This is a genomic window from Thalassorhabdus alkalitolerans (genome assembly GCF_042656525.1).
Classification (GTDB): Bacteria; Bacillota; Bacilli; order Bacillales; family Marinococcaceae; genus Thalassorhabdus; species Thalassorhabdus alkalitolerans.
Genome location: NZ_JBHSOZ010000003.1, coordinates 1,267,602 through 1,325,272, shown reverse-complemented (window position 1 = coordinate 1,325,272; position 57,671 = coordinate 1,267,602). Strand labels below are relative to the sequence as shown.

Here is a 57,671-nt window from a genome sequence, read left to right as displayed (position 1 = left end):
ATAGAAAATGATGACTTCACTCCACTAATTGAAAAGGCTCTATCTTTAGAAGACGCAGATATGGAGAGCGAGGCAACATTAACGACAGGATATCACCATGAAACAGTCATCGGGTTAGGACCTGAAATTATTGACGCAGTCAAAGAAGGGAAAATCAAAAGATTTTTCGTCATCGCAGGCTGCGACGCTCCGGGTCCTGGCGGCGACTATTATAGAGAGCTGGCCACATCCCTTCCAAACAATACGGTAATTATGACAACCTCTTGCGGGAAATTCCGTTTTAATGACGTTGAATATGGAACCATTGAAGGAACTGATATCCCCAGATTTATTGATTTAGGTCAATGTAATAACTCGGTATCCACGGTAAAAATCGCTCTTGCTCTAGCAGAGGCATTTGAATGCGAAGTAAACGAGCTGCCTGTAAGTATCGTTCTTTCCTGGTTTGAGCAAAAGGCAGTGGCTATACTGCTTGGATTGTTTAGTTTAGGCATTAAAGATATTCGTATAGGGCCGAAGCCTCCAGAATTTATAACGCCAGGAGTGTTAAGCTTTTTACAGGAATCTTTTGGATTAAAGCTGATAGGTAATGCGGCAGAAGACATGAATGACATGCTTACATTAAATTAAAAGTACAGTTCTTTTTGGAGGCCTTTAAACAGGCCTCTTTTTTATGAGCAAAAATCAAGAGTTTATAAAAAAGAACTGGAGGGTAGAAGGGGAACAAGTCATTTACAAACATACTGTATGTATAACAAAGGGAAGGTGGTTTCATGCGCCGGACAAAGGAGGAAGCTGCGCAGACCCGAGAAGCGATTATTGATGCAGCAGAAGAGTTGTTTATTGAAAGAGGGTATGAGTCAACCTCCCTGACTGACATTGCAAACTCAGCTGGAATAACAAGAGGAGCGGTACATTGGCATTTTCAAAACAAGGAGGGATTGTTAAAAGCGATAAGAGAAAGAATCGAGCTTCCTTTAGAACAGCTTACGGAACTTTTATCAAGCAATGACCTTGTCGATCCTTTGGAGGCGCTGGCAGATACGATAGGATCTATTCTCCATAAATATCAGTCCGACATTCGGCTGAGACAGCTTACAAGACTGCTTTTACAGTATGAGCTTAATAGAGAGAATAGTGAGTCGGATGAAAAATCTATGGAACACCACGCGCGTGAGGTAGTAACAGAAGTTCTTGTACGTGCCCAGCGTAAAAGTCCATTTCCAGTACATTGGACGCCAGAATCAGGTGCATTAGCTTTTGTAGGGCTGGTCAGCGGACTTCTTTCTGAATGGGTGAGAGGTAACACTGATTATGAGTTGGTACCTCAGGTAGAAAATGTCGTATGTTCGGTTTTGACAACGTGGGGAGCGGAGCTTTCCGGCCTTCCTGAAACTTCAAAAAAAAGTGTTAACGAATAAATAAAAAATACAAGAATAGGAGGAATATACATGCAAACGGAAGCAAATACAAAGGAACTCATTTACTTATATGCTTTTGTCCCGACAAATGAAACAAAGGAAAACTCTCTTTCTTCAATGACAGGGATCGATCCTGATTATGACATAGAATTTATAGAATTCAATGAGGTTACCGCAGTAACTTGTCTCGTAAAAGAGGAAGATTTCTCCGAGGAAGTATTGCAGCGAAAAGTGGATGATATGAAATGGCTCCAAAAGCATGCTTTTCATCATCATGAGAAGATGAATGCTTTAAACGAAATCTACACGGTTATTCCATTGAAATTTGGCACAATTTACGAAGATAAAGAAAGCTTAAAAGAGATAGTAGAGACTCATAAAGAGAATATTACGTCCGTATTTAAGGAGCTTGGCAAAAAAGAAGAATGGAATATCAAGATTTACACCGACAAATCATCCTTTACAAAAGAAGTTGAGGAAAACAGTCCGACGGTCAAAGAGAAAATAGAGGAAATAAAAGATTTACCAAAAGGTAAACAATTTTTTGAAAAGAAGAAGCTGAAAGAATTTATAGAAAAGCAGGCTGAAAAAGAGATTGATGAATACTGTGAGAGCATTCATGAGCAGCTTACCGCTTACAGCAGCGATGAAGAAGTAAAGAAAAACTGGGAGAGAAAGCTTACTGGAAGGAAAGACGATATGTGCTGGAACGGCGCCTACTTATTTCCGAAAGAGGAGGTGGAGAGGGCGTTACAAATCATTGAAACAGAGCGAGAAAAGGCAGATAAAAATGAAACAGGTTTCTCCTATGAAGTCACTGGGCCTTGGCCTGCATACCACTTTTCCAATTTCACAGAGAGAGGCGAGTAAACATGGCAGGGGAATCTTTGCAGACAAAAGATGTTTCTCTCTTGGATGTCCTTGATGCTGTGCTTGAAAAAGGAGTGGTATTAAAGGGGGATCTCACTATTTCAATTGCAGGTGTTGATTTAGTCTATCTGGATTTAAGAGTGCTGCTGGCTTCCCTAGAAACTCTTGTGCAGGCAAGGGACAAGGAACTGAAGGAGTTCAGAGAGGAAACAATAGATTTTTCATAAATACAAAGGAGGTGTTTCGTAGTGGCAGATCAGGAATTGGTTAATGAACATAAGCCCACGGGAAAAATTGCTTTGGATCCTGAAAAAGCTGAAGAAGGTCTTTCTCAGCTTGTGATGACGGTTATTGAGCTGCTTCGCCAGCTCGTTGAGCGTCAAGCCATGAGGCGTGTGGAAAGTGGAAGCCTGACGGAAGAGGAAATTGAAAAAGTGGGAGAAGCATTGATGAATCTAGAGGAAAAAATGGAAGAATTAAAAGAAATTTTTAATTTGGATGATGACGACTTAAATATAGACTTAGGTCCCCTCGGAAATTTGATGTAGCTGTTAGTAATCATACCAGCAAGAAAGGAAGCGTGATCGTATGAGCGAGATTCAGCAAGCAGGAAATCACCCGACAGGCTCATCAACCTATTGTAGATTAACAAAACGGTGCCAACTATCGAAAAGCGATAATTGGCACCGTTTTAACTTTTCAGAGACTGTTTTGTCCCAGCCTCTTTCTTTTTTAGCAAAATGTGATTTTACGAGAGTCCACACTTCAATTATATAATCACGCAGAATCTGAATACTTAACTTTCGGCCCTTTGTTTTTATTTCTTTTCTTGGCCTGTACTTCTTTGTTAGCAGATAAATAAAAGGAATATCCCATCAGCATGATTACTATGGAGAAAGGAAAAGCTGCAATAATAAGAACGTTTTGCAGGCCGTCTGTTCCTCCAAAGTATACAATGATGGCTGCCATGGCTGATAAGCATAATCCCCAAACAATTTTCACCGATCTTGAAGGGTTTAATGAGCCGGAGGTAGATAGCATACCCAGCACAAAGGTTGCAGAATCAGCTGAAGTAATGAAAAAGATGGCAATGACTACGATCGTTAGAAACGACAGAAGGGTCCCCAGCGGATAATGCTCTAGAACAGCAAAGGTGGTCGTTTCCATTGAATAATCGGAAATTGCTGTAATGCCTGATTGCTGGATGTCCAATGCTGACACGCCGAATACAGCAAAAAAGATAAAGCAGACAAACGCAGGCACAAATAGAACACCAAGCATAAACTCTTTTATCGTACGTCCTTTTGAGATTCTTGCAATAAAAATTCCAACAAACGGAGACCAGGAGATCCACCAGGCCCAATAGAAAATCTTCCAGTTATCAATCCATGTGCGATTTTCCTCGTTTAAAGGCTCCATTTCAAAACTCATATCAAAAAAGTTGGCAATGTATCCCCCAAGTGAATGAGTGAACATGTTCATGATATACACTGTAGGACCCACAATTAATAGTAGAACCATTAGTAAAAAGCCCAGAATCATATTGATGTTACTTAAATACTTAATTCCTTTGCTTAAGCCAGACCATGCTGAAATAATAAATAATACAGTTGCTACCACTAGGATTAGCAATTGAAAGCCATAGTTACTCGGTGTATTAATGAGATAGGCTAACCCTTCATTGATTTGCGCAGACCCAAAGCCAAGAGTTGCAGCTACCCCTACCACTGTTGCAATGATGGCCAGAGTGTCAATCAATCTCCCCAGGGTCCCCTCCATACGTTCTTTACCAAAAATAGGAACAAGTGTCGCGCTGATTAAACCAGGATAACCTTTGTGAAACTTAAAATATGCTAACACTAAAGCTACAAGGGCATAGACGGCCCAAGCATGAACTCCCCAGTGAAAAAAAGAATACTGAAGGGATTCTTTAATAGCTTGAGATGTCCCCTCCTCACCGCTGGGGCTGCTTATGAAAGCATGAGAGATGGGTTCAGCCGTTGTCCAAAAAATCAATCCTATTCCCATTCCGGCACTAAACAACATAGCAAACCATGTGGGAAGGCTGAATTCAGGCTTGTCACTGTCCTTGCCTAGCTTTATTTTATTAAATCTTGAAAATATTAAGTAAATGCAAAAGGCCAGTATGACCATAATCAGCAGGATATAATACCATCCAAACCAGTCAGAGATAAAAGCAGTTGTCGTCAGTGTCACACTTTCCAAATGCTCAGGAGCTGCAGCTCCCCAGAGTACAAACAAGCCGCAAATGGCAAGTCCGTACCAAAAAACTAATGTTGCATGTTTCATATACTCACCTCGAAGATAGTTTTATAGTTTTGAAAATCAGAAGAGATGATAGAGGGTTTTTCAGCAACAGTTTCATATGTTACACATCTTTTAAATTGATTGCAAACCGGAATTTATTAAATATTCGACAATAAAAACACATAAAACGACATTAACACTGTTCTGAAGTACATTTGAAATTAATTCTAAGACTTTTCTACTGCCTTACATCCATTCAATACAAAAAAGGCCAAAGGAATGAGCTGAATTCTCCTTCTCTTTTCCATCTCCTTTGACCTTGATGATTGTATCTCCCAACTAAAAGAAAGCCGTCCTCACAAAGCCAGAAAGCCGCCACGAGCTTTATTCAGGAATGCTGATTATTCAAAAATTAAAAAACTGTCACTGGCCTTCACTGGCTTTCACTGAATGTCACTGAGCATTCTAAACTGCACTCACCCGCTCTCAGTGTGTTTGGAGATTCTTTCTAAGCACTGGTACTATTTTACTTGCTCGCGAAAACTGTGAAGGAGGAATTTCATTGTCTAAAAATAAAATTGCAATTGTAGATACTGATATCCATGAACGTATTCAATATAAAGATATACTCGATTATTTAGATGAGCCGTATAAACATTACATTGCCAACTGTCATTGGATCCAGGAAAAGCATATGCCCTATACACAGCCGGCCACGGCCGGAGTGGACAGAGCTGATGCGATTCTTCCTGACGGCAGACCGGCCGGAACCGACCTGCCTTTTATGCAGAAGCAGCTTTTAGATGATATTGGCCATGAGTTCGGTATTTTAACCGGTGCGTTAGATCCATCTCCATCATCTATGCATGGCTGGTACGAGATGGCTGCAGCTCTAGCTTCTGCTTACAATGATTGGCAAATTGAAAACTGGCTCGAAAAGGATGACCGTTTATATGGATCTGTCCATATTGCGGCCCAGGAACCTCATAATGCTGTAAAAGAGATTGAGAGAGTCGGCTCTCATCCAAAAATGGTTCAGGTACTCCTTCCAATTGATGACATTATGTGGGGAGATCCGTATTATCATCCGATATTTGAAGCGGCTGAAAAACATGACCTAATGATCGGTATGCATCATAATGAACCGCCGGTTTATTACGGCAAATGGCCAAGATACTTCATTGAGTGGCATACGTTAATCCCTACTGCTCACATGAAACAAATCACCAACATGATCTTTAACGGTGTATTTGATAAGTTTCCAAACCTTGGTCTTATCATGATCGAAGGAGGATTCACCTGGGTTCCGCACCTTATGTGGAAAATGGACCAGCAATACCGTGACCTGCGGCATGAAGTGCCATGGCTGAAAAGAAAACCTAGTCAAATTATGAAAGAACAAATTCGAGTGACCACTCAGCCTGCAGAAGAGTTGAATAAGAAGGAGTTTATGTCACTTATAGAGCAGATGGGAACGGATGAAATTCTGTGCTTCTCCACTGATTATCCTCACTGGGACTTTGACTCTCCTGACCGTGCGCTTCCAAATATGGACCCGGAACTTAAGAAAAAAATATTTGCAGACAACGCAAAGGCATTTTATCCAAAGCTGCCTAAGACGAGGGAGGGATAATTATGAAAGAGCAAATCGTTTGTAAAACGTCTGACGTACAGCCTGGAGAAATCAAAGAGTCGTACTTTGGAAAACAAAATATCGTGGTGTGCCGGACACCAGACGGAGAGTTCTATGCCTTTATGAATCAATGCATTCATCAAGGAGCTCGTCTTGAGAAAGGTTTAATATGCGGAGCAACGACAAGTAATAGTAAGCCGGGAAGCTATGACTACTGTCACAAAGGAGAAATTCTCCGCTGCCCTTGGCATGGAAGAGAATTTGATATTAAAAATGAAGGCAGAATGCTGGCAGCCCCTGAAAAAAAGCTGGCACATTTTCAAGTACGCGTGGAAGATGAAAACGTCATTGTCTATAAATAACACACAGTAAGGTGATAAAAATGACCCAAGAAAATAACGTAGTGGATGCCATTATTATTGGCGGCGGACCAGTAGGTTTATTTACAGCTTTCTACGGAGGCATGCGTGAAATGTCCGTGAAAGTCATTGACAGCCTGCCTCAGTTAGGCGGCCAGCTGATGGCTCTTTATCCTGAAAAATATATTTATGATGTGGCTGGTTTTCCAAAAGTGTTAGCCAAAGACCTGATTAACCAGCTAGAAGAACAGGCAAAGCAGTTTAATCCTGAAGTATGTCTGGAGGAAAATGTTCAATATGTTGAGAAACTTGACGAGCAGTTGTTCAAAGTAACCTCCACAAAAGCTGTTCATTACTCCAGGACCGTGATCATTACAGGGGGCGCAGGTGCATTTCAACCAAGGCGTCTTAAAGATGAAAGTTCATATAAGTATGAAGGAAATAATCTTTTTTACTCGATTACAGACCTGCAGGCATATCAGGATAAAAGAGTTTGCGTTGCCGGTGGAGGAGATTCTGCCGTGGACTGGGCACTTATGCTTGAGGATATTGCAAAGGAAGTTACACTTATTCACCGCAGAGATAAATTCAGGGCTCATGAACACAGCGTAAATCAATTGAGGGAGTCAAGTGTACGGATAAAAACTCCCGTAGTGATAGAGGAATTAATAGGCAAGGATGACTACATTGAGACAGTTGTTCTTAAAGAAAGCAAGGGAGAAGTCACAGAAAACCTTGAAATTGACTCCCTGGTTGTAAACCATGGGTTTTTATCAAGCCTTGGAGCTATTAAAGAATGGGGACTGGAAATCGAAAAGAACTCAATAGTAGTCAATCAGAAAATGGAAACGAATATCCCGGGTATATACGCAGCCGGTGATATTGCTACCTATGACGGGAAAGTAAAGCTAATTGCCTCAGGCTTCGGCGAAGCCCCGACAGCAATTAGCCAGGCAAAGCATTATATAGATCCTGAAACGAAAGTTCAGCCCCCTCATAGTACCAGTGTGATGGCCTAAAGAGGAAAAACCATTAACTTAGCAATATGATTTACACACAAGGAGGTTACCAATGTATTATAAAAAAATGTATATAGACGGAAGCTGGGTGTCAGCCGTATCTGGTCAAACCCGGACCATTATCAACCCCTTTAACCAAGAAGTCATTGCAGAAGTGCCAGAAGGGGACGAGCAGGATACCAAGGCTGCAATTAGTGCTGCAAGAAAAGCGTTTGATTCAGGAGAATGGCGCCGTACAACCGGAACGGAACGAGGCAAATTAGTCACAAAAGTCGCTGAATTAATTGAGAGGGATAAAAAAGAGCTCGCGGAGCTTGAAACCCTGGACACCGGAAAAACGTTGACGGAAAGCTATGCCGACATGGACGATATAATAGAAGTCTTTCGGTACTACGGAGGTCTGGCAGACAAAGATGGCGGGGAAATCATTGAGTCTCCTATACCTGATTCTACAAGCAAAATCGTACGAGAACCAGTTGGTGTATGCGGGCAGATTACTCCGTGGAATTATCCCCTTCTTCAGGCAGCGTGGAAGATAGCTCCTGCATTGGCTGCAGGCAACACTATTATTGTTAAACCAAGTGAAATTACCCCTCTCACTACCATTAAAGTAACCGAATTAATAGAAGAAACCGGTATTCCAAATGGGGTCGTAAATCTGGTGCTTGGAAACGGAGCAAAAACAGGACAGACTCTATCTGAAAGTCATGACGTTGATCTTATTTCCTTTACCGGCGGCATTGAAACAGGCAGAAAGGTAATGACAGCTGCTACCGGAAACTTTAAAAAGATAGCTTTGGAACTTGGAGGGAAAAACCCAAACGTAGTGTTTGAAGATGCTGATTTTGAAACAGCGGTTGACCAGGCATTAAATGCAGTCTTTTTCCATGCCGGACAAGTATGCTCAGCAGGTGCTCGCCTCCTTGTGCAAGACACGATTCATGATGAATTTGTGGAGGCTTTAGTAAGCCGGACGAAGAATATTAAACTTGGCAGCGGGTTTGATGACTCTACAAAATCTGGTCCACTTATTTCAAAGGAACATCGTGAAAAAGTAGAAAAATATGTAGAAACAGGCGTGAAAGAAGGCGCTAACCTTGTTGCCGGAGGAAAACGGCCAGAACAAAAAGAGCTCCAAGACGGCTTTTTCTTTGAACCTACTATATTTACAAATTGTGATACTTCTATGGAGATTGTACAGGAAGAAACATTTGGTCCTATCTTAACAATAGAGAAATTCAACACGGAGGAACAAGCGGTTAACCTGGCAAATGACTCCAAATATGGGCTTGCCGGTGCAGTTTGGACAACTGACATAAAAAAAGCTCAAAGAGTATCAAGCCTGCTTCGCATGGGAACAGTTTGGATTAATGATTTCCATCCTTATTTCGCACAAGCGCCATGGGGAGGATATAAATCCTCAGGGATAGGCAGAGAATTGGGGAAACAAGGGTTAGAAGAATATACCGAAGTAAAACACGTATTTGAGAATACAGCTCCTCAGCCTCTCAACTGGTTCTAATCGGACAAATAGTAAATTTCAGTTATAATAAATTGTTTTATGGGGTATCTGTCATATAGGACAGGCCCCTTCATACTGTAAGGATACAAATCTTTTATAAATGAACTTATAGATGACACTAAATTTATTATTTTCCATTTTACGTCAACTCCAAAAAGAGTTGATTTTTATTTTTGGCTCTGTTAAAGGCGAATGATGGTTCTTTTTTTGATTGTAGATAAAAGCTCGAGGCGGCGTCTACAGAATTCAACGTGAAGGTAAATGCAAATGAAGTAGATTGGCTTGTGGATCTTTAGATGGAAGCAAGCGTCACTTCACAAAAATCAACAGCAAAATGTAATAAAGCCGTACTGTAAGAAGATGATTGCTATTTGGGCTGTCAGCCATTGTGGAAGACACAATGAATATGTAGAAAACTTTCTAGTAAGAGTTTAACGATTTAGGTTAAAATTAATTTGCTTAGGATATAACATGTATTTAAAGACTATATTAGGGTGGAGAGGGACATGAACAAAAAGCAGTTACACCACTTAGTTCCAAGCTATAATAAAAATTTGTTCAGGCAGGACTTTATAGCCGGTCTTACTCTATTCGTTATGCTTATACCTCAAGGGATGGCTTATGCTATGCTGGCTGGCGTTCCGCCAGAAATGGGTTTGTATGCCTCTACGATCCCTCTTATTATCTATGCCATTTTTGGCTCGTCTAAACATTTGTCGGTAGGACCTGTCGCTGTTTCTTCGTTGCTGGTTTTTACAGGGGTTTCTGTATTTGCAGAACCTGGTTCCGCTGAATATATCTCTTATGTTCTTATTCTTGCTGTGATGGTTGGTTTTATACAACTATTATTAGGGTTATTTAGAGCCGGGTTTATTGTGAAGTTTATCCCTCATTCTGTGTTGAGCGGTTACACATCAGCTGTAGCTATCGTCATTGGAATAAGTCAAATAGAACATATTTTAGGAATAAATTTGGGCAACTATTTGCAGGTACAAGTCATACTACTTGAGTTATTTAATAGATTATCAGACGTTCATTTCACAACAGTAGCTATAGGTCTGGCCAGTATCCTGCTGCTATTTATCTTCAAAAAAATTCACCCTCGAATTCCAGGTCCTTTGCTCATTGTTCTCTTGTCAATCGGGGCTGTCTCTGTACTTGGCCTGGAGGATACGGGAATTCAAATTGTAGGGGACGTACCAGGAGGATTTCCTTCCTTGGTATTTCCAAACTTGACTTTGGATAACGTACAATTACTGTTTCCAATGGCTCTTACGATAGCTCTTATTGGCTTTATGGAGTCACTGGCTATTGCAAAGGCAGTGGCCAGTAAAGAAAAATATACAGTTAAGCCAAACAAAGAATTAAAAGCGCTGGGCCTTGCGAATATTGCAGGATCTTTCTTTCAATCTTTTCCTGTGAACGGAAGTTTCTCCAGAACGGCTGTCAACCATGAAACCGGGGGTGCCACGCAGTTTACCTCAGTTATTACCGCCTGTGGTGTTTTGGTTACCTTGCTCTTTTTTACATCTTACTTTTATTATTTGCCAAACGCTGTTCTTGCTTCTATTATTATCATGGCCGTGTACAAGCTGATCGACACTAAGCAAATGAAATACCTGTTTAAGGTCAAACCTTTTGAAGGCTGGGTATGGGTATTTACCTTTTTTGTGACATTATTTGTTGGAATACAATGGGGAATTATTTTAGGAGCAGTATTCACCCTTCTTCTTTTAGTCAGAAGAAGTGCTAAGCCTAATGTAGTAGAGGTAGGCTATTTGGAAGAAGAGCAAGCGTTCCGCGCAGTAAATCGTTTTCCTGGAGCAAAAACAGTGAAAAACGTCTTGCTTATAAGAATCGATTCTAATATACACTTTGCCAATATAAATTATCTGGAGGAAGAAATAAAAAGTCTTCACTTGGAAAAGCCGGAAGCAAAATGGATCATGATGGAAATGTCCGGTGTGAACGATATTGATACAGTAGCAGCGCGGAGCCTGGAAGAGATCGTTGAACGTTTCCAAAGGAAAGGGATAAGTTTTTGGTTTGCCAATGTGAAAGGCCAGGTCAGAGATACGATTAACAAAGCTGGCTGGGAAAAACATTTAGAAGAACAAGTAAGTTATCTGCCATTAGATCAGTTGTTAAAGGAAAAAGGAATTAATGATTTTTCAAAGCTTGCAAAGTCCCCTAAGCACGATGCTTATGATGACTATATGATCTAACGAAGGTAGACATAAACAACCACCACCTACCATTTAAGTCATAATCAAAAAGGAGCAGACTTCCTCTTAATGAAAAGGGGGAGCTGCTCCTTTTTTAAGGCACTTTAATAACTTCTTCAAAAGAAATTTCCTGCCCCCCCTTAACGAGAGTTTGATGATCGTGGCTGACAAGAACAACTTTTATTTGATGTGTCCCTTCTTCTAAATGACCTAAATTGTACGTATTTGCATAGATTCTTGCTTCCTGGTCATCATTTACATAAAGGTGAGCATGCCCTTCCATGATTTCTGGATGAAGAACAGAATCGTCACGGCTAAAATGAAAATTTTCAGTTTCAAGCTCTACCAGCCATTGGCCCGCTTCTTGTCCAACAGAACCAGAGATTGCCGGAGGAGGTGCGGTTTCAGGAACTTCTTTTAATGAATGGTGATGGGAATGATCACTTTCACTCATAGACATGACAAAATGACTGTTTAAGGTATAGAAATAAAGCGTGGTTCCAACAAAAGTAAAAAGAACGATAAAGCTGACTATTCGGTACAAAAAATCACCTCTTTCCGTCAACAAGCTTAGGGACGGTTTTTCTTATCAGCAAGCCTGCAATAAGCAAAACAGCTCCGCTTGCTAAAAAAGCCAGATCATAAAGCAGGGGATTCTCGGCATCTGGACGAACACGGTGAATTTGGAGAATATGGTGGTTAACAATTCCTTCAATTAAATTAAAAGTGCCGCCGCCAATCAGTAATCCGCTTATCACGTAACGAATTCCTTTTGACAGATCTGTCGGTTTTCCTCCGAGCCATAAAATTATGGCTCCTGCAATCATGGTAATGGTAACAGCAAAATGAAAGATCCCATCACTTATAATTTCTATCGTTCTATCTGGGCTTAAGACGACGCTATGCCATTGCAGAAGCTGGTGAAAAATAATCCCGTCCAAAGCTCCTAAAAAGCCAAATCCAAGCAGGAAACTGCCAACGTTTAAATATTTTTTCCGCACTTCAATTGTCATTCTATTTACTCTCCTCCTTGCGCTAACGCTTTCCTCTGCCGCAATTACCCTCATTCTTCTATATTTGCATCGCTATTTCCTTTTTGAGGTGCCTGGCACCCAGATAGTCTGTAATATAGAAATCCCTTAATGAGTGGATTTTCTATGCTCTTATGTTACAAATGAAGCAGGGTGCCAGGCACCCTCCAAAAAAAAATTAAAAAAAGACATACTGGAGACAGTATGTCTTTCATTGCGTAAACAGAATTCTGTTCTGTACATTATTTTGGTATTCCATTTTCTCTAAAAATATCTTATACTAGAAACAGATCCTCTGTTTAGGATGTCATGCCCTACTCACACACAGGGCGAAGATCTACCAATCTTTTTTGGGGTATTCCTTTGTGGAATACCTTCTTTTTTTTCTCTGTCATTCTCTGTCTACATATAGAGCTAATTTTAAAAGAGCCGTGCTCTTTTTCTTTATTACTTTGAAGTTGATTTCATTATATAACTAAATATTAAGCTAAACAATATATTGATTAGATTGAAATGATATCAAAAATAGATTGATTCAAAGGAGCGAGCAGTTTGGAACTAAGACAGATTCAATATTTTATTGAAGTTGCTAAGCAAGAACACGTTACTGAAGCCGCTTTGTCACTGAATGTAGCCCAATCTGCTGTTAGTCGTCAAATCTTTAAGCTCGAGGAAGAATTAGGAGTGAACTTGTTTATCCGAGAAGGGAGAAATGTTAAGTTAACTCCAATTGGAAAAATGTTTTTGGAGCATATGGAGGAAGCCATACATGTTATTGATAATGCAAAAAGGGAGGTTCAGGAATACCTGGATCCTGAAAAAGGGGTCGCGAGAATCGGGTTCCCAACGAGTATGGCGAATTATACGATGCCGACAGCTATTTCTTCTTTCCGGAAGAAATACCCTAAAGTTAAGTTCGAATTAAAACAAGGTTCTTATTACAATCTGATTGACTCCGTCATAAAGGGAGAAATTGATATGGCTCTTCTTGGGCCATTGCCTAAAAATGAAAAGATAAAAGGAGACATATTGTTTGTAGAAGACATAGTAGCACTCCTGCCATCAGACCATCCACTCGCAAACCAGTCCTCCTTATCGCTTGACCAATTACGAGAGGATTCATTTGTTTTATTCCCACCAGGATTTATATTGCGTGAAATTATTGTAGACGCCTGTTTCCAATCAGGGTTTGAACCTAGTGTTTCCTTCGAAGGTGAAGATGTGGACGCTATAAAAGGATTAGTCTCAGCAGGGTTAGGTATAACCCTTCTCCCGGAAATCACTCTAATTGACGGGATTCCAAGGTCCACCGTGAAAGTGCCAATTACAAAACAGAGAGTTACTCGCACGGTAGGAGTCATTGTTTCAAATGAAAGAAAAATCCTTCCGACGGAAAAACTTTTTTATGAGTTTTTAAAAGATTTCTTTTCTATGTTGGGGAGTTTTGGAAAATAATGGACACTGGCACTTAAAAGAAGCAGGCAGTATTACTTTTAAAAAAAACCGTGTTTTCTATATAGAAACACGGCCTTTAAACTTTCATTTAAATAGACGAGACCAGGTAATCTTCCAGGGCCTGCTGTAAACTTCCCTTTGTCTTTGCCTGAGAATGAATTTGTATGCCAAGCTTGGTGATTTCCATTACGATTTTTGGGCCAAGTCCTGTAATGACGCATTCGCACCCCATCATTTTAGTCTCGTCAATCATTTTCATCAAATGTGAGAGGACTCCCTTTTCCACAGATGTAATTCCTGAAAAGTCCATAATCAATGTTTGGATTCTCAGTCTTTCAATTTCATTTAGAATTTTCTCTTCTATGATATTAGCCCTTGATAAATTAATCTCTCTTATTAACGGAACGACACCAACGGTGGAGGTTACAGGTATAATTGGGACAGACAGCTCTTCAACTATTTTTCGCTGTGATTCAATCAACTGATCCTTATAATCAGAATAACTGAGAAAGAATCCATTGAGAAACTGATCAATGCGGTCATTTACTTTTTCCTCAAGCTCATAGAAGTTTCTATAAGATTCGCCTTCTCTCTCTAAATCATAGCGCTGAAGGAAATTCCACACTGTTCTGCGGATGGCCTGCACCCATTCCAGCTTAAAGGCTAATGTTAAATCTTGAGAGGCCCAGGAAATGCCTTCCTTTTGGGCAAATTCGTCAAGGGCTTTTAACTCTCCGCTAAGTACGTACATGACTAATTTATGCGCATTGTTGAGAAGATCAATGTTTCCGATTAAAAGAATATCGTGAATTTTATCCCGAACGTTTACGGCTTCGTTTAATAGCTTTTCTTGAAACGCCGATCTCTGAGAAGTGAAATAATCTATATACTCTTCTTCCAAAATAAGGCCCATACCGAATCACTCCTATTGTAGATTGAATAGGTATCATTTATTTTATCGTAACAATGTTTAACTGGAAATACCATTTGAAAAAAAGTAAGATGGCCAGAAAGAATTTTCCAGCCGGCCTTATCTTCTCGAAAATTATTCTTTTATTTGAATTACAATCTTTCCGCTCGCATGATGTGACTCACTTAAGCTGTGGGCTTCTTGAAGTCCATGTTCATGAAAAGGGAATACTTTGTTAATCACAGGCCTTACCTCTCCGGTCTTATACAGGTCAGCAAGCTGCTGAAGCTGCTTTCCATTTTCTTTGAGCCAGTGAAACGAAGCGTTCACTCCATACTTCCTCGCCTCCTCCTCGGAGGGAGGTTCTACAATAGAAACAAGCTTTCCGTTTTCTTTCAAGACTTTGTAGCTTTTTGACTGAACATCACCACCAACAGCATCCAGGACAAAATCTATGTTTTCAACAGCTTCACTAAAGTCCTCTTCCTTATAGTTGATGAGTTGATCAGCGCCAAGAGATGTAACAAGGTCTTCATTTTTGCCGCTAGCAGTCGTTACCACGTATGCACCGATATGCTTGGCAATCTGGATAGCGAAATTTCCAACTCCGCCGGCTCCTGCGTGAATGAGCACCCTCTGTCCTTCTTGTACTTCTCCCAAATCCTGAATACATTGTAAGGCTGTTAAACCGGCTAACGGGATTGCGGCTCCTTCTTCAAAGCTCATCTCATCAGGCATTTTTGCAAGTCTTTCTTCCTCTACAGCTACATACTCAGCGTACGTACCATGTCTGGTCGTTGCAGGGCGGGTAAAAACCCTGTCTCCTTTTTGAAATCCTTTTACTTTGCTCCCTTTCTCTGTAATAATGCCTGCTGCATCCCAGCCAAGAGTAATAGGGAATTCAAATGGAAACATTTCTTTTAAATACCCCTCCCGCATTTTCCAGTCAATAGGATTCACAGATGTAGCATGTATTTCGACTAAAACCTGATTTTCATTAATCGAAGGTTTGTTAACCGTTGTTTCCTTCAATTCTTCTTTTCCACCGTATTGGTTAATAACAATTGCTTTCATGTTCATCTCTCCCTCTGATTCATATTTCAGGTAAAAGAGTAGGTTCCCGCTTTTTCTTTTATTTTAAACATGATCGCAAAATATGAAGAAACAGCAAAGATAAATTATCATATGGAAGGAAGAATGACAAACATTCTGGCTCCTGAAGGTCATTCCGGAAACGAAATGATAGCCCAGAAAAATAACTAGCACAGCAACAGGAAGACAGAGAAGGTTAATTGAGAAACAGTGACTTCTACAGGTTCTTATGGCGGTTTACATATTGTTGTGAAACAGTAACAAACTCTCTTACGGCAAAAGATAAATATTTATCCTTTTTCCAAATCATCCCGAGCTCCAGGTTGATGGCAGATCCAGATAAAGGGATGCTGGTTACCTCTTTATTATTGATGTCACGGCAAATCCTGCTGGGGAGCAAAGCAACCCCTAACTTCGCTTCTACCATCCCCAACAAAAAGTCTTTCTGAGAACTTTCACACACTATGTTAGGGTGAAAGTTGTGTTTAGAGCATTCATTGATGATTTGGTCATATAAAGAAAAGTCTTTGCGGTACAAGACAAAAGGTTCGTCTGCTAACTCGGAAAAGGACACGTCACCTTTTTTAGACAAAGGGTGGTCCTTATAAACAACAAGCTCAAGGGGATCCTGTAAGACGTTCACAACTTCGAAGGAAGAACTGTGTGCTGGCAAAGTACATATTAATCCAATATCCAGGGAGCCTTCTTTTACACCTTGTTTAATTTTTTTTGTGCCCACCTCTGTTAAAGTGATTTTTACTAAAGGGTACAGCTCCTTATAATGACTGATTAACTTAGAGAAAAATGCTGCGCCAACAATGGGGGGGATGCCAATTTTTACTTCTCCGCTCTTAAGGTCCATGACATCATTTAGTTCAGTTGTTAAGTTTCTAAAGGCAGCTAAAACAGTTTGAGCGTTGGTAAGCACTGCTTGTCCGGCATCAGTTAAGTCCAGTTGTTTTGAGGATCGGTAAAATAATGGCACGCCTAATTCTTCTTCTAGGTTTTTAATGGCTTTACTAATGGATGGCTGAGAAACATGGAGGGTTTGGGAGGCTTTTGTAAAGCTTAAGTGTTTGGCTACTTCTGAAAAATACTCTAAATGCCTAATGTCCATTGAGTAACACTCCTTTCAGGTATAGATAAAATGCATATTGAAAATAACAAATATGTATTTTATTTATAGGTTGTATTCAGTTTATAATAAGTCTCACAAAGGTGCCACCCCAGAAAAAAGGGTGGACTGGGGAAGAAGCAGAAAGGAGGAGATCATAATGTGGCGCGATTACAGCTTGCTTATTTTTCAACTATTTCTTTTGTGGCTGATTAATGAGGCAGGATACCTTTTAGTGAACGTTTTTAATCTTTCTTTACCAGGAAACGTCATGGCGATGCTTATACTTGTGAGTTTATTAGCTTCAGGCATTATTCCTCTGAAATTTGTAGAGAGAGCCGCTAATCTCCTCATTAAACATTTAGCTTTCTTTTTTATACCGATTGCCGTTGGTTTAATGAACTTTGGAGAATTCTTTCTGCAACATGGCCTGATTCTGGTTTTGGGCTTGATTATTAGTACAGGGATAGGAATGTTTATAACGGGATTTATATCGCAATATCTAGCTAAAAAGAAGGAGGGAGCCGATTGTGGTGATACCAGTAACAGCTGCTAGTATATTTCTGACGGTAGGAGTGTATTTGCTTTCTAGAAAGGTCGGAAAAAGGTTTCCTTCGCCTTTTACAACACCTGTCTTTTTCAGTACAACGATTCTCATATGTATTTTTCTCTTAGGCGGTGTTTCCTACGAACAGTATGAACCGGCAAAAGAGATCATGACGTATCTGTTAGGTCCGGCGACGGCTGCGCTAGCTGTACCTTTATATAAGAATAGAAAGCTAATCATGGAGTACAGTCTCATTTGGGGGGCAGGCTTGATTCTGGGCTCCTTAGCAGCCATCCTTTCAATCACTGCCATTGCTAAACTATCTGGCCTGTCTGATTCAATTGTTGCTTCTCTAACTGTAAAATCGGCAACTGTGCCTATTGCAGTCGAAACGACCACGTTAATAAATGGAGATCCTTCACTTGCAGCAGCTTTTGTAGTGGCGACAGGAACGATTGGCGGGATGCTCGGGCCCTGGCTGCTAACAAGGTTAAACATTTCCCATCCAGTGTCCCGCGGTCTGTCCATGGGAACGATCGCCCATGGACAAGGGACAGCTGAAATTGCAAGAGAAGGTCAGCTTCAAGGTGCTATGGCAGGAACAGCTATGGGGCTCGCCGCCATATTTATCTCTATCGTAGTCCCTTTACTCTTTTAACTTTCGCTGTGTTGCACTCCAATTTAATGAGTTTCTATATAGAACAGATTACGTTTTTTGCCTTAGTTTATCTTTTATAGGAGGTTCCTCGCTTCGCCGCTGAAAATTGCTTAAAGGAAGTCTCAAGACCATATCTCCCCATTCAAGAAAACGAAAGGGTGAAAAAGGGGAGAGATAATGACTTCCAAAGCTCTTCAAGCTAGACAAATGAATAAATACAATGATCAATCCAATGATTATCCCGTAAAGGCCCAGAAAAGCTGCGGACAGCATGAAAGCAAACCGGAGAATCCTAAAGGCAATACTAATGTTATACACAGGAAGGGTAAAGGAGGCTATAGCTGTTAACGCCACAACAATGATCATAATAGGACTCACAATTCCCGCTCTTACCGCAGCATCACCGATCACGATCCCGCCGACTATTCCAATCGTCTGTCCGACCATGCGGGGCAGCCGGATTCCTGCTTCTCTTAATAGTTCAAGGGTAATTTCCATAATAATGGCTTCCATAAAAGAAGGAAAAGGAACGCCCTCTCTGGAAGCGGCAATTGACAAGGCTAAGGTTGTTGGAATCATACCCTGATGAAAGGACACTAAAGCAATATATAACGCAGGTAAAAAGACAGCGATAAAGACAGCTCCAGTACGGAGAATGCGTATGAGTGTACTAATAATCCAGTTTTCATAATAATCTTCGGGCGATTTAAAAAAGTGCTGAAAAAGAATGGGCTGGATCATCGCATAGGGAGTTCCATCCAATAGAAGAGCAACATGGCCACTGCTGAGAAAGGATGCAGCCTTGTCGGGACGTTCTGTATAAAGAGAGGTAGGGAAGATAGACAATTGATTGTCTTTAATAAATTCTTCCACCATACCAAGCTCTTGAATGTTATCAAACTCAATGCATTGTATTCTATATTTGATTTCTTCTATCACATTCTCGTCTGCCAAGCCTTTAATATAGCCAATAGACAGCCTGGTTTTTGAACGTTCACCGACCTTTTCATATTCAAAGGTGAGGTTTGGGTCTTTCAGCCTTCTGCGCAAAAGCATTACATTTGTCTCAATGTTTTCCGTAAATCCGTCTCTGGGCCCTCTTACGACCACTTCTGTTTCTGGCTGCTCCACCGAGCGTTCTGTAAAAGAGATAGCTTCAATGGTAAGAGCTTGTTTACAACCATCAATAATGAGAACAGTGTGTCCTGAAAAAAAATTATCAAGAAGAGAATCAAGCTGTCCTTCTGCTTCTACGGAAGAAACAGGGAGAATATGACTTGAAATTTCAGCTAAGAGTCCCGTTTCATTGTATTTTTCCAGAAGAGTTTCATCCATTTCCATTAGAGGACGAAGGATATCCCGATCAATCAGTTGTTCATCTGCAAGCCCTTCAAGAAAAAACAAACATGCTTTTCTTTTTCCGGCAACTCCGAAATACCGCTGATTTATTTCTTCACTGCTGCCAATAGCTTCTTTTATGAAAGAGCTGTCTTTCTTGAGGTCCCCTGAAAAGCAGAGATCCAGGTCATTTTTTGGTTTTGGTGCGGTCTCTTTTAGTTGGTTTCGTAAAAATTTTCTTCGTTGCAGCAATGTTTTCATCGTATCTCTCTTCCTTGTAAGAGAATTAATCTTTTTCTAATGTTTCAATCAGCATCTGGTGCCGAATCTCCACGTTTGCATCAATTGTAATCGTAGCATTTGAGAAGCCTCCGTCAGGTGTGTCCCATGTATCCCTGACGGTCTGCCAATAAGAATAGTTACTACGTTTTATTTCAGTTATCATTTCAAAAATATCAATGTGATATTCATGCTGCATTTTATTAACAATATTCTCCGCCTGTGTTTTTATTTTTTCTTCTACTCTTGCTGACATGTGCCGTACTGTTTCTGGGTCACTTAAGTCAATATCATGGCCCCACAATTCAGCAGCATGTCCTTCAGCGGTAAGCTTGACATGAAAATGATCCCTGCCGTTTTTTCTTTCATAAGTAATCTCACTAGAAGCATCATCAATTTCAAAAACAAATCTTTCACCTTTGGTCCTGTCACCTTTTACTTCAACAATCCCTTTTTCTGCTCCGCCAGTAATCCAGTTGTAACCTTCAATATCTTCATCCAGCAAATAGTCAATAAATTGATTTTTCATTCCATGCATGATTCCTCCTCCTTGAATAATCAATTCGCCATCCTCTGATTTGAAAATGCAGGGCAGGAGGTAGCTTCTTCGTCCAACGACTCGTTCTAACACCTCACCAACTTCCATTCTTTTTACCATTGGAAGAACAAAAGGGTGATTTTCATTGATGAAATCAATATACTGACTAGGTATTTTTTCAGGAACAGGCCTGGACTGAAGAATATCACTTGCTTTCTCCTTTGAAATTAACAGAACTGTTCTTCGCCTCATCTCATGATCCCTGATAAAAAAGTCCAGTATCTCTTCCATGTATCCATCTTCCAGAAGCTTGCGATTAATAATGAGAACCTTTAGGTGTTCAAAATTTAATCTTCGGCTCGTCTTTGTATTTAAATTCCGAAGGACTTTGAAATTTGTCATCTCTGTGGCGGTTAAATTAATAAAAGAATCTTCACCAGTCGGTTCCTCCTGGGCGGTTTCTTCTACTCCAGGTATAGCAACTTGATGAGTCACTTCCAAACCATTCGCCGCGTCACCACCTGCCGGGGGATCAAAGCTTACTCCAAGGACAAATCCAATTTCCTCTATTTCACTTCTGTCCCAGCAGGAGGTAAGAAGTATAGAAAGCAGCAGTAATAGTAGACAAGCTGAAATCTTTTTCAAATCCACTCACCTGCATATTTGTTTTTAAGTTGAAAGGCTCTTGTTTTCTTGTTTTTTTCTTACAGCAATAGTGATTCCTGTGACCAGCAGCACAGTGAGAATTAATAAGAGCCCCGAGTAATTCAAATATTCAACGAAGCTTTGCAATTCTGCTTCATTTTCAGGAAAAAACGTAACAAGGAAGATAATAAAAGCAAATACACCGGGCAGCCACGGGGTTTGTTTGTTTGTCAAAAAAATCTCTCGAGTGACTTGTACGGACAAAAAGAATAACAGCATAACAGAGGTAAAGATACTTAGTACCCATATCGCTAAAAAAATAGATTCCACCCTTTCAAAGATTCCGCCCAGCTCAATTTCCTTGGCTACTTCAATCGTTGGAAAAACAATGATTTTAGAAGTTTCAACGGAAAAAATGGTGTAGGTTATGATTACAATAATGGAGTAAATGAGGGAAGTAATTCCCATACTCGCCATTAATGGTGTACTTTTTACCTCCTTTTTGTGTAAAAAACCAAGTAAAAAAAATAGAGGAACTACTGAGTTTAAGGCAAACAATGGAATAAAGATTCCATCAAACATATGAAATACACCTTCTGGCATCACAGGAAGCACCTTTTCAACTTCAACATTACCTATGTTTAAAATAGAAACACCGATTAACGCTGAAACAATGGTAGGAACAAACAAAATATTTAAAAATATAATCCCTTCAATGCCTTTCGAAGCAGCATAGGCACTTATGACTAACATGGCCATTACAAGCACTTCAGTAGGCGTCTGATCGAGCAGATACATTTTAGAGGCAATCCCAAAATAACGAAGTACTACAGCAGATGTGAAAATAAAATATATAATGAAAATAGGAACCAGGAGAAAAGCTATCCATTTGCTGAAGGGGCCTTTAAGTAAATACTCGAAAACATTTTCCCGGGTGAAATTTTTTTGCAGGGCGACACATAAATAAATTAAGGCCATGATAACAACGCCGGCTAACAGGACAGTCATCCACCCATCTGGGGTATCAAGTCTCGAGGCAAGATCCCTCGGAAGTGTTAAGATCCCTACTCCAAAGCTGTATGATATAAGGGTGCACCCCAGTTCAGATGCCTTCATTTCAAATTGATGAGGTTTCGTACTCACGATTGGTCATCCGCTTTTTTCTGGTGAGGGATGTTAACAGCTTGAGCTGAAAAGGTTTTGGCGGGCTCTGTGCTTTCATTTTCTTCTCGTTGCCTTCTTCTTTGATTACTTTCTCTCATCCAAGGCAGAAGCGTGGCATTGAACAATTTATTAAACAGGTATTGAGAAGACCAGATAACAAGAGCGGTTACCAGCGCGATTTCAAATACTTCAGCATCAGGTATAATCCTGAGAAAAAGGTAAAAATAAAGAAACTTCTCCATTCTGCTCTCCTCCTTGTTGTATTAAGATGTGTAAATCAGGAATAATTATGTAGGGCATACACAATAGGGGAAATACTACTTCATATTGAATGCATATGAGAGGGTACATTGAGCAAGGAAATGTTTTAGTGGGACAATAAAACAAAGCGGTAAATAACTTCAATTCCACAAAGAGTTTTGTGTCAATCTAACAAACTCCCTCCCTGAAGGAAGTTAATGTTATAAACTATACTAAGGTCATCAACATATAACAGGAGGCATTGGATTGGGTAAACGAATATTTCTTTTTTTAACAACTAATATCATGGTCATAACCACGATTTTTATTGTCTGGTCGCTCATTACTTCTTTTACCGATTTAGAGAGAACATACGATACAGGCGGCCCTGGTCTGGGCATTGACTACGTATCCTTAATGGCATTCAGTTTATTAGCAGGGTTTTTGGGCTCATTTATATCCTTGGCCATGTCACGCTATATTGCAAAGAAAATGATGAGAGTGAAAGTGCTGGATCCAGATGGTCCATTGTCTTCTCAGGAGAGAGCAGTGGTGGAAAAGGTACACCGTTTTTCGCGGGCTGCGGGGCTGACACATATGCCAGAGGTTGGTATTTATCAATCTTCTGAAGTGAATGCATTCGCGACTGGTCCAACGAAGAAGCGTTCTCTAGTCGCCGTTTCATCCGGCCTTTTAAACCATATGGATGATGCAGCAGTGGAAGGAGTCATTGCTCATGAAGTAGCTCACGTTTCAAACGGAGACATGGTAACAATGACTTTGCTGCAAGGAATAATTAACACATTCGTCATCTTTTTCGCAAGAATTGCTGCAATTCTTGTTTCCAGGCTGGTTCGTTCAGAAATGCAGACTGTTGTTCGTTTTGCCGCTATCTTTATTTTTCAAATTTTATTTTCCATCCTTGGAAGTCTTGTAGTGACCGCGTACTCCAGGTACAGGGAATTTCATGCAGACCGGGGAGGAGCGGACTTAGCGGGACGTGATAAAATGGCTCATGCCCTGAGATCGTTGAAAACTCATGTTAACCGAGCTCAGGTCAATGACCGCACCGATGATTCGGCCGTACAAACGATGAAGATCAACGGAAAAGGCGGTATGGCAAGGCTTTTCTCAACACATCCTGATTTAGATGAAAGAATTGCCCGTCTTGAAGAGAGATAATAGTAACGGCAAAAAGCTGGTCTATGAAGACATAGATCAGCTTTTTTTATAAGAGGAACTACACAAAGCAGTATAGAATTGTTGTCAAAAGCTAAAGAAGTCAGTCTATCCTTGAGTTCTAACGCGTCTTTTTATCGGCAAACGATTTTTTGATTTATAATAAATAATATTTTGTTTAAAAAGGGTAGCTGTTACACAGTGTGTAATGGTATCATAACGTGAAATATTTCAAGAGCAGGTGATGGAGTGGGGTTATTTAGATTATTAATTGTTATTTTAGCTGCTGTTTATTCTGCAGGTTTAGTACGTTTTCAGGAATGGAGCCAGCTATTGTTTTTTTCGGTCTTACTCACAGTGTTTTTAGTTATCACGCAAACCATAGAAGTGAAGAATGAAAAATCTGAACATAATTAGTAATATATATTAGTTTTTTATTATATCCTCTCTTCCAAAAAAGGAAGGGGGGTTTTTTAGAATGCTTTAATTAATACGGTAACATTATACACTCTTTAAAACACACATCCTTCCCCTTATGAGCAAAGTCAGTTCACATAATGTACATAATAGTGTTATCGTTGGTTGCTGAAGCTGTTAATTATATTTCTCATTCCTTTTTTGTTAAGATGTTTGTGAAATGCGAGGATAAGGCATGAGGTTTCACAAAGCCAGTCAGACACAAACAATAACCTCACAAAGGAGACAAAGTAATGGATCATTTATTCAGTAATTACAAAATAAAAGGATTAGAACTTAAAAATCGAGTCGTTATGCCACCCATGTGCCAGTATTCAGTTACAAAAAAAGACGGTGTGCCAAATGAATGGCATTATATTCATTATGTGAGCAGGGCTGTCGGAGGAACTGGTTTAATTATCATTGAGATGACTGATGTGGAGCCGGATGGACGAATATCGGATTATGACCTGGGACTGTGGTCAGATGAACAAATCCCTGCCTTTGCCCGCATTATTGATGAGGCACACAAGCACGGAGCAAAGGCAGGTATTCAAATAGCTCATGCTGGAAGGAAAGCTGAGGATGCAGAAGAGCCGGTTGCCCCCTCGGCGATTCGTTTTAGTGAGAAATATAAGGTTCCCCGGGAATTAACGACAGACGAAGTAAAAGAGATGGTAGAGAAATTCCGTCTGGCTGTGCGGCGTGCTGTCAAAGCCGGAGTGGATACTATTGAAATTCACGGCGCTCATGGCTACCTTATTCATCAATTTCAATCTCCTCTCACAAATAAAAGAACGGATGAATATGGGGAAGACCGAGCCAGATTTGGCAAAGAAGTTATTAAGGCTGCAAAAAGTGAAATGCCAGAGGATATGCCTTTAATCATGCGAATTTCCGCAATGGAATATGTGGAAGGAGGCTATGGGATCAAAGAGAGCATAAGCTTTTCAAAGGAATATCAGCAAGCAGGGGTTGATATGTTTCACATTAGTGCCGGCGGTGAGGGGGAAATTGCGGCCGCAGGCAAGCCAGGAACCCATGCGGCATACCAGGTGCCTTTAGCCAGAGAAATTAAAGATTCGTTACAGGTGCCTGTTATCGCAGTAGGACGCTTGGATGAACCTCATCTGGCAAACGCTGTGGTTGGAAATCAAGATGGAGACCTTGTGGCCGTTGGAAGAGGAATGCTGAGAAATCCTTATTGGACCCTGGAAGCTGCCGCTGCTTTAAATAAAGAGATAGAAGTACCTAAACAGTATTTAACCGGATTTCCAAGTAAATAACGTACCACGTTCAAATAAAAAAGCTGCCTCGGGCAGCTTTTTTACTAAGGGTGCACATTGATTTTTCATATAGTACCTACCTTGATATGTAGAATAACTACGTTAGAGAAAGCATTTTATATTTTGAAAGGAGGTTTGCATACACCGAGGTAATAACAAAGCCAGCAAGGTATATGCCTGAAGTAAAAATGATATCCCAGCCATTCAAATAATGAACTCTTCCGAAAACGAGGGCTATATATTCAACGACACTAAAGAAAATTGTGAAAAATACTATTAATGTAATCCTTGAAAATTGATATTTCATTATCGCTGTAACAAATAAGCAAGCCATGAGAGGAAAGTATCCAAGATTCAAAGGAAAGGCAGACAAAGATTCATTTTTTTCAATATAGGGTTCTGTATACCAAAAAATATTCATACCCCAATCATTAGAAACAAAGGCTATGGCAATCCCAAGAGGAACAAAGAGAATAATGACTTCAGGGAATTTTCGCCAAAGAACAAAAAGAATAATCCATGGAAGTACAAACCCGAAGAATATGTTAAAAAGCATAGCGTCCTCCATTTTCACCCAGAAGTAATAAGAATAGTATCCCCGTTTTTTATAAAAAGATGAGTGAAAAACAAAGGAAAAGACCAGGATAGGATAGGATGAAATCGTACACCTTATCTATATAGAATAGTAAAGGGATGGATAAGGAAATATGGTATATCTATTGCTGGTCCTCGGATTTGTGCTGCTCGTAAAAGGAGCTGATTACTTTGTCGAAAGCACGGCTGCGATCGCAAAGCTGCTCCGAATCTCGCCTTTGCTTGTGGGTCTTACAATCGTTGCATTTGGTACAGGTGCTCCAGAAGCAACAGTAAGTATCATAGCTGCATTGGAAGGAAGTGCAGGAGTAACCCTTGGTAATGTGGTAGGAAGCAATATCATTAATATAGCTCTTGTCGTAGGTGTAACGGCATTTCTCTCTCCATTAAAGGTTACAAATGCTACCATTAAAAAGGAGATTCCTTTTGCCTTTCTGGCATGTATTGTGCTGCTTGTTTTGATGAGTGATCAGTATCTTGAAAACAATGCTGTGAACGTCATTACCAGGGGAGACGGCATCATTTTTCTTTTGTTTTTTGCTATATTTTTGTATTACGTCATAGAAGCAGCGAGAAATAATCGCAGCCAAATGGAAAAAGAGATCACCGAACAACCGGATAAACGGAAATGGGGAAGACATATTCTTTTCTCCACAGGAGGACTTGCGGCAATCATTTTTGGAGGATATCTGGTGGTAGAAAGCAGTACTGAAATTGCAATCAGGTTTGGCATGAGTGAAACACTGGTGGGCCTGACGATTGTAGCTATCGGCTCTTCTTTGCCGGAGCTCGTTATTTCAGTAACTGCTGCGTTAAAAAAAGAAAGTGAAATTGCCTTAGGAAACATAGTCGGCAGTTCAATTTTTAATATCCTTTTTGTTCTTGGAGCGGCGTCTCTTATTATTCCTCTTCCGGTAGAAACTAAAATATATTTTGATGTCATTGTTATGTTGATTCTGACGATAGTATTGTTTATTTTTTCCCGTACTGAATGTAAGGTAGGGAAACTGGAAGGATTATTGCTGGTAGCGGCCTACATTGGTTACCTTGTTTATATTATTATCCGTAATTAATCATGCTCTGTTTTCTTTTCTTAAAAGAATTCAGGGCATTTTTTCTTTTCTTCGTAAAGAAACAAGATACTGGAAACGTTCTGGTTGACCACTATGGTCGATGGTGATATGATTTATAGACCATAGTGGTCTATTTTGCGCAGTAGTGAAATAAATGAGTAAGAGGAGGGAGAAATGAAGGCATGTCCGAGACGTTCAACAACTTAGAAGGTGAAAAGCAGCAGCGGATATTAAATGCCGCACTGCAGGAATTTGCTGAGCACGGATTTGATCAGGCTTCTACCAATCGTATCGTAAAAAAAGCAGGGATCGGCAAGGGGATGTTGTTTTATTATTTTAAGAATAAACAAGAATTGTACCGTTACCTTGTAAAGTATAGTCTGGATGTAACGATCAACCGTTATATTAAAAAGATTAATGAAGAAGAAAGAGATTTTATTGAACGATTTAAACATGCTTCGAAGATGAAGATGCAAGCTTTTGCTGATCATCCTCACGTATTTTATTTTATGGGGGCACTGCTACTGAGTGATAAGGACCAACTGCCAAAGGAATTACATGACGAAATTTTAAAGCTTCAGACACTTGGCAACTCAATTTTATACGAAGATATCGATTACTCTTTTTTTCGAACGGATATTGACGTAGACAAGGCATTTAAGCTGATCCGATGGTCGATGGAAGGCTATCAGAATGAACTGCTTAACAAGCTTAAAGGAAAGCCTTTTACTTCAGTGGATATGGAACCTTATTGGGAGGAGTTTGACGAGTATCTGGAAATCTTAAAAACAAGCTTTTATAAGTAAGGGGAGGCAGAAAAATGAATGTTCTGCAAACGAAAAGCTTAACCAAAAGGTTTGGAAAGGTTATGGCACTGGATGGCGTAAACATGGAAGTGAAAGAGGGGGAGGTATACGGGTTTATCGGCCCGAATGGAGCAGGAAAGTCTACAACGATCCGGATATTATTAGGCGTCTTAAAGGCCACAAGCGGTGAGGCCAGGATCTTTGGAAAAGATGCATGGAAAGATGCTGTGGAGATTCATAAACGGCTTGCGTATGTACCAGGAGACGTTAATTTATGGCCTAACTTAACGGGGGGAGAGGTCATTGATTTGTTTGTGAAATTACGAGGAGCGGGTGATCATAGCCGACGGGAGGAATTAATGGAAAGATTTGATTTTGATCCTTCAAAAAAATGCCGAGCGTATTCAAAAGGAAATCGGCAAAAGGTCGCTTTAATTTCTGCTTTGTCCTCGGAAGCGGACCTTTATATTTTTGATGAGCCTACTTCAGGACTGGATCCACTAATGGAACGAGTTTTTCAGGAATGCGTTCAGGAAGCAAAGGCACAAGGGAAAAGCGTCATACTTTCAAGCCATATCCTTTCAGAAGTAGAAAGGTTATGTGACCAGGTCGGGATTATCAGGCAGGGCAAAATTATAGAATCAGGCTCCTTAAAGGAACTTCGGCATTTGACAAGGACCAGTATTTCAGTGGAGACCAAAGAGCCGATCACAGCACTTGAAGAGGTAAAAGGAGTTTATCATATAGAAGAGAAAGAACAGGCTCTTTCCTTTCAAGTGAATACAGAGGACCTGGACCAGGTAATAAAATATATAAGTCAGTTTGGACTAGTTAAATTGGAAAGTGCTCCTCCCACGCTGGAGGATTTATTTATGGGCCATTATGAAACTTCCTCTTCTTTTCGGGAAAGGAACGGAGGGGAGTCTTAATGAGTGAAAAGCTGTTTAAGAATACAGGAAAGTCAGCCTCCTTTTATTTAAAAAAAGACCGGTTCAGAATTACCGTTTGGCTGATCGCTTTAGCAGGCCTTACCTTTGTGACAGCTTTAGCTTTTACAGACCTTTACCAAAATGAGCAAGAACGGCAGGCCATAGCCGATACAATGCACAATCCAGCTATGACTGCTATGGTAGGCCAGGGATATGGTTTGGATAACTATACTACAGGTGCGATGATGGCTCATCAGATGCTCCTTTTTACTGCTGTGACGGTAGCCATCATGAGTATTCTTCTTCTTGTTCGTTCTACAAGAGCTGATGAGGAAGCCGGGAGGGTAGAACTTATTCGTTCACTTCCTTCTGGAAGATTAGCTCCTACAACGGCAGCGGTTATGGTGTTGTTTATGGTTAACCTATTGGTTGCGTTAGTGATTGGTCTCGGTCTGTACTCGCTTAGAATTGAGAGCATGGATTTAGAAGGATCTTTATTATACGGAGCAGCTTTAGGGGCTACAGGAATATTTTTTACAAGTCTCACCGCAGTTTTCTCTCAACTACTAAATAACTCAAGAGGTGTGATAGGGTTTTCGTTTGCTGTGCTCGGGCTTTCTTATCTGATTCGGGCTATTGGTGATGTAGGCAATCAGACTTTGTCCTGGGCATCCCCATTGGGGTGGATTTTAGGGACAGAAGTGTATGTAACGAACTACTGGTGGCCTGTCATAATCACTCTGGTTATTTCGATTATCTTATTCGTTATTGCTCTTTATTTGCAAGCCATTCGTGACATCGGTGCTGGTTTTTTTCCGGAAAGGCCAGGGAAAAGCCGGGGATCAGGCTCTTTGCTTAGTCCATTGGGCCTGGCTTTCAGATTGCAGAGAGTCAGTTTGATTACCTGGGGAGTCGGCATGTTTGTTCTTGGTGTATCCTATGGATCAGTACTGGGAGATTTGGAAGCATTTATTGAAGGGATCGAGATGATGGAAGAAATGCTTCCATCCATAGAGGGATTTACTTTAACTGAGCAATTTATCACCATGCTGATGGCAATTATGGCTATGATCTCCACGATTCCAGCGCTTATGGCAGTTTTAAAGATTGTAAGTGAAGAGAAGAAAAATCGAATAGATCATATACTAAGCCGCAGTGTATCTAGAAACACCCTCCTTGGCAGTTACTTGCTTATTTCAGTTATTGTTTCTTTTGTTATGATGTCGCTTGCCGTGACAGGTCTCTGGACAGCGGGCAATTTCTCTATGGAGGAGGGCCTTGCTTTTAGCACCCTATATAGCGCAGGAATGGTTTATCTCCCGGCAATTTGGTTAATGGTATCGATTGCTGTACTCCTGATTGGAAGAGCCCCTAATGCTGTGTCGGCTGTTTGGGGTTACTTGCTTTATTCCTTTATTGTTGTCTACCTGGGAGGGCTTCTGCAATTTGAAGAGTGGCTTGCTGCCCTCTCACCATATGGGCATGTGCCACAGCTCCCGGTAGAGGATGTAAATGTTACTGCTCTCGGGAGCTTAATCTTTCTTACGTTACTATGCCTTGGGGCAGGATTTATTTCATATAACAAAAGAGACATTCACGGATAATTATGGTGCCAGGCACTAGAACGGATTGTAACATTCTTTCGGGGATAAGGTTGAAATAAGGGGGCAGCACATGACAAGGGAAAGTGGTGCCAGGCACCTAATACAGGGGAGGAGTTATGAATACAGTAGGCGTAGACATTGGCGGTACAAATATTCGAGCGGTGTTACTGAATGAACACCAACAAATAGTAAAGGAAAATATAAGAAGTACTCATCCTGAAAGAGGGCCTGATGAGATTATTGAGGAAATTAATGAAATAACGGCTTTTGTTAAAGAAAATGAAAAGGTAGGAGCGATAGGGATAGGAAGCCCTGGCCCTTTAGATCCTTGGAAAGGTGTTATAAAAAGTCCCCCAAACCTGCCTGGATGGGAGAACGTTCCCTTAAAAGAAATGATGGAACAATACTGGGGAGTTCCTGTATTTGTTGAAAATGATGCAAATTGTGCTGCTCTTGCAGAAGCTGTGAAGGGTATAGGCGCTGATGCTGAGAGTATATTCTACCTTACAGTTAGCACAGGCGTTGGAGGCTCTTATATTGTAAACAAGGAAATCATTCATGGGAAAGATGGATTTTCAGGGGAAGTCGGTTATATGATGATGAATTCCGGCAAAAGCTTTAAAGATGCAGTAAGCGGAAAAGCATTGGAGAAGCAATGCCAAAGTGCGGGTATACCAGGAAATGTAAGACAACTCTTTTATTTAGCTGAAGTGGAAAAGGAAGAAATTTCAGCGGGAATTGTGGATCAATTTACTACAAACCTGTCTATACTGCTCGCGAATGTCATCTTTTTATTAAACCCTGAGAAGCTCATCTTGGGAGGAGGGGTGATGGCTTCTTCATCATACTTTTTAGGCCAGCTCAAGGAAAAGACAAATCATTTGGTCTACCCGAAATTTAAGAAAGAGGCCGAGATTTACGATGCCTTGTCGGGGCAAAAGGCAGGAGCGATAGGGGCCGCTCTCCTCCCCCATTACAGATAGACCTCACTTATTTTACCCTCCTTCAAATAAAATGCGGCTAATAGCTAACATTATAAAAGGAGGGGGTGAAGAGGGTGAGCCATAAAAACACAAAGAAAAGTGGAAGCTCGTTTATAAACGAGGCCTACCGTTCACAAAAAAGCCCAGATGAACCTGGAAGTACAGAGCCGGCAAAAGAAAGATCATTTCAGCAAAAAAAGAAGTAGATAAAAAAGGGTGGTCTCAATGAGAATTTTTTGAGACCGTCTTTTTTTCATAGGTTCTGTCAAAGTTCCAAGTTATATTTGTCATGTCGAAGAGTGGCCCCTTTGGAAAAAGCAGGAGTCGAACGAAAATAGACAGTAAGCCGAAAGGATTTGGGTAAATGTATAATGCCTAAATGAGCTCCTGATATTCTGAGTCACGCATACCAGTACATGGGGCGCACCAATGAAAAAATCGTGGACCGGGGATTATTCTTACACAAAGAAGGGAAAATACAAGCTGGAAATAAGACTTATGCTTGAGTAGAAGGGGAGAAACCATGGATAAAAAGGGGACACTGGCAGAGGCTTTATCGCTGCATTTTTGGCAGTCGGTAGACCAGCAAATCAGAAAAGATCACACTGTACAAAAGGAACTGTATCATTACACCGGTTTAGATAGTTTAATGGGCATGGTAGAAACAAACAATTTGTGGATGAGCAGAGGAACCTTTTTAAATGACTCAAATGAACTTATTTATATAGAAGGAATTATTAATAAAGTATTGGGACAGGTCGAAAATAAGCTGACGGATAACTTTGGGGAAGATACATATATACAGGAACTGAAAAAGTTATTTATTTTAGAATTAAAACAGACATGGCAAAGGTTTATGGAGAAGATAGACCTTGACGATTTTGAGGTATATATATTCTCTCTGACCGAAAATAAAGACTCTTTGGCTCTTTGGTATAACTACGCAAAAGGCGACGGATACAATATCGGCTTTTCCTCTGGTGACATGCTGAAAAAAATAAATGATTTTTCCAGTCATTTTGCCCGTGAATATACCTTAGTGTATGGAAGGGTAATATACGACAGAAGAGAACAAGAACAAATAGTTATGGATTTTCTCATGGAAACCTTTCAATATCTATCCCATCTTCACCCTCAGTATACGCTGCAAGAAATCGGGGGAGAGCTGTCAGAACATTTCTTTTCTATACTAGCAACTTGTTCGATCTTTTTTAAGGATGAGGCTTTTAAAAGTGAAGAAGAATATCGAATTGCTCTTCCACGAAAGCTCACTACCAAAGAGAGGGGCCCAGAGGTTTTCTTCCGGGCTTCAAATGGAGTAATCATCCCGTTTATTACGATTCATTTTCCAGAGAAACTTCCTATAAAACGTGTGACCATCGGTCCGAAAAATAACATAGACATTGCTAAAGCAGGTATGGAGTATTACTTAAAAAGTAAGGGATATGAAACGGAGAGGATGGTTATTAGTAAGTCCGTTGCTTCACTGAGGTATTAATTCTTTTATGCAGGGGTTAGTGTAGGTAATATAAATGTATTTTCAGCGAATAGGAAAAGAAAAACAACGCAGCCTTAGACTTTTCGGGTATTACGACAAAATGTGATAATTGACGTCAAATGCTCCCCCCATGTAATAGTAGAGATGCTTTACATTTGAAGAAATAAATTAATAATCTATGGATCTATGAACTTGCTAAATTGGGATAAGTCATGTAGTATGAATGTAGAATTTCACAAGATATTGTGTTTTTTGTTATCGAGAAAACTATATATTGTTTGCCTTGAGATGAGATGCCATTTGGCGTAAAAGGGAATTTGGTGAAAATCCAAGACTGCCCCCGCAACTGTAAGTGCTGACGAAATGAGTCGTATCCACTGTATAAATAAACTTGATCGGTTTTTATACGGGAAGGAGCTCATGGACGGAAGACGCACAAGTCAGGAGACCTGTCTTATCTTAAGATGTTTCACCTTCTTCGGGGATTGAGAAGATGAAACGGTGGCACAGGGAAAGACCAAAGTATCTTTCTCCATTACTTGCTATCGTTTCATCCGCTCACATTAATTTGAGCGGATTTTTTAATTCGAAAAAATATCAGGAGCGGTGAGACGACAACGGCCAGCTTAGAATAAAGCAGGAATAAGGAGGAAGAAAATGACAGTACATGTTAAAGAGGAATTACATGAAGTGATGGATACAATTGATAAAGCTTTTGATCGTTACAATTTTAATGCAAAGGAAATCAAAGAATATATTACATCTTTTACAGGAACGGATAAAGACGTGAACCATCAAGCTATGCTCTATGCATTAAATCAAATACAAATGGACCAGCCAGACTGGACGTTTGTTGCAGCACGGCTGTATTTAAATGAACTATACAAGCAGGCGGCTTTACATAGAGGGTACAGCACGGCGGAGAGACGATATGGAAGCTTGTATAAGCTAATGAAAACGTTACGTGAGAAAGGAATCTATTCCGATCATTTGTTAGCAGCATATTCTGAACAGGAAATTAAGGAATTAGAACGGGAAATTGAACCCAAGCGAGATGAGTTGTTTACTTACATAGGTTTATTTTTACTGGCAGACCGGTATTTAGCGAGAGATCATGAGGGGAAAGTATTTGAGCTGCCGCAGGAGCGGTTTATGATCATTGCGATGACCCTTATGCAGAAGGAAGAAAAAAACAAAAGGCTGGAAAAAGTAAAGGAAGCATATTGGGCACTAAGCAATTTATATATGACGGTTGCGACTCCTACTTTATCTAATGCAGGAAAAAGTTTTGGTCAATTGTCTTCTTGTTTTATAGATACAGTTGATGACTCACTTGACAGTATTTACCTGAATAACTGGGACATTGCCCGCCTCAGCAAGGATGGCGGTGGGATTGGCATTTATTATGGGAAGGTAAGAGCTTTAGGATCAGATATAAAGAAGTTTAAAGGTAATTCCTCTGGAGTGGTACCGTGGATCAGGCTGATTAATGACACAGCTGTGAGTGTGGACCAGCTGGGACAGCGTCAAGGGGCGGTGGCTGTTTATTTAGACTTATTCCACAAGGACATTATGAACGGTTTTCTTGACTTAAAAACAAATAATGGTGATGAAAGAAGGAAAGCTCACGATATTTTTACCGGGGTTACGATACCTGACCTATTTATGCATAAGTTACAGGAGACAGATGAGAACGGAAGAAGCATAGGCGAATGGCATGTGTTTTGTCCTCACCAGGTGAAACAAATCATGGGCTGGAAGAGTGAAGATGGCACTCCGGTTGGTCTTGAAGACTTTTATGACGAAGAAGACCGTAAATATTTTACAGAAAAGTATGAAGAAGCAGTCAATCACCCTCTTCTTCCGCGAAAGACCTACCGAGCCATGGATATCATGGCAAGAATTATGGTGGCACAGCTGGAAACAGGAACACCTTACATGTTCTACCGGGATGAAGTAAATCGTCAAAATCCAAACAAGCATTTGAAAGGGGAGGGAAGAACCTCTATCTATTGCAGTAATTTATGCACAGAAATTACACAAAATATGTCACCTTCCCCTATTAGTCAAGAGTATGAAGACGAAGAGGGAAACATTGTTATTGTCCGTAAACCAGGAGATTTTGTGGTGTGTAATTTATCTTCTATTAATCTTCCGTCAGCAGTAAGGGATGAGGTCTTAGAAAGGCTGATACCTATTCAGATGAGGATGCTTGATAATGTCATTGACTTAAACAACATTCCAGTGGGTCAGGCGCAAGTTACCAACAGAAAGTACAGAGCGGTGGGTCTTGGAACGTTTGGCTGGCATCACCTTTTGGCATTAAAAGGAATCCAGTGGGAATCTGAGAAGTCTGTGGAATACGCAGATAAAATATACGAAGACATTGCCTATCACACGATTCAATCTTCCATGGAATTGGCAAAAGAAAAAGGGGCTTATAGTAAATTTCAAGGTTCTGAGTGGGAAACAGGTCTTTATTTTGAGCGAAGAGGCTATACGTCAAAACGGTGGCAGGAATTACAGGAAGAGGTGGCTGCTACTGGAGTGAGAAACGGATGGATGATGGCTGTAGCTCCTAATTCTTCTACTGCCAAAATCGGTGGATCCACAGATGGAATTGACCCGTTGTACGCAGTGGAATTTGCTGAAGAAAAGAAGAACTTTAAGTTTAAGGTAACAGCTCCAGACTTAAATCACCATACGTATCTCTATTACCAACGGGCCCGCCATGAACTGGACCAGATTTGGAGCATCAGGCAAAACGCTGCCAGACAGCGCCATGTTGATCAGTCAATAAGCTTTAATATTTATGTCCGTCATGACATTAAGGCTAAAGAGTTGCTCAACCTTCATTTTGAAGCCTGGAAACAGGGGTTGAAAACCACCTATTATGTACGGAGCACTTCCCAGTCAGAAATTGAAGAGTGTGAAGCTTGTCACAGCTAACTTAACCTATTTTAGGAGGGATCGAAATGTCCTCATTGTCAAAAGTGAAATTAATGAATCCAGCAGCCCCGAATAAATCTACAGGCATTATTAATGGACAGTCTTCAGGACTGCTTAACTGGAATGATATAGCTTATCCACAAATGTATGAGTTATATCAGACTCTCCTTTCGAACTTCTGGAAGGCTCAGGAAATTAATATGCAGGATGATATTAAACAATGGGATCATTTAAGTGATGTTGAAAAAGATGTGTTCCTGAGAATCAATACTCAGCTTGCCTCATTGGACAGCCTGCAAACTCCAACCATGAGCCAGGTAATGGATTATGTGACAGATTCCAGCTTTAAAGCAATTTTTGCGGTTGTAGCCCAGCAAGAAGCTGTCCATAACGAGTCCTACTCTTATGTGTTGAGTTCCCTTGTTCCTTTACGTGAGCAGAATGAAAGGTTCAACCAGGCCAAAGAGGATCCTATTGTTCGCAAAAGAAATCAATTGATTTTAGAGGCCTACGAGAGTTTTCGTGAAGAGCCGACACCACAAGCGCTCTTTAAATTAGCCATTAATTCAATTAATTTAGAAGGTATTTATTTTTATGCTGGTTTTGCTTTTTTCTATCACTTGGCCCGTCAGCAAAAAATGCTGAAAACAAGCACGATGATTAGTTATATTCAGCGGGATGAAATGCAGCATGCGTACTTTATTTCTCAGTTTGTACGGATTTTGCTGGCGGAAAATCCCGAGCTCCATACAGACAAGAACATTTCCTATGTCTATGACACCATTGGGCATGCCGTCGAACTGGAAAAAGAATGGGCACATTACATTCTTAAAGAGGTCGAAGGTATCGATTTAGATGAATTTGAAGAATATGTAGAGTATTTAGCAAATAAACGTCTGCGGCAATTAGGACTGAACAATCTGTATGAAGAAAAGGACAACCCTATGCCGTGGATCCAAGTATACAGCGACGAAATGATCAATGAAACGAAATCAGATTTCTTTGAACAAAAATCAAGAACCTATTCGAAAGTTACTCAGTCAAATGGATTTGATGAGCTGTAAGGTACCATGAAAGCGGCTGTTATTTACGCATCAGTGACCGGGAACACCGAAGAGCTGGCAGAAATGATTAAGAAGTATTTGGAAATGCGAGACATCGACGTAGTCTCTTATCCTTCAGCCCTCTTTCCATTATCACAGCTTCAGGACTTTCAGATCGTAGCAGTTGGGACATACACCTGGGGAAATGGGGAAATTCCCCGTGAAATGAGAGACCTCTATACTGCCTTTGAGGAATATGGAAGCAAGAAACTGACCACTGGGGTGTTTGGAACAGGCGACAGCTTGTTTCCGAGATACTGCGGAGCAGTCAATGAATTCCGGGACATGCTGTACGTATGTACGAATCTAGCCGTCACGTTAAAAGTGGAGCTTACACCTCAGAAAAAGGATGATCAGCGGTGTAAAAGATTCGTAGATTCCCTCGTAAAAAAACAAAGGGAGAGTGAAAGAAATGAGCGTTTTTGAACGTTTGGAAGCAAGGCGGGCAGTGCGAAGTTACATACCCAAAGAGGTAGAAAAAGAAAAAATAGAATCCCTGCTCTATGCAGCTACCCTGGCTCCAAATGATAGAATGAGAGAGCCGTGGAGTTTTTATGTGATACAGGGGAAGGCCAAGAAAGAATATGAATCTTTAGCTTATGAATATTTACAAGAACGTTTTCCAACAAAGCCAAAGCTAGTAGACAGTTCCATGAAAGCAGTGACACAAACGCCCGTCATTATTGTTGTCACATCAGACACTCTTCCAAAGGCGTCTGATTCTACAGACAATGAATATGCTGTGTGCTGTGCGATTCATTCAATGTGGCTTGCAGCTGAGGAACAAGGGTTAGGTTTTGTCTGGAGAACAAGGGGAGTTGGTCTTGTCCACGACGAACGTCTTCATCATTTTATAGGTTCGCCACAAGACAAAAAGGTAGTTGGAACAGTATTTTTAGGTTACCCGGAAAACAGCGAGGGAGCAGAAAAAAAGAAGCAGAGGACACCATTTGAAGAAAAAACCGTATGGTTATAACTATGGTGCCTGGCACCGGCAGGGGCTGTAACACAAAATCCATTTAAAGCCCTAGTATGAGCGAAAAATATATTACACCCGTTTATGGTGCCAGGCACCCCAAAAAGAAGTGTTCAATTTCAGAGAAATTGAACACTTCTTTTTGTTTGAGAAGATACCTTAAGAAAAGTGTTTTTATAACGATAATAATGATAGAGAATACAAAAGGGCTATGTTAAAAAGAGGGGGGATTTGGTGTGCACTGGTTTCAAAGGGTCAATAACAATCAGAGCTGAACCCAGCACACTTCCCGTTACTCTTACATTTTAACAAGGCTAATTTACTATAAAGCGGGGGAATAAAGATGGACAAAACATCTTTTATCGGAATTATTATAGCAATAGCAGCTATTGGAGTAGGGATGGTAATGAAAGGAGTAAGCGCGGCAGCCTTATTTAACCCGGCCGCGTTATTAATCATCTTTGCCGGGACTGCGGCAGCTGTCATTATCGCTTTTCCTATGTCAACTATCAAAAACGTTCCTACACTTTTTAAAATTATCTTTACACAAAAGAAGGGGCCTGACCTAAAGTCCCTCATCAACACCTTTACTGAAATGTCTTCTTTTGTCAGAAGAGAAGGTCTTTTATCATTAGAGCAGGAAATCGAGAAAACAGAGGATCCTTTTTTAAAGTCCGGCCTTAGGCTTGCCGTAGATGGACAGTCACCAGATTTTATTAGAGACGTATTAACAGAGAAGGTTTATGCCATGGAGGAAAGGCACAAGGAAGGAGCTTCTGTTTTCACACAGGCCGGTACTTACGCACCGACCTTGGGTGTTCTTGGAGCTGTTATTGGGTTAATTGCAGCTTTAGGATATATGGAAGATACGGAAGCATTAGGACATGCTATCGCAGCAGCATTTATGGCAACTTTGTTTGGTATTTTTTCAGGGTACATGCTGTGGCATCCTTTTGCTAACAAACTAAAAGAGAAATCTAAGAAGGAAGTGCAGGAAAAGCACCTCATTATTGAAGGGATTGTGTCTATTACCCATGGTGAATCTCCGATGGTCGTTAGAGATAAGCTGGGATCCTTTTTATCTCATTCCGAGTTAAAGAAATTAATTGAGAGTGAAGGAGAAAAGGAGGAAAACAGTGCGGAAACAGAAACAGCATAGTGACGAGCACGTTGATGAATCATGGTTAATTCCTTACGCTGATATGCTTACTCTCCTTCTTGCCTTATTTATTGTTCTTTTTGCAGCAAGTGAAATTGAGAGTGAGAAATTTCAGGAAATAGCCCAGGTCTTTCAATCTGAATTTACAGGTGGAGAGGGGATATTAGATAACGAACCAACTCCTCAAGAACTGCCAGTATCCTCATCAGACACTCAAGATAAAGAAAGTGATGGTCTGCCTGAACTTCGAGAGTTGGAATCATTAGAACAAGAAATTAACCAGTATATAGTTAGTAGAAATCTTGAAAATATGCTGGAAACTAATCTTACAGAAGAAGGTCTTCTCCTTACTCTGCTTGATAATGTATTCTTTGATACGGGGAGTGCCAATGTCAAATTGGAAGGAGCAGAGGTAGCGAGAGAAATTTCAGAACTTCTGTATACAGAGCCGACTCATGAAGTTGTGGTCAGCGGCCATACTGATGACCGGCCTATTTCCACCAGCGAATTTCAATCAAACTGGGAATTAAGTGTGATAAGAGCAGTGAATTTTATGAGCCTTCTTTTGGAAAATGATAAACTTGATCCCCTTCAATTCAGTGCCAAAGGTTTTGGAGAGCACCGCCCGATCGCAGAGAATGATAGTCCTGAAAACAAGGCGAAAAACAGAAGAGTAGAAGTATTAATTTTGCCTAACCAAGCAATAGATACTAATAGTGAGTACTAAGAAGACGTTTCTGAATTGAAACGTTTTTTTATTTTTCCTTTCCGCTCGCGGGTAACCTGTTATAATGTTAACGAACGATCGTTAACCGGGAGATGATAAGTGTGAGTGCCCAAAAAATAAAAGAAGCTGCCTTACGGTCTTTTGCCCAATACGGGTTTGAGGGAGCATCCTTAGCTGTCATTGCAGATGAGACAGGTTTAAAGAAACAATCAATATATGCCCATTTTGAAGGGAAGGACGATTTATTTCTGCAAACCTTGAAAAGTGCAGCAGAAAAAGAACTTCAAAAGCTTGAGGTTTTTTTGCAATCCCATTTTGAAGAGCCTCTTCACGATTTCTTATACAAAGTGTTATTAAATTACATTGATAGATACCGCAATGATTGTAATATGAAGTTTTGGCTGCGTGTGTCCTTTTTCCCGCCTTCTCATTTACATCATACGGTTATTGACTATGTCAACAAACACATCGCTAAAGTAGATTTACTATTCTTTGACCGTTTTTTGAAAGCTGTAGAGACAAATGAAGTAAGGTACCAGGACATTGAGTCAATGACCATGGCTTTTTCTGCTTTAATCGATTCTATATGTGTAGAGCTTGTCTACGGAAGCAAAGAGAGGACAGAAAAAAAACTGGAAGCCTCGTGGAGAATATATTGGAATGGAATTGCGGATAACTTTTCATAAGGAAGTTCTCACGCTGGGAAGAAACTTTTGCAAATAGTATATATAGATAAGGCCGGGGACCCGGCCGTTGGTAATGGAGGACGCAGGTATGTATCACGCCAAGTCTAGGAAAGACAAAATGGCATTATTTTTCACGATTTTCTGGCCGATTATGGTGACACAAGTAAGTTTTTTTGCGATGAATTTAGTTGATACGATGATGTCCGGTCGCGTCGGGACGGACGACTTGGCTGGAGTCGCAATGGGATCCAGTTTGTGGATGCCTATTTTTACTGGAATAAACGGGGTGCTGCTGGCTGTTACTCCTATAGTGGCCCAGCTCATAGGAAAAGGAGACAAGAAAAGCATAACAAACTCAGTGAATCAAGGTCTCTATCTATCCCTTACGTTAGCTATTCTTGTTATTCTCTGTGGAGTCATGTTTCTTCATCCTATCATCACATTGATGAACCTGGCCCCAGCAGTTGAACATATTACTTTTCATTATTTAGTCGGCCTGTCATTAGGTATTATTCCCTTATTTGCAGCGAATGTTTTACGTTATTTTTTTGACGCTCAAGGTTATACACGCATAACAATGATAATTACTGTCCTGGCCGTACCGTTTAATGTTCTTCTTAACTATGGATTTATCTTCGGTGGATTTGGTCTTCCTATGCTTGGTGGTATTGGTGCAGGCTATGCCACTGCTTTAACCTATTGGATTATTTTTATATTAAGCATATGGATGACGTTTCGAATGGAGGTCATCCGTCAGTATAAGCTGTTTGTAAAATGGGCGGTGCCCTCCTGGAAAGCCTGGAAAGAGCAGCTGGCCATTGGCATTCCGATAGGTCTGTCTATCTTTTTTGAAGCCAGCATTTTTTCTGTTGTCACCTTGTTAATTGGAACCATGTTTAGCACCGTAACTATTGCAGCACATCAAATAGCCTTTAGCTTCACATCACTTATTTTTATGATCCCGTTAAGCATTTCAATGGCCTTAACAATCGTTGTGGGCTTCTCCGTGGGAGGAGAAAGGTGGAGTGCAGCCAGGGAATACGGACGTTTGGGAGTGGTTGGGGCAATAGGAATCCTTGCCATTGGTTCAGTTTTCCTTTTCTTTTTACGTGAACCAATTGCTTATCTTTATACTGATGATCGTCCTGTTGTCACCCTTGCAGCCCAGTTTTTTATCTTCGCGATTTTTTATCAGATTTCTGATGCTGCCCAATCAGCTCTTCAAGGAGTGTTAAGAGGGTATAAAGATGTAAAAGTTCCTTTTATTACAGCTTTTGTTTCATACTGGATCATAGGAATTCCTTCCGGCTATCTCCTCGCTTCCTACACACCCTTGGGGCCTTTTGGTTTCTGGATTGGCATCACGATAGGTCTTACTTGTGCAGCAGCAGGATTTTTCATACGTTTAAGAGTTATACAAGCAAGGGCTGAACATCTGCCTGATGGTGAGCAAGCATTACCCTAGTGATGAACAGGATGTGAAGTCACTCCTTTTTCTAAAGAAGATTACATTTTTATGAATTTGAGAAGGCCTTTACCCAGCTCAACACAACCCTATGGTACAATTAAAAAAATTGATTCTTGGAAACTTTGAAATATATTGAGATTTTCAAAGAGATTTGGCACGAGGGGGGAATGAAATTTGAAGCTTTGGTTTAAGAAGATATCAGTTATCCTTATAACCTTTATGACTCTTGGTGTGTACATTCCTCCTACATACTTGGATTCCAGCTCATCTGCTTCAGCTAAAGAAGAGAAATCAGGCAGTGATGAGCAGCATTATTCTGTCGCTGAAATAGAAGAGCATTCGGAAATCATTGCTCAGGACTATGAAGAAAACATTGAAGTATTGGATGACGAGCATTTTATAGACATTATTGTTGAACAAGCGAAAGAACAGTCTGTAAAAAAGCTCGGTCCTAAAATTTTAAAGCAAGTTGAAGCTGACTTTATGACTGACATTCTCCCTAGTATTGAGAATGTTCTTAAAGACCTGGTAGAAGAAGCAGGGATGGAAGAAAGCAAATCCTATGTCATTACAGAAGAGCCTTCTCAAGGAAGCGGAGAAAAAATATTTAATGTGTATGATGATAAGAATAAAAAAGACATTGCCAAATTTCATGTGAGACGGGATCTTCGTCCTAAAGAAGGATATTGGTTTAATTTTCACTATCACTTACATGAAGATAACTTTGAAGAACACCATCAGATTGGAGACGTATACTGGGATAAAAACACTCCTCCAAAGTGGATGTCTTAACTGAAAGGACAAGCTGGCACATATAGCAGCTTGCCCTTTTTTTGTTTTATTACGGGTGAATTTATTTATTGCATTAATTGCTGGCAAAGCTGTTGAATTTGCTGAAGCTTTTGAGCTGCTGTTAATTCTCTCTGGGCAAAGCCCTGAAGCTGGTTTGGCATTTGCGTATCCTGTGAAAATGACTGCTGAAACTGACGTGCGTTTTGTCTTTCTGTTTGCTGCAGCTGCTGTGCCAAATGTTGGATTTGTTGAAGAGCTTGCTGAGACTGTCCGTTTTGAAACCCTTGTTGATTCTCATTGTGATTCATATGCTGAGAAGAACCAGAAGAAAAACTTTGCTGCTGCGGTGAGAATGTCTGATAATTGGAACCTTGTGCAGCCTGAGCGTTTTGCTGTCTTACTTCCTCCACATTTGTACCTGAAAAACCAGGCTGCATGGCTGATTGGGGATTGTGTTGAGTAAAGCTTTGGAATTGTGGAGCTTGCTGTCTTGAAAAGCCTTGCTGCATGTTTTGGGAATTTCCTTGCTGGTTAAATGGATGATTCATATATGAAGACCTCCTAGAATAAGATTCGTTTTATTTTAGGACATAATTTGTGAAATATACGACATAAAAAATGCTGCGTACTGAATAAGAAAAACACCTCCTGGACAGATACCCAGAAGGCGTATTTTTCATTTTCTTAGTTAACAGGCAGACAATTCATTTGCCACCGCGGGCCCACAGTAGCTTTTGACGTTCAAACCCACTAAGAAGTTACCTTTCATGATAGTTGTTAATTTAATAAAGGATAAGAAGAACGCTCTTCTGTAAAGATTTTCTTTTCAATAAAACCTTGCAGTAATGAAACTGCTTCTTGGGAATCCCTGCCGACTGCCCTTATTGTTATCTTATCCTGAGCTTTTAAAAAAGCAGAAGTGCTTATGAGGCTTTTACAATTAATGACTGTTGTGCTCGTTTCCAATACAATGTAGCTGTCAAATTGATTCGCCGTTTGCACAAGCTGCAGAATCCTTTCATAGCAGACTTTCTCTTTCCCTTCAATGTTAAGTGATGCAGATGCTTCCATACGATCCCTTCCTTTCAAAGGTAAATGTAAAAAACCAGCGGCTTGAAAGAGACAGTAAAAAGAGTAAAAGTGTGGCTTACTCCACACGTGAACCGGGGAAGCAAATTAACTGTTAGTTTTAGCAACAAAATTAACAGGTGTAAGTAATTATAAGCATAAAAAGATCAAGAGAGGGTTATTTCGTAAGGAAATATTCCAATGTTTTGGAATTTGGCAGGACTCATATTGACCAGGCATTGCCTTGAGATCCCTAAAATACATAAAGATTCTTCTTACATTTCATACAGTCCTTACCTGCCCAAATATGATTTTACTGATGTATTCACTTTATTTAACAGGATAATGGAATCGTGCAGAGAACCTATGTAGAGGATGCCAGATAAAAAGGAGTGGGCTTTTATATGGAGGATACAAGTTTTGCAATACATCCGGGGGCTAAAAAGAAAATAGCAGGAACAGCTTTTAGGGATATAGGCAATCTTATTTCTTATTCCCTCAGCGAAAATAAAAGCTTCATAGGGAAATGTGAGGCAGGGATGATCCAAATTCTTTTTTACAGGGACGATATTGTCAGAATCATGATGGATCACAAAAAAGAACCAACTTTATCTTCCAGTCATGCTGTCATTGCGGAACCAGAAAAAGTTGACCTAAGAGTCCACGATGAAGACTCGTATATCACAATTCAGTCACCTTTATTAACACTATTTTTATATAAAAATCCATGTCGTATTAAGGCTGTGGATAAGGACGGAAGGACTATGGTATCAGAAAAAGAAAAAGGAATGGGCCACAGTCCAGGAGGTGAAGTGATCTGTTATAAGGAAATGGATAGAGAAGACCATTTTTATGGATTTGGTGAGAAAACCAGTTTCCTTGATAAAAGAGGAGAGAAAATGACCATGTGGAATTCAGATGTCTTTGCTCCTCACAATCCTGAAATTGATGCTTTATATGAATCCATCCCATACTTTATGACAGTAAATCAGGGAAAGGCGTATGGCATTTTCTTTGATAACACCTATAAAACTACTTTTGACATGAAGACCTATAAGGAAACGTATTCTTTTTCGGCAGAAGGCGGGCTCATCAATTATTATTTGATGGCTGGGCCAGAGCCAAAGGACGTGATTACCCAGTACTCCTATTTAACTGGCCGCATGCCCCTGCCACCCAAATGGGCGATAGGATACCATCAGTCCAGGTACAGCTATGAAACAGAAGAAGAGGTAAGGGAACTGGTTAAAAATTTTAAGGAAAAGCAAATTCCATTAGATGCGGTTTACTTAGATATTCATTATATGAATGGATATAGAGTGTTTACCTTTGACGAAGAACGTTACCCGGATCCAGGCAAGTTAATGAATGATTTGAAAAAAGAGGGCATTCATGTTGTGCCCATTGTGGACCCTGGAGTCAAAACAGACCCGGAATATCCGTCCTATCTGGAAGGTGTGAAAGGAGACCATTTTTGCAAGTACGTAGATGGAAAAATGTATAACGGGGATGTTTGGCCGGGAAACAGCGCGTTCCCAGATTTCACAAATGAAAAAACTCGTAAGTGGTGGGGAGATAAGCACGATTTTTACGTGGACAAGGGAATTGAAGGTATCTGGAATGATATGAACGAACCCGCCGTTTTTAATGAAACAAAAACAATGGATACTGAGGTCATGCATGGAAACGACGGCGATCCTAAAACACACAGGGAACTTCATAATGTTTATGGACTGCTGATGGGGAAAGCGACATATGAAGGAATGAAGGCCCAGTTGAAAGGGAAGAGGCCCTTTTTACTAACCCGTGCAGGGTATTCGGGAGTGCAGAGGTATGCAGCAGTTTGGACGGGGGATAATCGAAGTTTTTGGGAGCACCTTCAAATGGCATTGCCCATGTGCATGAATCTAGGAGTCTCCGGGGTCCCTTTTTGCGGGCCGGATGTAGGTGGATTTGCTCATGATGCTACGGGCCAGTTATTAGCACGATGGACACAAGTAGGAGCCTTCACTCCTTTTTTCAGAAACCATTCAGCATTAGATACCGTAAGGCAGGAACCATGGAGCTTCGGGGAAGAAATAGAAGATATCGTAAAAAAATATATAGATCTTCGATATGTGTGGATGCCCCACCTCTACACTCTTTTTAAAGAAGCAAGTACTACAGGCATTCCGGTAATGAGGCCCTTATTTTTAGAATACCCGGAAGACAAGGAAACCACCAACCTGTCAGATGAATTTATGATCGGTGACTCTGTCATCGTTGCTCCGATTCTTCAGCCTGACAAAAATCACCGAGCCGTTTATCTGCCTGAAGGATCCTGGATTGATTATTGGACAGGCGAGGAATACCGAGGATCCGATTATCATCTTGTAAAAGCACCCCTTGATAGACTTCCTATTTTCATTAAAAAGGGTGCAATCATTGCTCTTGGAGAGAAAAAAATGTCGACTGAACAGAAGGAGGAAAAAATTACTTTTCACATTTATCCTTCTTCAAATGGCGGAGAGTACTATTTTTATGAAGACGATGGAAGTACATTTAATTACAGGGAAGGAAAGATGTATGAAGGCGTTTTGAGGTATCAGATAATTGGAAATGTTATTGATCTTACCTTTGAAACAAAAGTAAATGCTTATGAGCCTGACTTAGAAAAAGAAGTAGTTATACACAGCGGGGATGAAGAGTTAACGCTAAGGATTAATGGAGAAGAAAAAGGAAATACAGATGGGCGCTCTCGTATGATTAAAGCCAGCCTGCTGTAAAATATTTATCGGAAGGCCCCTTTTCAGGGCTTTCCGGTATTTTTTATGTATGAATAACCTTTTATGGGGCTTTACTCTTCTTAGAATTAGGTAATGTGAGGTTTTCATTCTGTACATAAATTGGTATAACTGGGAGGAGTCCTCACCACGTTTTGAAGCTTTAGCGTGTCTGTTTTCCAAAAATAAAATAGAATGATTTCTTTCATACTTTTAGCTAGGAGGAATGAGAAATGACCCAAACACCCTGGTGGAAAAAAAGCGTTGTATACCAAATTTACCCAAGAAGCTTTAATGACAGCAACGGAGACGGAATTGGAGACATTCCGGGAATGATTCAGAAGCTTGACTACATAAAGGAATTAGGAATTGATGTTATCTGGCTTTCCCCCGTATACGATTCCCCAAATGACGATAATGGTTACGATATACGAGATTACCAGGCTATCATGGATGAATTTGGAACCATGGAGGATTTTGACCTTCTCCTTCAGCAAATTCATGAACGGGGCATGAAGCTTGTAATGGATCTGGTCGTCAACCATACTTCTGATGAGCATGAATGGTTCATTGAGTCACGCTCTTCTGCAAAAAGTCCGAAACGGGACTATTACATTTGGAAAAAAGGAATAGACGGAAGAGAACCAACCAATTGGGCTTCCAATTTCGGTGGTTCTGCGTGGGAGTATGATGAAAATACAGAGGAATATTATCTTCATTTATTCAGTAAAAAACAACCGGACTTAAATTGGGAAAACCCACTTCTTCGTGAAGACATATATGAAATGATGAAATGGTGGCTGGATAAAGGGGTAGACGGCTTTCGAATGGACGTCATTAACTTTATTTCAAAAGACCAGCGCTATCCCGATGGAGAGGTAAAGCCTGGAAACAAGTATGCCTCCGGATCAAGCTACTTCAGAAACGGCCCAAGAATTCATGAGTTTCTTCAGGAAATGTATACGAAAGTTCTGTCCCACTATGACACCATGACGGTAGGAGAAATGCCGGGAGTTGGAGTTGAGGAAGGAAAGCTGTACACAGCCGAAGAAAGAAAAGAGCTTAATATGGTTTTTCATTTTGAGCATATGGGTCTTGGTGACGGAGAACATGGGAAATGGTCAGCCCTTTCCTGGAAGCTTACAGATTTGAAGAGAATTATGACAAAGTGGCAAAAAGGGCTGGATCAAAAAGGGTGGAACAGTCTTTACTGGAACAACCACGATCAGCCTCGGGTGGTATCAAGGTTTGGTAATGATAATGAAAAATTTCGTGAGAAGTCTGCTAAAATGCTGGCAACCTGCCTGCATGGAATGAAAGGCACTCCCTATGTGTATCAAGGAGAAGAAATAGGGATGACAAATGTGGCTTTTCCGACAATTGAGGATTATGAAGACATTGAAACCTTGAATTGGTATAAGGAGCAAAAAGAAAAAGGTATCGAAGAAGCAGAAATGATGAGAGCTATTTATGCCAGGGGGCGGGATAATGCCCGTACACCTATGCAATGGAATGACAGCAAGCACGCAGGGTTTACTACTGGAGTTCCATGGCTGCAAGTTAATCCAAATTATAAGAGGATTAACGTAACGAACTCTTTAAACGATCCTCATTCGGTTTTTTACTATTACAAAAGCCTAATAGAATTAAGAAAAAAGGATGAAACAATTGTTCATGGGAGCTATCATTTGCTTCTTCCTGACGATGAAGACGTGTATGCCTACACTAGAACTTACAAGGACGATATGCTTCTTATCGTTTGTAATTTCAGCTCCTCTGTTCAGACGCGTTCGTTTAGTGAGCTGGGAGAAAGGAAAGTAGATCGTATTCTTTCAAATGAAGATTCTAAACAAACGTATTCCTTAGAAAACGTGGAGCTCTCACCCTATGAGGCCTTTATTTATCGACTGACATAACATTCGTGGAAAGACTATGGCAAGGAATGAGTGCCATAGTCTTTTTGTAAATAAAATTACCTCTGTTATTCACTTCATGATAATCTTGTTAGTATGACAGTCAGGGGAAGGAGAAAAATATATGACTAATCGTCTGGCTTATTTTGCAGTAATGCTAGGGGCAGCTTTATGGGGAAGCACTGGTTTATTTGTACAAAACTTGTATACATATGGTTTTACTCCCTGGGAAGTTGTGGCAATTCGCTTGCTTTTTTCAGCTCTGCTGATAACACTGGCCTTAGGAATATACAGACGGGATCTGCTTAGGTTTCAGTTAAAGGATATCCCGCTTTTTATTGGTACTGGCATTGTCAGCATTGCCTTCTTTAATTATTTCTTTTTTACTGTAATGGAGGCTGCGTCTGTGTCGCTGGCTGTTGTTCTTTTATACACGGGCCCGGTTTTTGTAGCAGTCATGGCTCGTTTTATTTTTAAAGAGCCTTTCACCGTGACCAAGGCCCTGGCTCTACTTGTTATGGTCCTTGGCTGTGCTTATACAGTAGGAATGCTTCCTCTGGGTTCTGAAAGCATAGGGATTATGGCCATTCTTTTTGGTATTGCTTCCGGATTTTTTTACGCCTTGTACAGTATTTTCGGGAAATTTTTAAGCGGACGATACCACTCTCTGACCATCACTGCATACTCTTTAATTTTTGGCTCTGTTTTTTTACTTTTCACAAGCCCCATTATGAGTAAAGCACACTTATTAACTGAACCAGGAGTTCTTTTAAATGGACTTGGTTTAGCTTTGTTTGCTACTGTTTGTGCTTATTTTCTTTATACAGCGGGTTTAACATATATCGAATCAAGCAGGGCTGCCATCCTTTCAATTATTGAACCGGTAGTGGCAATTGCCATAGGTGTTCTTGTGTTTGGAGATATTCTTTCTGGGTGGCAAACGGTTGGTATTCTTCTGATTTTTGGAGCCATCGCCTTGACAGTGTATGGAGACGTTCTCTTTAACATGGCGTTTCCACGCGAAAAAAAGACTAGAACGTTAAATGAATAAAGAGGGAACTGTTTGAGGAACAGAGAGAAAGAAGCTATTCCTGCGTTATGGTAATACCTGTATGTAGTCAGGGCATAATACTTTTAAAGGAGTATAAGGAGGTTATTACTTTGAAAGTACCGACTACCCCTTGGACTCTGCTGTCTAAGGTTTATAAAGAAGTGCTCCCCGACGTTCGTTTATGTTTAGGAAGCTGGAGGCAGCGGGCCATGGAAATCCCTAATAATGAATTACGAACCCAGGCCCTGTCCAGTTTAACGGAAAAAGCCTTTCATTGTGAAGGCGGAGCAGTTTACGGGTTATTGGCAGGTGAAGAAAGAAATAAGATTATAACATTTATTGTAGCCTATCAAACCATCAGTGATTATTTAGATAATCTCTGTGACAGAAGCACTTCATTAGATGAAAATGACTTTAGAGCACTTCATCAGGCTATGTATCATGCGCTAAGTCCAGGAGCAGAACCTGTGAATTATTATAGGTATCGTGAAGATCAAGATGACGGTGGGTATTTACAAGCTCTTGTTTCGACATGCCAGAGTGTGTTACGAGAACTCCCTGGATTTCCAAACGTACAAAAAGCGATGCACCATCTGGCGAATTATTATTGTGATTTGCAAGTGTTTAAGCATGTGGAGCCTGAGAAGAGAGTGGATCTGCTGGAGAGCTGGTTTGCCGATCATAAAGACGACTTACCTTCTATGACCTGGTACGAGTTTTCAGCATGTGCAGGTTCAACGTTAGGGATATTCTGTTTTGCAGCTTATGCTGCAAAAGATCGTTTAAGTCACGAAGAAGTATCCCAGCTGAAAGCAGGATATTTTCCGTGGGTTCAAGGTCTTCATATTCTCCTTGACTATTTTATTGACCAGGAAGAAGACAGAATGGAACAGGATTTAAACTTTGTTTCTTATTATCCAAGTGACGAAGAAATGGTTAAGAGAATGAAGCATATTAAAGAAAAGGCAGAAGAAAGTATTCGAAACCTGCCTGACTGGAAGTTTCACAAGCTCATTAATAAAGGCCTTATTGCTATTTATCTGGCCGATAAAAAAGTACAGAGGGATAAGGAGATTAAGAATAAAGCGAAACAGTTTATTCGTTTTGGAGGCCTTCCCACTCTTTTCTTTTATCTAAACAGCTGGGTATTTCGAAAAGCATAAAGAAAATGCTGTCAGGTGAATATCACTTTGACAGCATTTCTCTTTTTTAAGGCTGTATAATTAGCGTTTCCAGTCTCGGAGTCCCTTCAGCCAATCCCATGGCAGTCACTGAATAAGCCTGCCCTCCACTGAATTGCAAATTACGCAGAGTCATGACCGGGACCGCAGTTCCGGCAGAACGAACTTCAAGCGTGTAAGAGCCGGGAGAGAGTTCAGCGTACTCCGTAACCTCACCAAAAGTTACATCACTGAAAATAACTTCTCCCTCTTCATCAGTAATGTCTACAGCTGGTGCGTCTGGAGAGAGATGCCAAAACCTGACCATGGCAGCATCGGCAGGAGCTTCCTGAGCCTCTGTTACCTCATAAAAGTCCAAGTTGTCTAGCGTTCCTCCAACCGCAAAGGTGTAGTGTTCATCCCCTTCTAATGAAACAGCTCCGCTTAAAACTGGTGTTTCTGTCTGTCCTGCCTCATAAATCTCAATTTCATGCTCTCCTTCGGGGAATGTAAGGTACCTGCTTAAAATTTGATAAGACACATTATCAAAAACCTGCTCTCCATTCACATATACATCAATGGCCGGGGTACCAGGAGAAGCGTGAAGGAACCTTACTAACGCTTGGTCCTGTCTTCGTTTATGGTCAAAAGAAGGACCTGGAATCCCTTGCGTTTTGGCCATTAACTGCTGCATACATTGAAAGTGCAGCTTGTAGTAGTGAATATGCAACCGTGGATCTCTGTACTTATAAAAGTCTGCCATGAGGTTATAACAAAGGCACTGCTGCACAAGAGACGGGTGAAAGGGATACATAAAAACACTCCTTTGTAAAAGAATTGCCCAGAGTAGCATATGCACAAAAAGTGAGGAAGTGTTTCAAATCCCAAAAGAACTTTTTGCATGAAAAGGAAAGGAACAGGCACACTATAGGAAAAATATCCTTTACCTTCCTTTTACTAAATTGAAGATACAGAGAGGATAGAAGGTGAATACCATGAGGAATGTTTTTCTAGTATTTCTTGTGCTTTTATTATGTTCATGTAGTGGAACTGAAAAAGAAGAATATGAACCGGATATTCAAGCCAACGATACAGACCCCACTAAGAATGTTGTTATGATTATTATTGATACGATGATGGGGAGTTCCCTCGATAAAAGCATGGAAGAAGGGAATATTCCTGCTCTTGAGTTTCTGGTAAATAACGGTCAGTACTATAAGGATCTGGTAGTGCCTTTTCCCAGTATGTCAGTAACAGTGGAAAGTACTTTAGTTACCGGTGAAATGGCAGATAAACATCGAGTGCCGGGTTTATCCTGGTATGACCAGCAAAGTGACAGGGTTGTTAATTACGGGTCCACTGTTCCTTTTTGGGTAAGGAATGGTTTTTCGGAAGGGATATTTGACGTCTTCTACCGGCTGAATAACGAGCATTTAAGTAAAGATGTCAGTACAGTCTTTGAAGAATTAGAACGCCGAGGACATACTTCAGGAAGCATAAATGCATTAATATACCGGGGGAGTCACCGCCATGAACTGAACATGCCTCCATTAACGAAAGAGCTTACAGATCTTCCCTCCTCCATTTACACAAGGGGACCAGACATCTTAGCCTTTGGGCAATTTGAGAAGCCAGGGATTCTAAAAAGAAAGCAGTTTAGTGATGGGGTTTTTCATCGTCTCGGCTTACATGATAAATATACTGTAGAAGTAACTCAGGAGTTAATAAAGCAAAATATCCAGCCTGATTTTATGCTTTTGTTTCTACCTGACAACGATAAAAAAAATCATAAACACGGGCCTCATTACCGACGGGGCCTTGAAGCTGCGGAAGGTCATCTTCAAGACATTTTAAACAGCTATGGCAGCTGGGAGAAGGCTTTGGAAGAGAACATCTTTATCGTACTTGGTGACCACGGGGCAGATAAACTACTTCCTGAAAAGGAGGAAGTGGCCATCGATTTAGACCATTTATTGTCTTCTTTTACTATTGCCGAACTTGGCCAGCCTGTAAGTGACGGGGACATTGCTCTTGGAGTAAATCAGAGGATGACTTATGTCTATGATGTCCATAACGAGGGAATTCTTCCTGAAGTGATAGAGACGTCGTTACAAGAAAAAGGGATCGATTTAGCCGTCTGGCAAGAGGATGGGTGGATGAAAGCTTTCAGCACTGACCACGAGGGAGAATTAAGATTTAAAAGAGGAGACGTGTGGAAGGATCGCTACAACCAAGGTTGGGAGATAGAAGGAAACGAAGAAATTCTGACGCTTGAGCTGGAAAAGGAAAAGAAACAAGTTAAGTACGTTGACTACCCCGACGTCTTGAATCAGCTGGAGTCTGCCCTTGCGAGTCATGAGACACCTAAAGTTATATTGGCGGCTAAGCCAGGACACTCTTTTCTCGCCGAAGGGATTGCTGTTCATGAGGATGGCGGAGAACATGGGGGGCTTCATAAAAATGATCTGTTAACAGCAATGGTGATTGCAGGCACAGAAAAAGAGCCGGCTTCTCTTAGAATGGTTGATCTGAAAGAATACGTTCTTGACCTCTTTGATAATGAAGAAACAAAATAAGCGGCCGGGTGAATATAGAGTCAAGAATATAGGAATCAGTGTGACCTTCCCTTAACAAATTAGAGTAAGGGGGGGTTTTTATTTACCGAAAGCCAGAGTAGAAATAAGAAAAAGCGGCGAAGGAAAGCCGCTTTTTCTTATTACAATTATGTTACATTCTCTATGGGTGCCAGGCACCCATAGAGAATGTTATTTTCTTTTTGCTGCTTCTTTGATCATGTCTGTCGTCAGCTCGTCTTCAAAAAGATGCTCGTACTCGAACGCGAAAATTGAGTGTAGAATTTCGCTCATTAGGTCTTTTATATAAAGCAGGGCTTTAAGCAATTTGTCATTCCTCCTATAGTAAGTTTATTCATGAACGGGGAGACTGTGGCTGTATGAGGTGGAGAATCCACTTTTTTAAATCAACAATGCGCCGAAATTCGGGTGCTGAATCAGTCCCTGCAACCATCATCGGAATAAGTGAATCGTTCGAATGGAATCCCCCGTGGCTTGCTCCTCCTGCATGGGAAGGAGTACTTTCACTGATGAATTCATAGCCTGGCTTCACAGAGGCTGCAATAAACTCTCCATTATGGGAATGAAGAGCGCTATATAAGCGTGCCAAAGCATCTGGAAACCGGCCAAAGGTAACTGCATTCTCATGTAGTTGTAAATCTAAAAGAGAATCATCGCCCTCGATTTCCCAGGTTTGATTGTATTCATCAACCCAGCGCCCTTCATGCTTAAATTGACAGGTTTTAGTATTACCTCCAGCAGTCACTTCAATCCATTCACCTTTTTTCCAGGCAATCATTTCTATTCTTGTATCCTTTTGGAGCTTCTCTACAAGTAGAGAAAGGGGAACCTCAGAAGGAGATAAAGTATAAATAAAGCAGGACCTCAAGTTGGGAGCAAGTACCACTTGGTCTTCCTTCCTGACTCCATTTCTTAGCTTAGTGATTTTTAAGGGAGCCAACAGTTTCCGTAAGTCCACTAACGCTGTTTTACTGTCATCATTTACATGAGATTGTCCGTTATCGCCAATTAAAATCCATACTGCGCTTTCTAGAGCCTCTTCCCAGGAGGGAAAGGTATTTAGAATAGTTTCAAGCTGTTTATCCATGTCTTTAATTCCTTGTATGTCCATCGGGCCATGTTTGTGTACATTTTTATCATGGTCAGGTAAATAAACTATGGAAAAAGAGGGCAAGTTCTCATTTTCAATCAAATGAGAAAACTCCTGCACAGAAAAATTATTATTAAATCCGTATTTACTCCAGATTCTCCCGTACTTTCTTAAAGGGCTGAGCTGGGCAAGTCGCCCATAAACAAAAGTAGAGGCGGCGTTGGTAGTGATTTTTTTCTCACATGCTACAAAAAAACGGATGAGAGAAGGAATAGTAATGGTTTGAGAAGTTTTTCCCCGGTGTATGAGAGGATTTATGGAAGCGGATGATTTTCCCTGCTCGTGAAGTTCTTCATGTATGGTTTTTACGTTTTCATTTAAGTGGGAATGATTAAGGCGGTATAAGACATCGTACATGCTCCTAGTAAGTCCTAGTTTCATCAACTCCATAATATGGGTTCCATAGTTAATAATTCTATTTTCAGTCTCGCTGTACCAGGCTAAAGCTGGTACATGATGATGGTTTGAATATTGCCCAGTCAGCAAGGTGCTCTCTACGTTTACAGACATTGTAGGATAGGGAGCCACGATGTCTGGATAATAATAATTGGCTGTTTTCATAAAGAATGAAAAAGCAGGAAGGTTCTCTTCTTGCAACGCTTTTTGAAAAGGTTTATCCATTAATGTATCAAGCATTATCATAATTACTTTTTTTGATGACGCTCTGTGGGGATTCATGCCGATCATCCTTTTTATATAATATGGCTTTCTTCAAGATGGAAAATTACATATTTAAGCTGTCGAATGACCTCCATTGATTATTCCTTCCGCTTAAAAAATCGGGGACCTTCAGGATGGCTGTTACGTAAAGGTAATGAAGTAAAGATTCCCAAACCCTCTAATAAAAGGGAAGAGACCAGATTGTATGCCTTATTTAGTTTGAAACAACGGAAACAAATTATGTAAAAAAACAGCCTTTATAAAAAGGCTGAAAAGATATTTATCCAACTGAAGTGAAGACTTGAAGATGACGAGGTAAAACCGTAAACTGAAAATCTTTTACTCGATGTTCATCCCCATCCAAGTTCAGGCTGATTTGTTGAGGGATTGTAAAGGAGCCAGTTTGAATGGTTGTATGCTGAATAATGGTCGCTTTATTAGGGACCTGTAACAGCTCACAAAGAAGAACGAGCAGTAAAGCCGCACGGCTGCTAGCTTTACAAGTCAGGAGATGAAAGTGGGCATCCCTGTTTTTATTACTTTTTATCAAGCGCTCAAAGGGTCCCACCCCATTTCCGTTCATGATTAAAAATAATGAAAGGTCTGAGAGCAGTTCTTGCGAAGGAAGATTAATGGAGATGGGGTGGGATTGTTTAGACATAAAAAAGGTTTTTAAGAAACAAAATACATATGCCCATTCTCCAATGTAAGCTTTCAGATAAGAGGGAGTTTTATAAGTGATATCAGAAAGCCAGCCAGCTGAAGCGATATTAGCGAAATACTTATCACCGAATTTGCCTATGTCAATCGCCTTTGTCTGTCCATTTCTGATGACTTGGAATACCTCCTCCATTTGTGAAGGCATACCAATATATTTTGCAAATTCGTTGCTGGTTCCTAGAGGGATAACGGCGATAACCGGCCTATGCTGTTCTGTTGCCAGGGTTTGAAGAGAGCTGTTCACTGTCCCGTCACCACCAGCAATAAATATCGCATCCCATTTCTTTTGGCAGGCTTCTTTAATGGGGGTTTCAATATTTTGGAAGTCAGTTAACTGGTGAATCATAAGCTGGTATCCTAATTGGGTCAATCTTTCAACAATAAAAGGAAAGGCACTGTGTCTCTTTTTCTTTCCTGATTGTGGGTTATATATAAATAATGCTTTTTTGCTTAATGTTTTCATGAATATACCCCGTTTATTTTAATGAAGTATTCGTATTTTGTTCTATCAAGCATTATTTATAAAGGTTTTAAGGTGAATAATATTGACAAATAAGGAGAAAAAGAGTGGGGGAGGAACTAAAATACTGTGCAGCCAGTTTTAAAGGGAAGAAGCAATGATACACATCCAAACTCCACATGTTAAAAATTCATGTTAGGTTTTATGACATGATCACCCAAATTCATCATAAGGAACGATAAAATAAAATTTGTCGGGATTTTATTTTAAATATGTATTTTATATACAGCAAAAAGTTTCTATAGTATTGGGGTGAGAGTGTATGGAAGAACAACAGAAAATAAGCAGAAGAATATTATTACTGACAACTCTTGCAATGGTTTTCTCGTTTACTGTTTGGGCTTCTTTATCGCCCTTAGCGAATCAATTTGAGACGATTTACGGATTAACGGCAACGCAGACCAGTGTATTAGTAGCAATCCCCGTGCTCTTAGGGTCTGTTATGAGAGTGCCCCTTGGAATTCTAACTGATCAGCATGGGGGCAGAAAGGTTTTCACTGCTTTGTTGATTTTTACCATTATTCCCTTGATAGGCATTGGTTTTGCCGATTCATACTACTCTTTGTTAATTTGGGCGTTCTTTTTAGGTATGTCTGGAGCTTGTTTTGCAGTTTCCATCACCTTTGTAGCAAAGTGGACTCCAACAGAAAAGCAAGGCACGGCATTAGGGATAAATGGAATGGGGAATATAGGAACGGCTCTTGCCGGGGCCGCTTTGCCTACCATCGCTGTGGTGTACGGTGTGCAATGGGCTTTTTGGATACTGGTTGTTCCTATCGTTATAATGGCCGTCATGATTTGGTGCTGGACTCCCGAAACCCCAAAGCCAGCTGAAAAGAAAACATTAGCAGGGACACTTTCGGTATTAAAGCATAAGGACAGTATTATTTTTTCTTTGTTTTATTTCGTAACGTTTGGTGCATTCGTAGCTTTTGGTATTTATCTGCCGACGTTATTAATGTCTCTCCACGATCTTAGCGCCGTCGACGCAGGGGCCAGAGCAGCTGGTTTTGTAATTTTAGCGACTCTTGTTCGTCCTTTTGGTGGATACGCAGGCGATAAAATTGGAGCTGGAAAAGCAATAACGGTTGTATTTATAGGGATTACATTAGGAGGATTAGTACTTACTTTTGGCTTGGAAAACATGGCTTTAATGACGGCTGCCTGCTTGCTGATTGCCCTCATGTGCGGGATAGGAAACGGAGCGATCTTTAAACTAGTACCAGAGAAGTTCCCGAAATCAACGGGTGCGGTAACTGGAATTGTCGGGGCGGCAGGAGGACTTGGGGGGTTTTTCCCGCCAATCCTGCTTGGAATGGTCCAGGACGTAACAGGTACCTATATGCTTGGGTTTCTGCTCCTGTCTATTCTGGCTCTCGTTTGTTTTGTCATTAATCTAAAACAATACGACAACACAAAATACACAAGGTTAGTAGATGTAAAAGCTGGCTCCTAGAAAAAAAACGCTTAATCCTTT

55 protein-coding genes and 1 riboswitch (1 of these 56 only partly in view) are annotated in these 57,671 nt (G+C 40.5%); of the genes, 38 read left to right on the top strand and 17 right to left on the bottom strand.

All coding sequences use genetic code 11. The features are described from left to right. The 5 genes from hcp to ACFPU1_RS09225 all read left to right on the top strand — a co-directional run. Positions 1 to 630, top strand: the final stretch of a protein-coding gene (gene hcp, locus ACFPU1_RS09245) for a hydroxylamine reductase (protein ID WP_385940355.1). Its footprint begins 663 nt before the window's first position; the window shows 630 of its 1,293 coding nt (coding positions 664–1,293); its start codon lies off the left edge, out of view; it ends in the stop codon at positions 628 to 630. Positions 631 to 773: 143 nt separating this feature from the next. Beyond that, entirely contained in the window at positions 774 to 1,421 is a 648-nt protein-coding gene (locus tag ACFPU1_RS09240; protein ID WP_054637548.1) for a TetR family transcriptional regulator, read from the top strand. A gap of 30 nt (positions 1,422 to 1,451) precedes the next feature. Next, on the top strand, positions 1,452 to 2,291 hold the full coding sequence (locus tag ACFPU1_RS09235; RefSeq protein WP_385940353.1) for a GvpL/GvpF family gas vesicle protein: 840 nt from the start codon (positions 1,452 to 1,454) through the stop codon (positions 2,289 to 2,291). A gap of 2 nt (positions 2,292 to 2,293) precedes the next feature. Continuing rightward, positions 2,294 to 2,518, top strand: a complete 225-nt coding sequence (locus ACFPU1_RS09230) for a gas vesicle protein (protein ID WP_385940351.1) — start codon at positions 2,294 to 2,296, stop codon at positions 2,516 to 2,518. 36 nt (positions 2,519 to 2,554) lie between these two features. After that, entirely contained in the window at positions 2,555 to 2,839 is a 285-nt protein-coding gene (locus ACFPU1_RS09225) for a gas vesicle protein K (protein WP_385940509.1), read from the top strand. A 229-nt stretch (positions 2,840 to 3,068) separates the two neighbouring features. Here ACFPU1_RS09225 and ACFPU1_RS09220 read toward each other — a convergent pair whose 3' ends face one another. Continuing rightward, complete coding sequence (locus ACFPU1_RS09220) at positions 3,069 to 4,601, bottom strand: BCCT family transporter (protein WP_054637554.1); 1,533 nt, start codon at positions 4,599 to 4,601, stop codon at positions 3,069 to 3,071. 520 nt (positions 4,602 to 5,121) lie between these two features. On the opposite strand from ACFPU1_RS09220, the gene ACFPU1_RS09215 reads away from it, so the two are divergent. The 5 genes from ACFPU1_RS09215 to ACFPU1_RS09195 all read left to right on the top strand — a co-directional run bounded on the left by ACFPU1_RS09215 (position 5,122) and on the right by ACFPU1_RS09195 (position 11,317). After that, the gene (locus ACFPU1_RS09215) at positions 5,122 to 6,192 is read left to right on the top strand and encodes an amidohydrolase family protein (RefSeq protein WP_385940349.1); all 1,071 of its coding nucleotides are present in this window, start codon (positions 5,122 to 5,124) and stop codon (positions 6,190 to 6,192) included. Positions 6,193 to 6,194: 2 nt separating this feature from the next. After that, positions 6,195 to 6,554, top strand: a complete 360-nt coding sequence (locus ACFPU1_RS09210; RefSeq protein WP_100400047.1) for a Rieske (2Fe-2S) protein — start codon at positions 6,195 to 6,197, stop codon at positions 6,552 to 6,554. Positions 6,555 to 6,574: 20 nt separating this feature from the next. Then, the gene (locus ACFPU1_RS09205) at positions 6,575 to 7,570 is read left to right on the top strand and encodes an NAD(P)/FAD-dependent oxidoreductase (protein ID WP_385940347.1); all 996 of its coding nucleotides are present in this window, start codon (positions 6,575 to 6,577) and stop codon (positions 7,568 to 7,570) included. 52 nt (positions 7,571 to 7,622) lie between these two features. Further along, complete coding sequence (gene betB, locus ACFPU1_RS09200; protein ID WP_385940345.1) at positions 7,623 to 9,092, top strand: betaine-aldehyde dehydrogenase; 1,470 nt, start codon at positions 7,623 to 7,625, stop codon at positions 9,090 to 9,092. Positions 9,093 to 9,598: 506 nt separating this feature from the next. Continuing rightward, entirely contained in the window at positions 9,599 to 11,317 is a 1,719-nt protein-coding gene (locus ACFPU1_RS09195; RefSeq protein WP_385940343.1) for a SulP family inorganic anion transporter, read from the top strand. A gap of 94 nt (positions 11,318 to 11,411) precedes the next feature. On the opposite strand, the gene ACFPU1_RS09190 is transcribed toward ACFPU1_RS09195, so the two are convergent. Both ACFPU1_RS09190 and ACFPU1_RS09185 read right to left on the bottom strand, forming a co-directional pair. Next, entirely contained in the window at positions 11,412 to 11,861 is a 450-nt protein-coding gene (locus tag ACFPU1_RS09190) for a hypothetical protein (protein WP_385940341.1), read from the bottom strand. Between the two features lie 4 nt (positions 11,862 to 11,865). Then, a complete protein-coding gene (locus tag ACFPU1_RS09185; protein WP_054637560.1) occupies positions 11,866 to 12,330 on the bottom strand; it encodes a DUF2243 domain-containing protein in 465 nt (154 codons plus the stop codon). A 570-nt stretch (positions 12,331 to 12,900) separates the two neighbouring features. Between ACFPU1_RS09185 and ACFPU1_RS09180 the strand changes: the two genes are divergently transcribed. After that, positions 12,901 to 13,803 carry a LysR family transcriptional regulator gene (locus ACFPU1_RS09180; RefSeq protein ID WP_385940339.1) on the top strand — a complete coding sequence of 301 codons (903 nt, stop codon included), beginning with the start codon at positions 12,901 to 12,903 and terminating at the stop codon, positions 13,801 to 13,803. An 88-nt stretch (positions 13,804 to 13,891) separates the two neighbouring features. Here the strand turns inward: ACFPU1_RS09180 and ACFPU1_RS09175 are convergent, their stop codons facing one another. From ACFPU1_RS09175 to ACFPU1_RS09165, 3 genes are all read right to left on the bottom strand, one after another. Continuing rightward, positions 13,892 to 14,716, bottom strand: coding sequence for an STAS domain-containing protein (locus ACFPU1_RS09175; protein WP_385940337.1), 825 nt, complete (start codon positions 14,714 to 14,716; stop codon positions 13,892 to 13,894). A gap of 132 nt (positions 14,717 to 14,848) precedes the next feature. Next, on the bottom strand, positions 14,849 to 15,787 hold the full coding sequence (locus ACFPU1_RS09170) for an NADP-dependent oxidoreductase (RefSeq protein ID WP_385940336.1): 939 nt from the start codon (positions 15,785 to 15,787) through the stop codon (positions 14,849 to 14,851). 235 nt (positions 15,788 to 16,022) lie between these two features. Next, complete coding sequence (locus ACFPU1_RS09165) at positions 16,023 to 16,922, bottom strand: LysR family transcriptional regulator (protein WP_385940334.1); 900 nt, start codon at positions 16,920 to 16,922, stop codon at positions 16,023 to 16,025. Positions 16,923 to 17,079: 157 nt separating this feature from the next. Here ACFPU1_RS09165 and ACFPU1_RS09160 point away from each other — a divergent pair, with 157 nt between their 5' ends. Together ACFPU1_RS09160 and ACFPU1_RS09155 are read left to right on the top strand one after the other, a co-directional pair. Beyond that, on the top strand, positions 17,080 to 17,475 hold the full coding sequence (locus ACFPU1_RS09160) for a CidA/LrgA family protein (protein ID WP_385940332.1): 396 nt from the start codon (positions 17,080 to 17,082) through the stop codon (positions 17,473 to 17,475). Next, entirely contained in the window at positions 17,450 to 18,124 is a 675-nt protein-coding gene (locus ACFPU1_RS09155; RefSeq protein WP_385940330.1) for an LrgB family protein, read from the top strand. Before ACFPU1_RS09160 ends, ACFPU1_RS09155 begins: the two co-directional genes overlap by 26 nt. 48 nt (positions 18,125 to 18,172) lie before the next feature. Here ACFPU1_RS09155 and ACFPU1_RS09150 read toward each other — a convergent pair whose 3' ends face one another. The 4 genes from ACFPU1_RS09150 to ACFPU1_RS09135 are packed head-to-tail and all read right to left on the bottom strand — an operon-like array spanning position 18,173 to position 22,330. Next, positions 18,173 to 19,723, bottom strand: coding sequence for a spore germination protein (locus ACFPU1_RS09150; protein ID WP_385940328.1), 1,551 nt, complete (start codon positions 19,721 to 19,723; stop codon positions 18,173 to 18,175). A 25-nt stretch (positions 19,724 to 19,748) separates the two neighbouring features. Next, a complete protein-coding gene (locus ACFPU1_RS09145; RefSeq protein ID WP_385940326.1) occupies positions 19,749 to 20,924 on the bottom strand; it encodes a Ger(x)C family spore germination protein in 1,176 nt (391 codons plus the stop codon). Positions 20,925 to 20,948: 24 nt separating this feature from the next. Beyond that, positions 20,949 to 22,067 carry a GerAB/ArcD/ProY family transporter gene (locus ACFPU1_RS09140; RefSeq protein WP_385940324.1) on the bottom strand — a complete coding sequence of 373 codons (1,119 nt, stop codon included), beginning with the start codon at positions 22,065 to 22,067 and terminating at the stop codon, positions 20,949 to 20,951. After that, positions 22,064 to 22,330 (bottom strand): hypothetical protein, encoded by a 267-nt coding sequence (locus tag ACFPU1_RS09135; RefSeq protein WP_054637571.1) that lies wholly within the window; start codon positions 22,328 to 22,330, stop codon positions 22,064 to 22,066. The genes ACFPU1_RS09140 and ACFPU1_RS09135 overlap by 4 nt, the downstream gene beginning before the upstream one ends. Positions 22,331 to 22,595: 265 nt before the next feature. Here ACFPU1_RS09135 and htpX point away from each other — a divergent pair, with 265 nt between their 5' ends. The 3 genes from htpX (at position 22,596) to ACFPU1_RS09120 (ending at position 25,249) form a co-directional block, all read left to right on the top strand. After that, positions 22,596 to 23,510, top strand: a complete 915-nt coding sequence (gene htpX, locus ACFPU1_RS09130; RefSeq protein ID WP_385940322.1) for a protease HtpX — start codon at positions 22,596 to 22,598, stop codon at positions 23,508 to 23,510. A gap of 246 nt (positions 23,511 to 23,756) precedes the next feature. Continuing rightward, positions 23,757 to 23,924, top strand: a complete 168-nt coding sequence (locus ACFPU1_RS09125; RefSeq protein ID WP_157049985.1) for a hypothetical protein — start codon at positions 23,757 to 23,759, stop codon at positions 23,922 to 23,924. A 293-nt stretch (positions 23,925 to 24,217) separates the two neighbouring features. Next, on the top strand, positions 24,218 to 25,249 hold the full coding sequence (locus ACFPU1_RS09120) for an NADH:flavin oxidoreductase/NADH oxidase (protein ID WP_385940320.1): 1,032 nt from the start codon (positions 24,218 to 24,220) through the stop codon (positions 25,247 to 25,249). A gap of 97 nt (positions 25,250 to 25,346) precedes the next feature. Here the strand turns inward: ACFPU1_RS09120 and ACFPU1_RS09115 are convergent, their stop codons facing one another. Further along, positions 25,347 to 25,805: a hypothetical protein gene (locus ACFPU1_RS09115; protein WP_385940318.1), complete on the bottom strand. Its 459-nt coding sequence runs from the start codon at positions 25,803 to 25,805 to the stop codon at positions 25,347 to 25,349. Between the two features lie 151 nt (positions 25,806 to 25,956). On the opposite strand from ACFPU1_RS09115, the gene ACFPU1_RS09110 reads away from it, so the two are divergent. The 16 genes from ACFPU1_RS09110 to ACFPU1_RS09035 all read left to right on the top strand — a co-directional run bounded on the left by ACFPU1_RS09110 (position 25,957) and on the right by ACFPU1_RS09035 (position 42,596). Further along, complete coding sequence (locus ACFPU1_RS09110; protein WP_385940316.1) at positions 25,957 to 26,916, top strand: calcium/sodium antiporter; 960 nt, start codon at positions 25,957 to 25,959, stop codon at positions 26,914 to 26,916. Positions 26,917 to 27,098: 182 nt separating this feature from the next. Further along, the gene (locus tag ACFPU1_RS09105; protein ID WP_385940314.1) at positions 27,099 to 27,722 is read left to right on the top strand and encodes a TetR/AcrR family transcriptional regulator; all 624 of its coding nucleotides are present in this window, start codon (positions 27,099 to 27,101) and stop codon (positions 27,720 to 27,722) included. A 14-nt stretch (positions 27,723 to 27,736) separates the two neighbouring features. After that, positions 27,737 to 28,651, top strand: coding sequence for an ABC transporter ATP-binding protein (locus ACFPU1_RS09100; protein ID WP_385940312.1), 915 nt, complete (start codon positions 27,737 to 27,739; stop codon positions 28,649 to 28,651). Beyond that, a complete protein-coding gene (locus tag ACFPU1_RS09095; protein ID WP_385940310.1) occupies positions 28,651 to 30,255 on the top strand; it encodes an ABC transporter permease in 1,605 nt (534 codons plus the stop codon). The genes ACFPU1_RS09100 and ACFPU1_RS09095 overlap by 1 nt, the downstream gene beginning before the upstream one ends. A gap of 116 nt (positions 30,256 to 30,371) precedes the next feature. After that, on the top strand, positions 30,372 to 31,238 hold the full coding sequence (locus ACFPU1_RS09090; RefSeq protein WP_385940308.1) for an ROK family protein: 867 nt from the start codon (positions 30,372 to 30,374) through the stop codon (positions 31,236 to 31,238). A gap of 74 nt (positions 31,239 to 31,312) precedes the next feature. Further along, a complete protein-coding gene (locus ACFPU1_RS09085; RefSeq protein WP_269758421.1) occupies positions 31,313 to 31,444 on the top strand; it encodes a hypothetical protein in 132 nt (43 codons plus the stop codon). A gap of 317 nt (positions 31,445 to 31,761) precedes the next feature. Further along, the gene (locus ACFPU1_RS09080; protein WP_385940306.1) at positions 31,762 to 32,736 is read left to right on the top strand and encodes a DUF2971 domain-containing protein; all 975 of its coding nucleotides are present in this window, start codon (positions 31,762 to 31,764) and stop codon (positions 32,734 to 32,736) included. 274 nt (positions 32,737 to 33,010) lie between these two features. Continuing rightward, positions 33,011 to 33,207, top strand: a riboswitch (cobalamin riboswitch). A gap of 186 nt (positions 33,208 to 33,393) precedes the next feature. Then, on the top strand, positions 33,394 to 35,685 hold the full coding sequence (locus ACFPU1_RS09075) for a ribonucleoside-diphosphate reductase subunit alpha (protein ID WP_385940304.1): 2,292 nt from the start codon (positions 33,394 to 33,396) through the stop codon (positions 35,683 to 35,685). A 26-nt stretch (positions 35,686 to 35,711) separates the two neighbouring features. Next, positions 35,712 to 36,749 carry a ribonucleotide-diphosphate reductase subunit beta gene (locus ACFPU1_RS09070; protein WP_385940302.1) on the top strand — a complete coding sequence of 346 codons (1,038 nt, stop codon included), beginning with the start codon at positions 35,712 to 35,714 and terminating at the stop codon, positions 36,747 to 36,749. 6 nt (positions 36,750 to 36,755) lie between these two features. Then, on the top strand, positions 36,756 to 37,214 hold the full coding sequence (locus tag ACFPU1_RS09065; protein ID WP_385940300.1) for a flavodoxin domain-containing protein: 459 nt from the start codon (positions 36,756 to 36,758) through the stop codon (positions 37,212 to 37,214). Then, positions 37,201 to 37,764, top strand: a complete 564-nt coding sequence (locus tag ACFPU1_RS09060) for a nitroreductase family protein (RefSeq protein WP_385940298.1) — start codon at positions 37,201 to 37,203, stop codon at positions 37,762 to 37,764. The genes ACFPU1_RS09065 and ACFPU1_RS09060 overlap by 14 nt, the downstream gene beginning before the upstream one ends. A gap of 343 nt (positions 37,765 to 38,107) precedes the next feature. After that, a complete protein-coding gene (gene motA / locus ACFPU1_RS09055) occupies positions 38,108 to 38,923 on the top strand; it encodes a flagellar motor stator protein MotA (protein ID WP_054636318.1) in 816 nt (271 codons plus the stop codon). Further along, a complete protein-coding gene (motB, locus tag ACFPU1_RS09050) occupies positions 38,901 to 39,650 on the top strand; it encodes a flagellar motor protein MotB (RefSeq protein WP_385940295.1) in 750 nt (249 codons plus the stop codon). The genes motA and motB overlap by 23 nt, the downstream gene beginning before the upstream one ends. A gap of 101 nt (positions 39,651 to 39,751) precedes the next feature. After that, on the top strand, positions 39,752 to 40,336 hold the full coding sequence (locus ACFPU1_RS09045; protein ID WP_385940293.1) for a TetR/AcrR family transcriptional regulator: 585 nt from the start codon (positions 39,752 to 39,754) through the stop codon (positions 40,334 to 40,336). An 88-nt stretch (positions 40,337 to 40,424) separates the two neighbouring features. Continuing rightward, a complete protein-coding gene (locus ACFPU1_RS09040) occupies positions 40,425 to 41,801 on the top strand; it encodes an MATE family efflux transporter (protein ID WP_385940291.1) in 1,377 nt (458 codons plus the stop codon). 177 nt (positions 41,802 to 41,978) lie between these two features. Continuing rightward, positions 41,979 to 42,596 (top strand): YpjP family protein, encoded by a 618-nt coding sequence (locus ACFPU1_RS09035; protein ID WP_054636321.1) that lies wholly within the window; start codon positions 41,979 to 41,981, stop codon positions 42,594 to 42,596. A 65-nt stretch (positions 42,597 to 42,661) separates the two neighbouring features. Here ACFPU1_RS09035 and ACFPU1_RS09030 read toward each other — a convergent pair whose 3' ends face one another. Together ACFPU1_RS09030 and ACFPU1_RS09025 are read right to left on the bottom strand one after the other, a co-directional pair. Then, positions 42,662 to 43,144 (bottom strand): hypothetical protein, encoded by a 483-nt coding sequence (locus ACFPU1_RS09030; protein WP_385940289.1) that lies wholly within the window; start codon positions 43,142 to 43,144, stop codon positions 42,662 to 42,664. A gap of 229 nt (positions 43,145 to 43,373) precedes the next feature. Continuing rightward, complete coding sequence (locus ACFPU1_RS09025) at positions 43,374 to 43,667, bottom strand: HPr family phosphocarrier protein (protein WP_385940287.1); 294 nt, start codon at positions 43,665 to 43,667, stop codon at positions 43,374 to 43,376. A 401-nt stretch (positions 43,668 to 44,068) separates the two neighbouring features. On the opposite strand from ACFPU1_RS09025, the gene ACFPU1_RS09020 reads away from it, so the two are divergent. The 4 genes from ACFPU1_RS09020 to ACFPU1_RS09005 all read left to right on the top strand — a co-directional run bounded on the left by ACFPU1_RS09020 (position 44,069) and on the right by ACFPU1_RS09005 (position 50,553). Then, entirely contained in the window at positions 44,069 to 46,429 is a 2,361-nt protein-coding gene (locus tag ACFPU1_RS09020) for a glycoside hydrolase family 31 protein (RefSeq protein WP_385940285.1), read from the top strand. Between the two features lie 230 nt (positions 46,430 to 46,659). Further along, a complete protein-coding gene (locus ACFPU1_RS09015; RefSeq protein ID WP_385940283.1) occupies positions 46,660 to 48,342 on the top strand; it encodes a glycoside hydrolase family 13 protein in 1,683 nt (560 codons plus the stop codon). Between the two features lie 121 nt (positions 48,343 to 48,463). Beyond that, positions 48,464 to 49,390, top strand: coding sequence for an EamA family transporter (locus ACFPU1_RS09010; RefSeq protein WP_385940281.1), 927 nt, complete (start codon positions 48,464 to 48,466; stop codon positions 49,388 to 49,390). Positions 49,391 to 49,500: 110 nt separating this feature from the next. Next, complete coding sequence (locus ACFPU1_RS09005; RefSeq protein ID WP_385940279.1) at positions 49,501 to 50,553, top strand: tetraprenyl-beta-curcumene synthase family protein; 1,053 nt, start codon at positions 49,501 to 49,503, stop codon at positions 50,551 to 50,553. A 46-nt stretch (positions 50,554 to 50,599) separates the two neighbouring features. Here the strand turns inward: ACFPU1_RS09005 and ACFPU1_RS09000 are convergent, their stop codons facing one another. Continuing rightward, complete coding sequence (locus ACFPU1_RS09000) at positions 50,600 to 51,364, bottom strand: DUF4397 domain-containing protein (RefSeq protein ID WP_385940277.1); 765 nt, start codon at positions 51,362 to 51,364, stop codon at positions 50,600 to 50,602. A 181-nt stretch (positions 51,365 to 51,545) separates the two neighbouring features. On the opposite strand from ACFPU1_RS09000, the gene ACFPU1_RS08995 reads away from it, so the two are divergent. Beyond that, positions 51,546 to 53,126 (top strand): alkaline phosphatase family protein, encoded by a 1,581-nt coding sequence (locus ACFPU1_RS08995; protein WP_385940275.1) that lies wholly within the window; start codon positions 51,546 to 51,548, stop codon positions 53,124 to 53,126. A 189-nt stretch (positions 53,127 to 53,315) separates the two neighbouring features. Here ACFPU1_RS08995 and ACFPU1_RS08990 read toward each other — a convergent pair whose 3' ends face one another. The 3 genes from ACFPU1_RS08990 to ACFPU1_RS08980 all read right to left on the bottom strand — a co-directional run bounded on the left by ACFPU1_RS08990 (position 53,316) and on the right by ACFPU1_RS08980 (position 56,137). After that, positions 53,316 to 53,450 carry a hypothetical protein gene (locus ACFPU1_RS08990; protein WP_269758139.1) on the bottom strand — a complete coding sequence of 45 codons (135 nt, stop codon included), beginning with the start codon at positions 53,448 to 53,450 and terminating at the stop codon, positions 53,316 to 53,318. A 28-nt stretch (positions 53,451 to 53,478) separates the two neighbouring features. Next, positions 53,479 to 54,972 (bottom strand): alkaline phosphatase family protein, encoded by a 1,494-nt coding sequence (locus ACFPU1_RS08985; protein ID WP_385940273.1) that lies wholly within the window; start codon positions 54,970 to 54,972, stop codon positions 53,479 to 53,481. Between the two features lie 262 nt (positions 54,973 to 55,234). Then, positions 55,235 to 56,137: a diacylglycerol/lipid kinase family protein gene (locus ACFPU1_RS08980; protein WP_385940271.1), complete on the bottom strand. Its 903-nt coding sequence runs from the start codon at positions 56,135 to 56,137 to the stop codon at positions 55,235 to 55,237. 319 nt (positions 56,138 to 56,456) lie between these two features. On the opposite strand from ACFPU1_RS08980, the gene ACFPU1_RS08975 reads away from it, so the two are divergent. Next, entirely contained in the window at positions 56,457 to 57,650 is a 1,194-nt protein-coding gene (locus tag ACFPU1_RS08975; protein ID WP_385940269.1) for an MFS transporter, read from the top strand. Positions 57,651 to 57,671 lie beyond the last annotated feature (21 nt).

Excerpts from the sequence above, each read along its gene's own strand:
- ACFPU1_RS09095 (WP_385940310.1), top strand. The coding sequence starts at position 28,651 with ATGAGTGAAAAGCTGTTTAAGAATACAGGAAAGTCAGCCTCCTTTTAT.
- ACFPU1_RS09170 (WP_385940336.1), bottom strand. The coding sequence starts at position 15,787 with ATGAAAGCAATTGTTATTAACCAATACGGTGGAAAAGAAGAATTGAAG.
- ACFPU1_RS09230 (WP_385940351.1), top strand. The coding sequence starts at position 2,294 with ATGGCAGGGGAATCTTTGCAGACAAAAGATGTTTCTCTCTTGGATGTC.
- ACFPU1_RS09000 (WP_385940277.1), bottom strand. The coding sequence starts at position 51,364 with ATGTATCCCTTTCACCCGTCTCTTGTGCAGCAGTGCCTTTGTTATAAC.
- ACFPU1_RS09135 (WP_054637571.1), bottom strand. The coding sequence starts at position 22,330 with ATGGAGAAGTTTCTTTATTTTTACCTTTTTCTCAGGATTATACCTGAT.
- ACFPU1_RS09030 (WP_385940289.1), bottom strand. The coding sequence starts at position 43,144 with ATGAATCATCCATTTAACCAGCAAGGAAATTCCCAAAACATGCAGCAA.
- ACFPU1_RS09235 (WP_385940353.1), top strand. The coding sequence starts at position 1,452 with ATGCAAACGGAAGCAAATACAAAGGAACTCATTTACTTATATGCTTTT.
- ACFPU1_RS09060 (WP_385940298.1), top strand. The coding sequence starts at position 37,201 with ATGAGCGTTTTTGAACGTTTGGAAGCAAGGCGGGCAGTGCGAAGTTAC.
- ACFPU1_RS09075 (WP_385940304.1), top strand. The coding sequence starts at position 33,394 with ATGACAGTACATGTTAAAGAGGAATTACATGAAGTGATGGATACAATT.
- ACFPU1_RS09120 (WP_385940320.1), top strand. The coding sequence starts at position 24,218 with ATGGATCATTTATTCAGTAATTACAAAATAAAAGGATTAGAACTTAAA.
- ACFPU1_RS09065 (WP_385940300.1), top strand. The coding sequence starts at position 36,756 with ATGAAAGCGGCTGTTATTTACGCATCAGTGACCGGGAACACCGAAGAG.
- ACFPU1_RS09220 (WP_054637554.1), bottom strand. The coding sequence starts at position 4,601 with ATGAAACATGCAACATTAGTTTTTTGGTACGGACTTGCCATTTGCGGC.
- ACFPU1_RS09040 (WP_385940291.1), top strand. The coding sequence starts at position 40,425 with ATGTATCACGCCAAGTCTAGGAAAGACAAAATGGCATTATTTTTCACG.
- ACFPU1_RS09210 (WP_100400047.1), top strand. The coding sequence starts at position 6,195 with ATGAAAGAGCAAATCGTTTGTAAAACGTCTGACGTACAGCCTGGAGAA.
- ACFPU1_RS09240 (WP_054637548.1), top strand. The coding sequence starts at position 774 with ATGCGCCGGACAAAGGAGGAAGCTGCGCAGACCCGAGAAGCGATTATT.
- ACFPU1_RS08995 (WP_385940275.1), top strand. The coding sequence starts at position 51,546 with ATGAGGAATGTTTTTCTAGTATTTCTTGTGCTTTTATTATGTTCATGT.
- ACFPU1_RS09185 (WP_054637560.1), bottom strand. The coding sequence starts at position 12,330 with ATGACAATTGAAGTGCGGAAAAAATATTTAAACGTTGGCAGTTTCCTG.
- ACFPU1_RS09010 (WP_385940281.1), top strand. The coding sequence starts at position 48,464 with ATGACTAATCGTCTGGCTTATTTTGCAGTAATGCTAGGGGCAGCTTTA.
- ACFPU1_RS09205 (WP_385940347.1), top strand. The coding sequence starts at position 6,575 with ATGACCCAAGAAAATAACGTAGTGGATGCCATTATTATTGGCGGCGGA.
- motA (WP_054636318.1), top strand. The coding sequence starts at position 38,108 with ATGGACAAAACATCTTTTATCGGAATTATTATAGCAATAGCAGCTATT.
- ACFPU1_RS09195 (WP_385940343.1), top strand. The coding sequence starts at position 9,599 with ATGAACAAAAAGCAGTTACACCACTTAGTTCCAAGCTATAATAAAAAT.
- ACFPU1_RS09090 (WP_385940308.1), top strand. The coding sequence starts at position 30,372 with ATGAATACAGTAGGCGTAGACATTGGCGGTACAAATATTCGAGCGGTG.
- ACFPU1_RS09110 (WP_385940316.1), top strand. The coding sequence starts at position 25,957 with ATGGTATATCTATTGCTGGTCCTCGGATTTGTGCTGCTCGTAAAAGGA.
- betB (WP_385940345.1), top strand. The coding sequence starts at position 7,623 with ATGTATTATAAAAAAATGTATATAGACGGAAGCTGGGTGTCAGCCGTA.
- ACFPU1_RS09115 (WP_385940318.1), bottom strand. The coding sequence starts at position 25,805 with ATGCTTTTTAACATATTCTTCGGGTTTGTACTTCCATGGATTATTCTT.
- ACFPU1_RS09175 (WP_385940337.1), bottom strand. The coding sequence starts at position 14,716 with ATGGGCCTTATTTTGGAAGAAGAGTATATAGATTATTTCACTTCTCAG.
- ACFPU1_RS09080 (WP_385940306.1), top strand. The coding sequence starts at position 31,762 with ATGGATAAAAAGGGGACACTGGCAGAGGCTTTATCGCTGCATTTTTGG.
- ACFPU1_RS09105 (WP_385940314.1), top strand. The coding sequence starts at position 27,099 with ATGTCCGAGACGTTCAACAACTTAGAAGGTGAAAAGCAGCAGCGGATA.
- ACFPU1_RS09020 (WP_385940285.1), top strand. The coding sequence starts at position 44,069 with ATGGAGGATACAAGTTTTGCAATACATCCGGGGGCTAAAAAGAAAATA.
- ACFPU1_RS09070 (WP_385940302.1), top strand. The coding sequence starts at position 35,712 with ATGTCCTCATTGTCAAAAGTGAAATTAATGAATCCAGCAGCCCCGAAT.
- ACFPU1_RS08975 (WP_385940269.1), top strand. The coding sequence starts at position 56,457 with ATGGAAGAACAACAGAAAATAAGCAGAAGAATATTATTACTGACAACT.
- ACFPU1_RS08980 (WP_385940271.1), bottom strand. The coding sequence starts at position 56,137 with ATGAAAACATTAAGCAAAAAAGCATTATTTATATATAACCCACAATCA.
- ACFPU1_RS09015 (WP_385940283.1), top strand. The coding sequence starts at position 46,660 with ATGACCCAAACACCCTGGTGGAAAAAAAGCGTTGTATACCAAATTTAC.
- ACFPU1_RS09100 (WP_385940312.1), top strand. The coding sequence starts at position 27,737 with ATGAATGTTCTGCAAACGAAAAGCTTAACCAAAAGGTTTGGAAAGGTT.
- ACFPU1_RS09160 (WP_385940332.1), top strand. The coding sequence starts at position 17,080 with ATGTGGCGCGATTACAGCTTGCTTATTTTTCAACTATTTCTTTTGTGG.
- ACFPU1_RS09150 (WP_385940328.1), bottom strand. The coding sequence starts at position 19,723 with ATGAAAACATTGCTGCAACGAAGAAAATTTTTACGAAACCAACTAAAA.
- ACFPU1_RS08985 (WP_385940273.1), bottom strand. The coding sequence starts at position 54,972 with ATGAATCCCCACAGAGCGTCATCAAAAAAAGTAATTATGATAATGCTT.
- ACFPU1_RS09025 (WP_385940287.1), bottom strand. The coding sequence starts at position 43,667 with ATGGAAGCATCTGCATCACTTAACATTGAAGGGAAAGAGAAAGTCTGC.
- ACFPU1_RS09165 (WP_385940334.1), bottom strand. The coding sequence starts at position 16,922 with ATGGACATTAGGCATTTAGAGTATTTTTCAGAAGTAGCCAAACACTTA.